The sequence below is a fragment of the Paenibacillus sonchi genome (genome assembly GCF_016772475.1).
Classification (GTDB): Bacteria; Bacillota; Bacilli; order Paenibacillales; family Paenibacillaceae; genus Paenibacillus_AQ; species Paenibacillus_AQ sonchi.
Genome location: NZ_CP068595.1, coordinates 921,753 through 978,815, shown reverse-complemented (window position 1 = coordinate 978,815; position 57,063 = coordinate 921,753). Strand labels below are relative to the sequence as shown.

54 protein-coding genes, 7 pseudogenes and 1 riboswitch (2 of these 62 running past the window's edge) are annotated in these 57,063 nt (G+C 51.7%); of the genes and pseudogenes, 44 read left to right on the top strand and 17 right to left on the bottom strand.

The genetic code is table 11. The features are described from left to right. The 3 genes and pseudogenes from JI735_RS04480 to JI735_RS04470 form a co-directional block, all read left to right on the top strand. Positions 1-478 (top strand): annotated as a pseudogene (locus JI735_RS04480) (carbohydrate ABC transporter permease); it begins 427 nt to the left of the window's first position. Positions 479-627: 149 nt separating this feature from the next. Then, entirely contained in the window at positions 628-2,364 is a 1,737-nt protein-coding gene (locus tag JI735_RS04475; protein ID WP_083886910.1) for an ABC transporter substrate-binding protein, read from the top strand. Between the two features lie 140 nt (positions 2,365-2,504). Then, positions 2,505-4,889: a glycoside hydrolase family 95 protein gene (locus JI735_RS04470; RefSeq protein ID WP_202677104.1), complete on the top strand. Its 2,385-nt coding sequence runs from the start codon at positions 2,505-2,507 to the stop codon at positions 4,887-4,889. Between the two features lie 73 nt (positions 4,890-4,962). Here the strand turns inward: JI735_RS04470 and JI735_RS35300 are convergent, their stop codons facing one another. Next, a complete protein-coding gene (locus tag JI735_RS35300) occupies positions 4,963-5,109 on the bottom strand; it encodes a hypothetical protein (RefSeq protein WP_233476246.1) in 147 nt (48 codons plus the stop codon). 54 nt (positions 5,110-5,163) lie between these two features. Between JI735_RS35300 and JI735_RS04465 the strand changes: the two genes are divergently transcribed. Continuing rightward, positions 5,164-6,270 carry a transglutaminase domain-containing protein gene (locus JI735_RS04465; protein WP_202677612.1) on the top strand — a complete coding sequence of 369 codons (1,107 nt, stop codon included), beginning with the start codon at positions 5,164-5,166 and terminating at the stop codon, positions 6,268-6,270. Positions 6,271-6,820: 550 nt separating this feature from the next. Here JI735_RS04465 and JI735_RS04460 read toward each other — a convergent pair. Both JI735_RS04460 and JI735_RS04455 read right to left on the bottom strand, forming a co-directional pair. Continuing rightward, positions 6,821-8,314: an amino acid permease gene (locus JI735_RS04460; protein ID WP_051052212.1), complete on the bottom strand. Its 1,494-nt coding sequence runs from the start codon at positions 8,312-8,314 to the stop codon at positions 6,821-6,823. A gap of 136 nt (positions 8,315-8,450) precedes the next feature. Continuing rightward, positions 8,451-8,665: riboswitch (Lysine riboswitch) on the bottom strand. A gap of 100 nt (positions 8,666-8,765) precedes the next feature. Further along, positions 8,766-9,899, bottom strand: coding sequence for a virulence factor (locus JI735_RS04455; protein ID WP_202677103.1), 1,134 nt, complete (start codon positions 9,897-9,899; stop codon positions 8,766-8,768). A 243-nt stretch (positions 9,900-10,142) separates the two neighbouring features. Here JI735_RS04455 and JI735_RS04450 point away from each other — a divergent pair, with 243 nt between their 5' ends. Both JI735_RS04450 and JI735_RS04445 read left to right on the top strand, forming a co-directional pair. Further along, positions 10,143-11,132: an MBL fold metallo-hydrolase gene (locus JI735_RS04450; protein WP_039838428.1), complete on the top strand. Its 990-nt coding sequence runs from the start codon at positions 10,143-10,145 to the stop codon at positions 11,130-11,132. Between the two features lie 119 nt (positions 11,133-11,251). Next, positions 11,252-12,876, top strand: a pseudogene (locus JI735_RS04445) (ABC-F family ATP-binding cassette domain-containing protein). Positions 12,877-12,969: 93 nt separating this feature from the next. Here the strand turns inward: JI735_RS04445 and JI735_RS04440 are convergent. Continuing rightward, the gene (locus JI735_RS04440) at positions 12,970-13,155 is read right to left on the bottom strand and encodes a hypothetical protein (protein WP_020426866.1); all 186 of its coding nucleotides are present in this window, start codon (positions 13,153-13,155) and stop codon (positions 12,970-12,972) included. Between the two features lie 136 nt (positions 13,156-13,291). Here JI735_RS04440 and JI735_RS04435 point away from each other — a divergent pair, with 136 nt between their 5' ends. Together JI735_RS04435 and JI735_RS04430 are read left to right on the top strand one after the other, a co-directional pair. Further along, positions 13,292-14,161, top strand: a complete 870-nt coding sequence (locus JI735_RS04435; protein WP_202677102.1) for a cation diffusion facilitator family transporter — start codon at positions 13,292-13,294, stop codon at positions 14,159-14,161. Positions 14,162-14,372: 211 nt separating this feature from the next. After that, entirely contained in the window at positions 14,373-15,455 is a 1,083-nt protein-coding gene (locus JI735_RS04430; protein WP_202677101.1) for a C40 family peptidase, read from the top strand. Between the two features lie 887 nt (positions 15,456-16,342). On the opposite strand, the gene JI735_RS04420 is transcribed toward JI735_RS04430, so the two are convergent. From JI735_RS04420 to JI735_RS04405, 4 genes and pseudogenes are all read right to left on the bottom strand, one after another. Then, on the bottom strand, positions 16,343-17,110 hold the full coding sequence (locus JI735_RS04420) for a carbohydrate-binding protein (RefSeq protein ID WP_039838414.1): 768 nt from the start codon (positions 17,108-17,110) through the stop codon (positions 16,343-16,345). A gap of 382 nt (positions 17,111-17,492) precedes the next feature. Next, positions 17,493-17,690: pseudogene (locus JI735_RS38100) on the bottom strand (transposase); the annotation flags it as partial. A gap of 273 nt (positions 17,691-17,963) precedes the next feature. Next, positions 17,964-18,347, bottom strand: a complete 384-nt coding sequence (locus JI735_RS04410) for a hypothetical protein (protein WP_051052210.1) — start codon at positions 18,345-18,347, stop codon at positions 17,964-17,966. Positions 18,348-18,644: 297 nt separating this feature from the next. Beyond that, positions 18,645-18,812: a DUF1328 domain-containing protein gene (locus JI735_RS04405; RefSeq protein ID WP_039838412.1), complete on the bottom strand. Its 168-nt coding sequence runs from the start codon at positions 18,810-18,812 to the stop codon at positions 18,645-18,647. 182 nt (positions 18,813-18,994) lie between these two features. On the opposite strand from JI735_RS04405, the gene JI735_RS04400 reads away from it, so the two are divergent. The 10 genes and pseudogenes from JI735_RS04400 to JI735_RS04355 all read left to right on the top strand — a co-directional run bounded on the left by JI735_RS04400 (position 18,995) and on the right by JI735_RS04355 (position 29,904). Further along, positions 18,995-19,501 (top strand): DUF948 domain-containing protein, encoded by a 507-nt coding sequence (locus JI735_RS04400; RefSeq protein ID WP_039838411.1) that lies wholly within the window; start codon positions 18,995-18,997, stop codon positions 19,499-19,501. Positions 19,502-19,573: 72 nt separating this feature from the next. Further along, positions 19,574-20,107: a hypothetical protein gene (locus tag JI735_RS04395; RefSeq protein ID WP_051052208.1), complete on the top strand. Its 534-nt coding sequence runs from the start codon at positions 19,574-19,576 to the stop codon at positions 20,105-20,107. An 88-nt stretch (positions 20,108-20,195) separates the two neighbouring features. Beyond that, positions 20,196-20,543: a YflT domain-containing protein gene (locus tag JI735_RS04390; RefSeq protein ID WP_039838410.1), complete on the top strand. Its 348-nt coding sequence runs from the start codon at positions 20,196-20,198 to the stop codon at positions 20,541-20,543. 214 nt (positions 20,544-20,757) lie between these two features. Further along, positions 20,758-21,929, top strand: a pseudogene (locus JI735_RS04385) (SpoIIE family protein phosphatase). Next, positions 21,926-25,592: pseudogene (locus JI735_RS04380) on the top strand (response regulator). Before JI735_RS04385 ends, JI735_RS04380 begins: the two co-directional pseudogenes overlap by 4 nt. A gap of 82 nt (positions 25,593-25,674) precedes the next feature. Further along, positions 25,675-26,544, top strand: coding sequence for a CheR family methyltransferase (locus JI735_RS04375; protein ID WP_039838408.1), 870 nt, complete (start codon positions 25,675-25,677; stop codon positions 26,542-26,544). Positions 26,545-26,561: 17 nt separating this feature from the next. After that, positions 26,562-28,232, top strand: coding sequence for a response regulator (locus JI735_RS04370; protein WP_051052206.1), 1,671 nt, complete (start codon positions 26,562-26,564; stop codon positions 28,230-28,232). Between the two features lie 97 nt (positions 28,233-28,329). Next, a complete protein-coding gene (locus JI735_RS04365; RefSeq protein WP_202677100.1) occupies positions 28,330-28,683 on the top strand; it encodes an STAS domain-containing protein in 354 nt (117 codons plus the stop codon). Positions 28,684-28,685: 2 nt separating this feature from the next. Then, a pseudogene (gene rsbW / locus JI735_RS04360) lies at positions 28,686-29,137 on the top strand (anti-sigma B factor RsbW). Continuing rightward, positions 29,134-29,904: a sigma-70 family RNA polymerase sigma factor gene (locus JI735_RS04355; protein ID WP_039838404.1), complete on the top strand. Its 771-nt coding sequence runs from the start codon at positions 29,134-29,136 to the stop codon at positions 29,902-29,904. The pseudogene rsbW and the gene JI735_RS04355 overlap by 4 nt, the downstream one beginning before the upstream one ends. A 134-nt stretch (positions 29,905-30,038) precedes the next feature. On the opposite strand, the gene JI735_RS04350 is transcribed toward JI735_RS04355, so the two are convergent. The 3 genes and pseudogenes from JI735_RS04350 to JI735_RS04340 form a co-directional block, all read right to left on the bottom strand. Beyond that, positions 30,039-30,371 carry a DUF5665 domain-containing protein gene (locus tag JI735_RS04350; protein ID WP_039838403.1) on the bottom strand — a complete coding sequence of 111 codons (333 nt, stop codon included), beginning with the start codon at positions 30,369-30,371 and terminating at the stop codon, positions 30,039-30,041. A 153-nt stretch (positions 30,372-30,524) separates the two neighbouring features. Beyond that, a complete protein-coding gene (locus tag JI735_RS04345; protein ID WP_039838402.1) occupies positions 30,525-31,028 on the bottom strand; it encodes a YtxH domain-containing protein in 504 nt (167 codons plus the stop codon). Positions 31,029-31,283: 255 nt separating this feature from the next. After that, positions 31,284-33,034, bottom strand: a pseudogene (locus JI735_RS04340) (alpha-glycosidase). Positions 33,035-33,486: 452 nt separating this feature from the next. Between JI735_RS04340 and JI735_RS35290 the strand changes: the two are divergent. The 5 genes from JI735_RS35290 (at position 33,487) to JI735_RS04320 (ending at position 37,923) form a co-directional block, all read left to right on the top strand. After that, positions 33,487-33,855, top strand: coding sequence for a hypothetical protein (locus JI735_RS35290; protein ID WP_233476244.1), 369 nt, complete (start codon positions 33,487-33,489; stop codon positions 33,853-33,855). Then, positions 33,849-34,808 carry a sugar ABC transporter substrate-binding protein gene (locus tag JI735_RS04335; RefSeq protein ID WP_233476243.1) on the top strand — a complete coding sequence of 320 codons (960 nt, stop codon included), beginning with the start codon at positions 33,849-33,851 and terminating at the stop codon, positions 34,806-34,808. Before JI735_RS35290 ends, JI735_RS04335 begins: the two co-directional genes overlap by 7 nt. 19 nt (positions 34,809-34,827) lie before the next feature. Further along, positions 34,828-36,135 carry a sugar ABC transporter permease gene (locus JI735_RS04330; protein WP_039838400.1) on the top strand — a complete coding sequence of 436 codons (1,308 nt, stop codon included), beginning with the start codon at positions 34,828-34,830 and terminating at the stop codon, positions 36,133-36,135. Beyond that, positions 36,132-36,968, top strand: a complete 837-nt coding sequence (locus JI735_RS04325; protein WP_039838399.1) for a sugar ABC transporter permease — start codon at positions 36,132-36,134, stop codon at positions 36,966-36,968. Before JI735_RS04330 ends, JI735_RS04325 begins: the two co-directional genes overlap by 4 nt. Before the next feature lie 229 nt (positions 36,969-37,197). Continuing rightward, on the top strand, positions 37,198-37,923 hold the full coding sequence (locus JI735_RS04320) for a pirin family protein (RefSeq protein WP_233184769.1): 726 nt from the start codon (positions 37,198-37,200) through the stop codon (positions 37,921-37,923). Between the two features lie 93 nt (positions 37,924-38,016). Here JI735_RS04320 and JI735_RS04315 read toward each other — a convergent pair whose 3' ends face one another. Beyond that, entirely contained in the window at positions 38,017-38,241 is a 225-nt protein-coding gene (locus JI735_RS04315; RefSeq protein WP_020426842.1) for a DUF1128 family protein, read from the bottom strand. A gap of 145 nt (positions 38,242-38,386) precedes the next feature. Between JI735_RS04315 and yyaC the strand changes: the two genes are divergently transcribed. Next, positions 38,387-38,932 carry a spore protease YyaC gene (gene yyaC / locus JI735_RS04310; RefSeq protein ID WP_020426841.1) on the top strand — a complete coding sequence of 182 codons (546 nt, stop codon included), beginning with the start codon at positions 38,387-38,389 and terminating at the stop codon, positions 38,930-38,932. Between the two features lie 105 nt (positions 38,933-39,037). After that, positions 39,038-39,823: an alpha/beta fold hydrolase gene (locus JI735_RS04305; RefSeq protein WP_039838398.1), complete on the top strand. Its 786-nt coding sequence runs from the start codon at positions 39,038-39,040 to the stop codon at positions 39,821-39,823. A gap of 298 nt (positions 39,824-40,121) precedes the next feature. On the opposite strand, the gene JI735_RS04300 is transcribed toward JI735_RS04305, so the two are convergent. Beyond that, positions 40,122-41,414, bottom strand: coding sequence for an MFS transporter (locus JI735_RS04300; protein WP_167330847.1), 1,293 nt, complete (start codon positions 41,412-41,414; stop codon positions 40,122-40,124). A gap of 5 nt (positions 41,415-41,419) precedes the next feature. Beyond that, positions 41,420-41,923 (bottom strand): ArsR/SmtB family transcription factor, encoded by a 504-nt coding sequence (locus JI735_RS04295; RefSeq protein ID WP_051052202.1) that lies wholly within the window; start codon positions 41,921-41,923, stop codon positions 41,420-41,422. A 261-nt stretch (positions 41,924-42,184) separates the two neighbouring features. On the opposite strand from JI735_RS04295, the gene JI735_RS04290 reads away from it, so the two are divergent. From JI735_RS04290 to JI735_RS04275, 5 genes are all read left to right on the top strand, one after another. Continuing rightward, positions 42,185-42,847, top strand: coding sequence for a DUF6483 family protein (locus JI735_RS04290; RefSeq protein ID WP_039838396.1), 663 nt, complete (start codon positions 42,185-42,187; stop codon positions 42,845-42,847). Between the two features lie 353 nt (positions 42,848-43,200). Next, complete coding sequence (locus JI735_RS04285; RefSeq protein WP_039838395.1) at positions 43,201-44,394, top strand: class I SAM-dependent methyltransferase; 1,194 nt, start codon at positions 43,201-43,203, stop codon at positions 44,392-44,394. A gap of 142 nt (positions 44,395-44,536) precedes the next feature. Continuing rightward, on the top strand, positions 44,537-45,988 hold the full coding sequence (locus JI735_RS35285) for a hypothetical protein (RefSeq protein ID WP_233476242.1): 1,452 nt from the start codon (positions 44,537-44,539) through the stop codon (positions 45,986-45,988). Further along, positions 45,883-46,983 carry an O-antigen ligase family protein gene (locus tag JI735_RS04280; RefSeq protein ID WP_233476449.1) on the top strand — a complete coding sequence of 367 codons (1,101 nt, stop codon included), beginning with the start codon at positions 45,883-45,885 and terminating at the stop codon, positions 46,981-46,983. The genes JI735_RS35285 and JI735_RS04280 overlap by 106 nt, the downstream gene beginning before the upstream one ends. After that, positions 46,976-47,152 (top strand): hypothetical protein, encoded by a 177-nt coding sequence (locus JI735_RS04275; protein ID WP_202677098.1) that lies wholly within the window; start codon positions 46,976-46,978, stop codon positions 47,150-47,152. The genes JI735_RS04280 and JI735_RS04275 overlap by 8 nt, the downstream gene beginning before the upstream one ends. Before the next feature lie 243 nt (positions 47,153-47,395). Here the strand turns inward: JI735_RS04275 and JI735_RS04270 are convergent, their stop codons facing one another. Beyond that, positions 47,396-48,049 (bottom strand): SdpI family protein, encoded by a 654-nt coding sequence (locus JI735_RS04270; RefSeq protein ID WP_051051655.1) that lies wholly within the window; start codon positions 48,047-48,049, stop codon positions 47,396-47,398. Position 48,050: 1 nt separating this feature from the next. Further along, positions 48,051-48,383, bottom strand: coding sequence for an autorepressor SdpR family transcription factor (locus tag JI735_RS04265; protein ID WP_051051656.1), 333 nt, complete (start codon positions 48,381-48,383; stop codon positions 48,051-48,053). A gap of 331 nt (positions 48,384-48,714) precedes the next feature. On the opposite strand from JI735_RS04265, the gene uptA reads away from it, so the two are divergent. From uptA to JI735_RS04210, 11 genes are all read left to right on the top strand, one after another. After that, positions 48,715-49,329: an undecaprenyl phosphate transporter UptA gene (gene uptA, locus JI735_RS04260; protein WP_039834324.1), complete on the top strand. Its 615-nt coding sequence runs from the start codon at positions 48,715-48,717 to the stop codon at positions 49,327-49,329. Beyond that, complete coding sequence (locus JI735_RS04255) at positions 49,326-49,892, top strand: thioredoxin family protein (RefSeq protein ID WP_039834326.1); 567 nt, start codon at positions 49,326-49,328, stop codon at positions 49,890-49,892. Before uptA ends, JI735_RS04255 begins: the two co-directional genes overlap by 4 nt. A gap of 6 nt (positions 49,893-49,898) precedes the next feature. Further along, complete coding sequence (locus JI735_RS04250; RefSeq protein WP_039834328.1) at positions 49,899-50,528, top strand: MBL fold metallo-hydrolase; 630 nt, start codon at positions 49,899-49,901, stop codon at positions 50,526-50,528. 188 nt (positions 50,529-50,716) lie between these two features. Then, positions 50,717-50,893, top strand: coding sequence for a hypothetical protein (locus JI735_RS04245; RefSeq protein ID WP_157771313.1), 177 nt, complete (start codon positions 50,717-50,719; stop codon positions 50,891-50,893). Between the two features lie 58 nt (positions 50,894-50,951). Then, positions 50,952-51,485 carry an RNA polymerase sigma factor SigY gene (gene sigY, locus JI735_RS04240; protein ID WP_083886547.1) on the top strand — a complete coding sequence of 178 codons (534 nt, stop codon included), beginning with the start codon at positions 50,952-50,954 and terminating at the stop codon, positions 51,483-51,485. Continuing rightward, complete coding sequence (locus JI735_RS04235; RefSeq protein WP_157771314.1) at positions 51,472-51,801, top strand: YxlC family protein; 330 nt, start codon at positions 51,472-51,474, stop codon at positions 51,799-51,801. Before sigY ends, JI735_RS04235 begins: the two co-directional genes overlap by 14 nt. Beyond that, positions 51,798-52,019 carry a hypothetical protein gene (locus JI735_RS04230; RefSeq protein WP_051051657.1) on the top strand — a complete coding sequence of 74 codons (222 nt, stop codon included), beginning with the start codon at positions 51,798-51,800 and terminating at the stop codon, positions 52,017-52,019. The genes JI735_RS04235 and JI735_RS04230 overlap by 4 nt, the downstream gene beginning before the upstream one ends. 49 nt (positions 52,020-52,068) lie before the next feature. Further along, positions 52,069-52,260, top strand: a complete 192-nt coding sequence (locus JI735_RS04225) for a PLD nuclease N-terminal domain-containing protein (RefSeq protein ID WP_039834334.1) — start codon at positions 52,069-52,071, stop codon at positions 52,258-52,260. Then, complete coding sequence (locus JI735_RS04220; protein WP_039834335.1) at positions 52,260-53,171, top strand: ABC transporter ATP-binding protein; 912 nt, start codon at positions 52,260-52,262, stop codon at positions 53,169-53,171. Before JI735_RS04225 ends, JI735_RS04220 begins: the two co-directional genes overlap by 1 nt. Then, positions 53,168-53,938, top strand: coding sequence for an ABC transporter permease subunit (locus JI735_RS04215; protein ID WP_039834336.1), 771 nt, complete (start codon positions 53,168-53,170; stop codon positions 53,936-53,938). Before JI735_RS04220 ends, JI735_RS04215 begins: the two co-directional genes overlap by 4 nt. A 157-nt stretch (positions 53,939-54,095) precedes the next feature. Continuing rightward, positions 54,096-54,479, top strand: a complete 384-nt coding sequence (locus tag JI735_RS04210; RefSeq protein WP_039834337.1) for a hypothetical protein — start codon at positions 54,096-54,098, stop codon at positions 54,477-54,479. A 56-nt stretch (positions 54,480-54,535) separates the two neighbouring features. Here the strand turns inward: JI735_RS04210 and JI735_RS04205 are convergent, their stop codons facing one another. After that, entirely contained in the window at positions 54,536-54,829 is a 294-nt protein-coding gene (locus tag JI735_RS04205) for a hypothetical protein (protein ID WP_039834338.1), read from the bottom strand. Between the two features lie 170 nt (positions 54,830-54,999). Between JI735_RS04205 and gatC the strand changes: the two genes are divergently transcribed. The 3 genes from gatC to gatB form a co-directional block, all read left to right on the top strand. After that, positions 55,000-55,287 (top strand): Asp-tRNA(Asn)/Glu-tRNA(Gln) amidotransferase subunit GatC, encoded by a 288-nt coding sequence (gene gatC / locus JI735_RS04200; RefSeq protein WP_020426267.1) that lies wholly within the window; start codon positions 55,000-55,002, stop codon positions 55,285-55,287. Between the two features lie 22 nt (positions 55,288-55,309). Then, complete coding sequence (gene gatA / locus JI735_RS04195) at positions 55,310-56,767, top strand: Asp-tRNA(Asn)/Glu-tRNA(Gln) amidotransferase subunit GatA (protein WP_039834339.1); 1,458 nt, start codon at positions 55,310-55,312, stop codon at positions 56,765-56,767. A gap of 100 nt (positions 56,768-56,867) precedes the next feature. Next, positions 56,868-57,063: the beginning of an Asp-tRNA(Asn)/Glu-tRNA(Gln) amidotransferase subunit GatB gene (gatB, locus tag JI735_RS04190; protein WP_202677097.1), read on the top strand. Its footprint extends 1,238 nt past the window's final position; only the first 196 of its 1,434 coding nucleotides appear in the window; it begins with the start codon at positions 56,868-56,870; the stop codon falls past the right edge of the window.

The window sequence follows — 57,063 nt, the reverse complement described above, 5'->3', positions numbered from 1 at the left end:
CTCTTTTGCAGTCTACATTGTTCCTGGTCTGGTTAGTGCCTTCAATGTGTTCGTCATCCGCTCCTTTATCGACGGCTTGCCTTATGCGCTGCAGGAATCCGCGAAGCTGGACGGGGCTAATGATTTCACGATCTACTTGCGTGTCATTTTGCCGCTTTTGAAGCCGGCGCTGGCGACCATCTCATTGTTCCTGGCCGTGGGCCAATGGAATGCCTGGTTTGATACGTATCTGTATAACGGGTCCAGCCCTCATCTGACCACGCTGCAGTATGAACTGATGAAGGTTCTGCAGACCACAACCAGTGGCAATAACGGTGATTACCGCTCCAATATTGCTTCAATGGCCTCCAACCAGGTCTCGCCGGAGTCGCTCAAAATGGCGATTACGATTGTTGTGACTGTGCCCATCCTGATGGTCTATCCGTTTATTCAGAAATATTTCGTCAAAGGCATGACGCTTGGAGCCGTGAAGAGCTAGTTACAGCTTCAGTTGCAGGGGAGCAGGTCTCCTCTGTCATTTACTCCGGGATGTATCCGTTTTCTTGCAGCAAGCCGCACTTGGACAAGGTATTAACAGGCATTTACCTGTGATACGATAGATTAACAATTTTAAGGAGGGTTTCATTCATGGCAAGGAATAGACAAATAAAAGCCAAAGCATCGGCGATTACGCTCACTTCTGTTATGCTGCTCGGTTTGCTCGCCGGCTGCGGCGGTAATAACGGGAATAACGCAGCCGGAAATGCCGCAGATACGGGAAACAACGCTAACAAGGCTGAGGATACTTCTCCGCTGACCATGACTTACTTCAGTGCAGACCCTAACCCGAACTGGACAGGAATGCAGGATGAAGTGGGTAAAGTTCTTACCGAAAAAACGGGTGTAACCCTAGAAGCGGAATTTGCAGTGGGTGACCCCCAACAAAAAGTAGCCCTGATTGCTGCCAGCGGTGAATATCCGGATCTGATCAGTGCCAAGACCGACATCAACAAGCTCGTAGATGCAGGCGCAATGCTGGATCTGACGGACCTGATTGATAAATATGCTCCCAACATCAAAAAAGTGCTTGGCGAAGAAGGCCTGAAACGTTCACGTTACAGTGATGACGACCATGCGATTTATGCTATTCCTACCTACGCAGGTGTGGATAACAAATATTTTGATGCGGGCGGCGGATTCGAGCTTCAGCACCGTGCCGTCAAAGAAGCCGGTTATCCGGAAATCAAGACCGTTCAGGATTATGAAAACGTCATCAAGGCTTATCTTGAAAAACATCCTACCGATGAGAACGGCAACAAAAACATCGGTATGACTCTAAATGCAGATGACTGGTACATGTACATTACAGTGACCAACCCGGCATTCATTACTACAGGTTCACCTGATGATGGAGAGTATGCGATTGATATTGACACGCAAGAAGTGACCTATCACTTCCGCCGTCCGGCCGAGAAAGAATATTTCCGCTGGCTCAACCATATGAACGATATCGGTTTGCTTGATCCGGAGAGCTTTGTTCAGAAGTATGATCAGTACAAAGCCAAGATTGCTACAGGCCGTGTCATTGGTCTGATAGACCAAGACTGGGGTTATGGAGACGGAGAAAAAGCACTGAAAGCCGAAGGCAAGCTGGATCAGGGATATGCACACTTCCCTGTGACTTTGTCTGAGGAGTATAAGGAGACTTCCTTCTGGCCTACAGGCTTCATGGCCGGCAACGGAATCGGGATCAGCGTAGATGCTAAAGATCCGGTGCGCGCTATTAAATTCCTGGACTACCTGGCTTCCGATGAAGGCCAAGTGCTGGTCAACTGGGGGATCGAAGGCAAGCACTACAACGTCGTTGACGGCAAACGCGTCATTCCTGAAGATGTAAATAACCGTAAATATAATGACACCACCAATTTCCAGAAAGAAACCGGACTGGGGAATGTCGGCTCCAACTACGCACTGCTTAGCGCTCACTATGGCGACGGCGTATTGGACCCGACCGGCAGCTACTATACAACCCGTTTCCCTGAGCAAGTCATAGCAGGCTACAATAAAGTAGAGAAAGAAACACTGGCGGCCTACAAAGCCAACACCTGGAAAGATTTGTTCCCAAGCGAAGATGAATTCAAGGTTAAGCCTTGGGGTGCTGCCTGGAATATCACTATCCCTGGCGACAGCGAAATTGTTGTGCTTGATAACAAGCTGAAGGATATTACCTGGAAACGGATTCCAGAAGCTATCCTGTCCAAACCGGCAGATTTTGATAAAGTTTGGGATGCCTACATGGGAGAGCTTGATAAAGCCGGTGTAACGAAGGCAGAAGATTTACGTGAAGAGCTGGTTAAAAAACGTGTGAAACTGTGGAATGAATAATTAGTCGTTACTCCTTCAGAAAAGCATGAAGACGGCGGGAAGCCCTAAAGTAAGTGCGGGCTTCCCGCCGATTGCTGTTTACCCTGTAACATCAGGAAAATGTCGTTTATCACTGAGTCCTAACGAGACAGACAGGAGGCATGTACGTGGGAGAGAGCAGAGATACCGGCCGGCATAAACTGTGGTACAACAGGCCGGCCGCCGTATGGGAAGAGGCGCTGCCGGTGGGCAACGGCCGGCTTGGGGGGATAATCTTCGGCGGAGTGGAGGAGGAGCTGATCCAGTTAAATGAGGATACTCTGTGGTCGGGCTTCCCGCGCGATACAACCAATTATGAAGCCTTGCGCCATTTGGCTCCGGCCAAGCAGCTGGTAGCGGAGGGGAAATACAAGGAAGCGGAAGCGCTGATTGATGCCAAAATGCTCGGCAGCCGTACGGAATCCTACCAACCGCTTGGGGACTTGAGGATCAGGTTCGACCTCGCAGGTCCAGTAGAGGATTACCGCAGAGAGCTTGATTTGGAGCAGGCATTGGCTGCCGTCTCCTATACCGCCGGAGGCGTTAAGATCGTTCGTGAAGTACTCGCCAGCAGACCCGATGAGCTTATAGCGATCCATATCCGTGCGGAGGGCATGGGAGAACTGAACGTATTGCCGGATTTCACCGCGGAGCTGAGTTCGCCTCATCCTTCCCGTTTCCGGATGACTCCGGACGGAACACTGATTATGAACGGACGCGCTCCGTCACATGTGGCCGATAATTATGCGGGTGACCATCCGCGCTCCGTCTTGTATGAAGAAGGCCTGGGCATAAGTTATGCGGCGGCCTTGGAGATCCGTACGGATGGCGGCGCTTGTACGGCTGAGAACGGAAGTCTGTCGGTTTCAGGTGCGAACGCGGTTACCATCCGGCTGGCGGCGGCAACCGATTATGCCGGGTATGACAGGATGCCGGGAAGGGGCGGCACAGTGCCTTCAGAGCTGTGCCTCAAGCAGCTGGCTTCGGCCTCCCAAGCATATGCAGAGCTAAGGCTGCTCCATATCCGGGATCACCAAACCTTGTTCCGGCGTGTGAGTCTTGAACTTGCTCCTGCTTCTTCCCTGGCGGAGCTGCCAACCGATGACCGGCTGGCACACTACCGCGAAGGGCAAGCAGATCCGGCCCTGGAAGTGCTGCTGTTCCAATATGGCCGCTACCTGATGATCGCAGGCTCCCGGCCCGGCACGCAGGCTCTGAATCTTCAAGGGATCTGGAACCCGCATGTTCAGCCGCCATGGAACAGCAACTATACCACGAACATTAATGCAGAAATGAATTATTGGCCAGCCGAGCCGTGCGGATTAGGTGAATGCCATGAACCATTAATGGATTTAATTACAGAGCTTAGCCTGGCCGGGAGACGCACCGCAAATATTCATTATGGAGCGCGCGGTTGGAGCGTTCATCACAATACCGACCTCTGGCGGATGACGACCCCCTCCGATGGACTGTCCATGTGGGCTTTCTGGCCGATGGGCGGCGTGTGGCTTTCCCGGCACCTGTGGGAACGCTATGCCTTCCGCCCCGACAGGGCGTTTCTGCAAGACACTGCATTTCCTGTGCTCAAAGGAGCAGCTTTGTTCTGTCAGGACTTTCTGGTAGAGCTGCCGGATGGCCGGCTGACTACGGGCTTGTCCACCTCACCGGAGAATGTCTTTCTTACTGGCGAAGGGGAGCCTTGCAGTGTGTCTGCCGGATCAGCTATGGATATGTCGCTGATTGCCGAATTGTTCTCCCACTGTATTCAGGCTGCGGAAATTCTGGATACGGAGCCTGAATTCCGCAGGGAATTAACCGCTAAGCGGGCGCGTCTTGCGCATCCCGGGATCGCTCCGGACGGGCGGATACGGGAATGGAACAGGGATTTTGCCGAGAAGGAGCCGGGACACCGTCATGTCTCCCATCTGTACGGCCTGTATCCGGGCAATGTGATCAGCCCTGACAAAACGCCGGAGCTGGCGGCTGCAGCGGCCTTGTCGCTGGAGACGCGTCTCGAATCCGGCGGCGGACATACCGGCTGGAGCGCCTCCTGGCTGCTTAATCTGTATGCCCGGCTGCAGGATGGCGAAAAGGCCTACCGCTGTGTGCGGCGGATTCTGGAGGCAGCCACGCTGCCGAATCTGTTTGGCAATCACCCGCCATTCCAGATCGACGGCAACTTCGGCGTTGCGGCAGGGATCGCCGAAATGCTGCTCCAGAGCCACCAGAACGGGCTGAAGCTGCTGCCGGCGCTTCCCGGGAGCTGGAGCGGGGGACGGGTCAGCGGACTTCGGGCGCGCGGCGGTTTTATCGTTGATATGGAGTGGAGCGGCGGCCAGCTGGTCCGGGCAGTGCTTGTGTCTACGCATGGCTATCCGTGCAGCGTGTCCGGCAGCCTGCCCCTAACGCTGCAGAAACCGGATGGGACGCTTTCGGATGCGGGTGCTGTTTTTGAGACCATTGCCGGAGAAACTTATATTCTGATCCCGCAGCATAAAAAAAATTAAACACAGCGCATCAAGGCGGTTTCCGCAGCAGAGAGTTACTCTATGCGGAAACCGCCTTTTTTGCCTGCCGGACTTATTCACCAGGCCTGCTGGACCGATAATAATAACCAGGAGAGCGCAGCCGGTCCTTCTGATCTTCCTGAAATATTATAGTCGTGTAATGCCGTATTTCCGCATTTAATAAAATAGAGTACACACGCGGAACTTCATCCATATCCATTGCAGCAGAGAAAGCAGGGGCATATATGAAAAAAGATATACATTGGTCAAGGCCATGCTTGGAGGAATGCTGGTGTGCGCCGCTCTGCCGCCTGCCCTGTACTGGGGCTGGGATCATGCCTACGCCGCCAGCACTTCAGCGGTGCTGCAATCGGGGGCGGAGATGGCCCAGAAGCTGACTGCAGCCATGAATAACCGCAGAGAGAACATTACGTTCGTATACGAAGGCAAGACAACCAACCTGAAATCCGAGGTGCAGAAGGCGATTGACCAGGCGATGGGCAGCGATCCTTACCTCTATTATATTATCGACAGCTACGCTTTTTCGTATCGCGGAAGCAGCCGGTCGGCCAAAGTAATAGTGCAGGTGGCGTACCGGGAGACGCTGCAGCAGACGGCTCTGGTGAACAAGCAGGTGAAAACCATTTTACAGCAGATCATTACCCCTGGAATGAACCAGCACCAGAAGGTGAAGGTGATCCATGACTGGGTGGTGCTGCATTTGCAATATGATAACACATACCGCAAATATACCGCCTATGAAGGATTGCAGACCGGCAGCGCTGTTTGCCAGGGGTATTCGCTTCTGACCTACAAATTGCTCCTGGGCGCAGGCATCCCGAATAAAATTGTGGAGGGTACGGCAAAACCGGAGGGAGGCGTCGCCCAGTCACATGCCTGGAATCTGGTGCAATTGGACGGACGCTGGTACCATTTGGACACAACCTGGGATGATCCAACCCCCAGCCCGGAGGGTGGAGTCAGTACGGTCTACTACATGAGGACGGACGCCCAGATGCGCCGTGACCACAGCTGGACCAAATCCTACCCGGCAGCGTCTGTCGGCTATGCCCAGACCCTGTCCGAACTGGTCAGCCGCGGCGGGCAGAGCGTGCCGGTATACCAGGAGCTTCAAAAGAAGCTCGATTACCGGCTGTACGAGGAGGATGAGGTGATTACTTCTGCGGCAGAGCTGAATACGCTCGTGCGTGAGGCGGTTGCCTCCGGCAAGCAATCCCTGTTATTCCGTTACCGGGGCAGTGAAAAACTGCTCAAAATAGATCTGCAGGGGCTCTACAGCTTAGGCCTGGAGAACTTGGCCTACACCAGCTCCCCCTTTGACAACACCGGGGATTTGAAGGTTTATGTGACCTGGAAGTAGGCACCGGGCTCGTTTTTTGGCTGTATGCCGCTTGGTGTGCGCCTTCCGGCCGGACGTTTCCCGCTATGTGCGTTTTGCTGATCGTCTCCCGGCCGGACGTTCCCGTTATGTGCCTAGCTGCTGATCGTCTCCCCGCTCCGGCTGTCTTCCGGACACAGAAGCCCTTATTTATAGGAAAACACGGATTTTTCGGCGCTCCCGGACTACAGAGCCCTTATTTCCTTGTTTTCGGGGAGATTGCAGCCTTTTTCACCTCAATAACGGATTGTGTGTCCGGATCACCTTGTATATTGCCCGTTTGCAGAGAATAGCGGAACGTGAGTCCGCATAGATACGCTTAGCCGATGGGGCTGAAAGGAGGGGCTGCTGCCAATGGGAGTACGATACTGATCATCAAAAAGGGATGCATCTGGAGCGGGTTGGCTCCAAATGCATCCCCTTTTTTACTGATTTAAGAAAATATGGCACGATCCCTCGTATGTTCTGTCTCAACCACTACTCATGCGGACGGAGAGAGCTTCTGGCCCCGGCTTCGGCTCTGAGAAGCGGATTACTCCGGATGGGTGCTTAGGTCACATTGATCCAGCGGGACAATGCGGCTCTTGCGGAACCAGCGGTAGCCGAACCAGATCAGCAGGAACAACGGCAGACTAATATAGGAGACAAGGATACCGTACCAGTCGATGCTTCCCCCGGTGAAAGCGCCGAGGTTCTGGCCAAAAACAGCAATGAGGCATAAGACCAGTGCGAAGAGCGGGCCGAAAGGGAACCATCTGGCCCGGTAAGGCAGTTCCTCCAGCGAATGTCCCTGCTTCACAAAAGCGCGGCGGAAACGGTAATGGCATACGGCGATGCCCAGCCAGTTAATGAAGCCGCACATTCCGGATGCATTAAGCAGCCAGTTATAGACCGCCCCGTCGCCAAAGAATGAGGCCAGAAAAGCCAGCATGCCGACTGCAGTGGTAACCAGCAGCGCACCTACAGGCACTCCGCGGCGGTTGAGCCTGCCGAGGGCACGCGGGGCCATGCCGTCCTTGGCCATCGCATACAGGACGCGGGTGGAAGCATACATGCCCGAGTTCCCGGCTGACAGCACTGAACTCAGGATGACTGCGTTCATGACAGATGCAGCAATCGCAAGTCCTGCTTTATTGAAGACAATCGTGAACGGACTGACGCCGATATCATCAATTCCGCTGCGGAGCAGATCGGGGTTGGTGTAAGGGATCAGCAGCCCGATGACAAGTATGGCGAAGATATAGAAGATTAGAATGCGCCAGAACACCCGGCGGATGGCCAGCGGCACATTCCGGCGCGGATTTTCACTCTCACCTGCGGCGACCCCGACAAGTTCAGTCCCCTGGAACGAGAAACCCGCAGCCATGAAGACGCCGACGAAGGCAAAAAATCCGCCGTGGAAAGAGCTGCCGCCAAGCTGGAAGTTGCCGAAACCAACCGCCTTGCCGCCCAAAATACCGAAGATCATCAACACCCCTACCGTCAGAAAGACGATAACGGTAATGATTTTGATAATGGCAAACCAGTATTCCGATTCCCCATAGCCGCGTGCAGACAGAAAGTTGAGTCCGAACATCAGCAGCAGAAACAGAAGGCTCCAGAGGATGGAAGGGCTATCCGGGAACCAGTACTTAATAATGACAGTGGCAGCGGATAGCTCTGCAGCGATAGTGACCGCCCAGTTGTACCAGAAGTTCCAGCCGATGGCGAAGCCGAAGGCGGGGCTGACAAACCGCGTGCCGTAAGTGCTGAAAGAGCCGGAGTCCGGCAAGTAAGTTGCCAGCTCACCCAGGCTGGTCATCAGAAAATACACCATAATGCCGACAGCAGTGTAAGCCAGCAGCGCGCCTCCCGGACCCGAAGAGGCGATCGCGCCGCCGCTGGCGAGGAACAGTCCGGTTCCGATGGAGCCGCCGAGCGCGATCATGGTTAAATGTCTGGCCTTGAAGGTTTTGCGCAGCCCCGGCGCGGATGCATTGCTGCTCTGCCCCGGTTGGTGCGCCTGATTGTTGTTCCTGACTTGCATAAATAGGACACTCCCTCTAAATTATAATGTTTCTGTTCAAGGGCTCTAACCAAGAAGCATATCCATTCGCAAGCGTAAAAAAAACCGCAGACAGATTCTGCGGTTTCCTGTATTTACAGCTCCGCACCATACTCCCTGTTCAGATAGCGCAACACAGTGCCTGGCCGCAGTTTCCTGACGGGCCATGCCCTGTGACAGTTCCGTACCTTTCGGCAACGGCCCCAGCCGGCGCAGCATAATAAGAGCAGCGGCGCAGACTTCGGCGGATATTCCTTTCGGCGGCGTTTCACAGACGGCTCTTATAGCGTCTCCACGCGCGTACTCTTTATATCCGCAACCTCTACCTCATCTTAGGTATGATGAGGCTATCTTTATAATGATATGAACACAACAGGGATTAGTATAATGCAACTTGCCTGGGCAAGCAATGACAAATTACGGCAGGTAAGCGTTAGGTTCTCCGGCGCTCCGACATCTGCTGCCATACGGTACCGGCAGCCTCTTCACCGGAGGCGATGCGCTCCAGCGCCATTCTGGCCTGCAGACCCACCTCGAATTCCGGATCGTCCACAGCCAGGCTTAAGGCCTCCTGAGCCTCGGCCGTGCCGACCTCATAGAGGAAGCGCGCTGCCCGCCAACGGACCAGCTTGCTCTTGTCCGTGAGCGACGCCGTCATCACCGGCGTCGCTGCGGGATCGCCGATGTCGGACAGCGTGTCTCCGGCCGTGCGCCGCACGGCCGGGGCGCTGTCTGCCATCGCCTCATAGAGCAGCTCCATCGCCTCGGGCGTGCGGATGTCGCCCAGGTACACGACCGCCAGCCTGCGGATATGCAGCTTGGGGTCGTGCAGCGCCGCGCGCAGCTCCGGCAGGAGCTCTGCTGTCGGCGCAAGGTCCTCCAGCGCGGCGTAGCGCACGCGCCAGTCCTCGTCCTTCAGGTCTCGCAGCAGCTCGGCCTGATCCTTCTTCTGCCGCTGCTCGACGAACTCGCCGCCGGCCCCGTGCGCGATGGCCTGCTGCACGAGGGAGTCGAGGCGTTCCTGCGGATACGCCGCTTCCAGCTCCTGCTCGACCTCGCGCGCGATGGCCTCGGGCTCGCCGTACCGCACGCCGTAATCGGTGAGCTTGCGCTCTTTGATCAGTACGGCGCTGGCGACATCCGTTACCGCCTTTGTGAACCGGGCGGAGAGGGCGATGCGCTCCTCACTCGCGCCGGTTTTGACGCGGATCTGGATCGGGATGCCGCGGAACATCTGCACGAATACCTGTGATTCTCCAAAGTGTGCACCGGCATTCTCATCCTCCAGGTTGAAGTCTGCACTTAGGCCCTCCGCGCCGAACCGGGTCTGGACCTCGCGGAGAATGGCGGCCCAGTCAGCGCTGCCTTTGCGCTCCAGTGCAGCGAAATCGGCAGCGTGATAAATGCTGGTGACGCCCGGAATCGTGAGCATTTCCCGCGCCCAGGAAGGGGCGGAACGCTGGCTTTCCGGTGTATAGGTACGGCGGACTCCGGGCTCCAGAGTCTCATCCAGATGAAGCTTCATCGTATTGGGACTTGGAGTCGGTTCTATAAATGTGATCTTCATACGTTAGGCTCCCCCTTTGATCGGCATAATTGACCGTAGATGCTTTACCCGCATTTTACCTCATTTCGGGCACCCAACACAAAAGGCAGACCGCATATGTCCGCTTAAGCCTGGTACGAAATGGTTAAACTTTTAATTAAATAAGGATATGCGCTCAGCGCACGCTTTTGCAAAACGAGCCGTGGAATCCTATAATTCACAAAAAGAGATATATTCCGGCAGCTTGTTAAGGAGAGATACGGAATGGCCAGAGTACGCTACAATAACATCGACAATGTCAGTACGGATAAAACGCTTAAGCAGCTCCGCCAATGGCGCGAGGAACGGCGGATGAAGAAAAAGGATTACTCCTATAAAGTACCCAATCTTCCTCCAAAGCTGGACTATCTGGCGGAGAACCGTCTGGATACGACCATTACCTGGATCGGGCATTCCACTTTTTTGCTTCAATATGAAGGGGTAAATATTATAACTGATCCTGTATGGGCCCGGCGGCTCGGGTTGGAGAAACGCATTACCCCGCCCGGCATTCCGCTCAGCGGGATTCCGCCCGTGGATCTGATTCTGATCTCCCATTCCCATTACGATCATCTGCATCTCGCTTCTATCCGTAAGCTGTACAAGGCGGGAACTACGCTTGTGGTGCCGGTGGGGCTGAAACGCAAGATGGTGCGCAAAGGGTTTGTGAACTGCCTGGAAATGCAGTGGTGGGAGGAAATAAAGGTAGGCGCGGTGAAGCTGACCTTTGTCCCGACGCAGCACTGGACACGGCGGACGCCGTTTGATACCAATACCTCCCACTGGGGCGGCTTTGTGCTGGAGCCTGCTGAACCCCGCAAGCATCCCCAGGGGGACGGGGGCGCGCACAGGTTGCCGCCCAATCTGTATTTTGCCGGGGACAGCGGCTTCTTCCCGGGGTTCAAGGAGATTGGCAGGCGCTTCAAGCTGCATGTGGCGCTGATGCCGATCGGGGCCTATGAGCCGGAATGGTTCATGAGCTCACAGCATGTGACCCCTGAGGAGGCCATCCAGGCCTTTTTGGATGTTGGCGCGGAGCTGATGATTCCGATGCATTTCGGAACCTTCCGTCTGGCCGATGACACCGCACGTGAGGCGCTGGACCGGATGGAGCAGGCGCGGCTGGCACAGGGGATTGCCGGGGAGAGGATACGCACCCTGGCCTACGGGGAAACGCTGATTGTGCATCCCGAGGAACGCATGCCTGGCCTATAGGATCACCTGCATCCACTTTTAGGGCAAAACTACACTTTATAGGGTGATCTGCGGGCCTTTTCTCTTATATTTATGCTATAATGAGCCGGAACCCTAAGTGAAAAGGATGGTAATGCTTAATGATCAGTACAAGCGGCGTAACACTCCGCTACGGAAAACGCGCACTATTTGAGGATGTAAACATAAAATTCACACCCGGCAACTGCTACGGCCTGATCGGGGCCAACGGTGCCGGCAAATCCACGTTCCTGAAAATTCTGTCCGGAGAGATTGAAGCCAATACCGGTGAAGTGCACATGACTCCTGGTGAGCGGCTGGCAGTTCTGAAGCAGAACCATTTCGAGTATGATGAATACCCGGTGCTGGAAACGGTAATCATGGGGCATACCCGCCTGTATGACATTATGAAAGAGAAGGATGCGCTCTATGCCAAAAGCGATTTCTCCGAAGCCGACGGCCTGCGCGCCGGTGAGCTTGAAGGGGAATTCGCCGAGCTGAACGGCTGGGACGCCGAGCCGGATGCGGCGGCAATGCTGATCGGCCTTGGCATTATGCGCGAGATGCATGACAAAAAGATGGCCGAACTCAGCGGCAATGAGAAGGTTCGCGTCCTGCTGGCCCAGGCTCTGTTCGGGCGTCCGAACAACCTGCTGCTCGATGAGCCTACCAACCATTTGGATCTGGAATCCATCGGCTGGCTGGAGAACTTCCTCATGGATTATGAGGGCACTGTTATTGTTGTATCCCATGACCGCCACTTCCTGAACAAGGTATGTACCCATATTGCGGACATTGACTTCGGCAAAATCCAGATGTATGTCGGCAACTACGACTTCTGGTACGAGTCCAGCCAGCTTGCACAGGCGCTGCAGCGTGACGCGAACAAGAAGAAGGAAGACAAGATCAAGGAGCTGCAGGCGTTTATCCAGCGCTTCTCGGCCAATGCTTCCAAGTCCAAGCAGGCAACCTCCCGCAAGAAGCAGCTGGAAAAGATTACGCTGGACGATATCCGTCCATCGAACCGGAAATATCCGTTCCTCAACTTCAAGCCTGAGCGTGAGGCCGGCAAGCAGCTGCTTACGATCAGCGGCCTGACCAAAACAGTTGAAGGCGAAAAAATGCTGGATGAATTCAGCATTGTGGTCAATAAAGGCGACAAAATCGCTTTTGTCGGTCCGAATTCCCAGCCGAAATCCCTGCTGTTCGACATCATCATGGGGGAGAAGGAAGCCGACGCCGGAGAGTATACCTGGGGGTTACAACCACCCAGGCTTATTTCCCTAAGGACAACTCCAGTTACTTTGACGGGGTGAATCTGAACCTGGTGGAATGGCTGCGCCAATATTCCAAGGATCAGGACGAAACCTTCCTGCGCGGATTCCTGGGCCGGATGCTCTTTGCCGGTGAGGAAGCGCTGAAGAAGGCCAGTGTGCTGTCCGGGGGCGAGAAGGTCCGCTGTATGCTGGCCAAGATGATGCTGAACGGGGCGAATGTACTCGTATTTGATGAACCTACCAACCACTTGGATCTGGAGTCGATCACTGCGCTGAACAACGGGCTGATTGATTTTGACGGTACAATCCTGTTCACTTCCCATGACCATCAGTTCATCCAGACGATTGCCAACCGTATCATTGAAATTACACCGGCAGGGGTTATCGACCGCACCATGACCTATGATGAATATCTGGAGAATCCGGAAATCAAGGAAATGCGTGCCCGTATGTATCCTGTAGAGGTGTAAGAACTATATATGAAGCCTTGAACACTAATCAGGTTCATAGGAAAAACGGCTGCGTCATCCCGGAAGGGATAACGCAGCCGTTTATGTTCAAATCTATGAGCCTCCGGTCCGGCGGCGCTGGTTGTTGGGCTTTTTGTTGTTCTGGCTTTTCAGCGGTTTGGCGGAACCGGCCTGAAACGTGGAGCCGGGTCTGGCGGAAGTTTGCTGCTTCTTCTGTTCCAGCTTTTGGCGGATGGCATCCGCCAGATTGATCTTTGGTTTGTCGTTGCTCTCGCTCATTATGTAACCCCCTTAGGTAGCAAGTTCTTTCCTTCATTTTAATTGTTTTTAAATGCTGCCACAAGGGCAAGAATAATTCAAAGAATGATCTGCCGGTGCTCGGGAACCGAATAGAGATCAATAGGGGGGATTGGCAGTGGCTGATATCTATGATGATATTCGTAAAGGTGAACGGGGCGCTCTGCTCAGCATTATCGCCTACCTCATTCTTTCGGCCTTCAAGCTGATCAGCGGCTATGTATTTGGCTCAAGCGCGCTGCTGGCGGACGGCTTCAACAACCTCACCGACATTGTGGCTTCGCTGGCGGTCTTGATCGGCCTGCGCATTTCGCGGAAGCCGCCTGATTCCGATCATACCTACGGACATTTCCGCGCGGAGACGGTGGCGGCGCTGCTGGCTTCCTTCATCATGGCCATGGTCGGCATTCAGGTTATTGTGGAAGCGGTCCGCTCCTTGTTTGAAGGGGCCAAAGAAGTACCGCAGCTATGGTCAGCCGGGGTGGCGGTGGTGTGTGCCGCAGCCATGATGGGGGTATATCTATATAACAAGCGGCTCGCCAGACAGATTAATAACGGCGCGCTGCTGGCAGCAGCCAAGGATAATTTCTCCGATGCCATGGTCAGCATAGGTGCTGCGGTGGGGATCGTCGGTGCGCAGTTCGGCTTACCCTGGATTGATTCGGCCGCAGCGGTGGCCGTCGGCTTGCTCATTTTGAAGACGGCTTGGGATATTTTCCGCGATTCCACGTACCGCCTGACGGACGGATTCGATCAGGATAGACTGCTGGACCTGCGCAGCACGATTGCCCGGACACCCGGAGTCGAAGGCATCAAGGATTTAAAAGCCCGTGTTCACGGCAATCATGTGCTGGTGGATGTGGTTGTAGAAGTCAATGCCGAGATTACAGTAATGCAGGGCCATGAGATTAGCGACTCCATCGAGGAGCGGATGAGCACGCTTCATAATATTATGAATGTGCAGGTTCATGTGGAACCCAAGCAATAATATCCTGAATTTCTCCTAGTTAGCTGTAATTTCCACCAAATTCAAGGAGGAATCAAGACTATAGACCCGGATGTTACCATAAGTTGGCAAGCTTTTTTGTGAAATTTGGAGCATGTTCCAATTCCCGGTCAAGCCTATAATGAGTGCAGAAAGCAACTAACGAAGCGCGCGACGTTGTTGAATTTCTCACTACGCTAACCGGGGGAACTCTATGATCGTACCACATAAAAGGATAGCAGCATCGCTGCTCGTCTCGGCATCACTTGCACTGTCATCCGGAGTATTCAATCCTCAGCAGGTGCAGGCGGCTTCTGTCACTGCTAATTCATCTATTACAGCATCTGCAGCGCAAACAGGTGTGATTATATCTTCTGTCCGTCTGCGCTCAGCGCCATCGACAAGCGGGAAAGTGCTGAAATATTTGAATAAAGGCGACCAGGTGGCCATTCTTGAAGAAACGAACAGTTATTGGTATAAAGTCAGAACTGCAGGCGGCGACGTTGGGTATACCAGCAGGGGAGAGCAGTATATCAGTGTGGCTGCTGCCCCGGCGTCACAAACGGCAGTGATTCAAGCGACTGTCCGACTTCGGGAGGCCCCCTCAACCAGCGGACAGGTGATAGGCTATTTATACACAGGTGACCGGGTAACTATTGTGGAAGAAACGAATAGTTACTGGTACAAGGTAAGAACGGCAAATGGCAATGTTGGTTATACCAGCTCGTCGGATCAGTACATTGCAGCGGATGGGGGAACAGCAACACCGGCTCCAGCTCCGGCGCCCGTACCAATTCCGGCTCCAGCTCCTACGCCTGTGCCGACGCCAGCCCCGGTGCCTACGGCTCCTCCGCAGGTGAATGTAATTGAGAGTGTAATCGCCGCGGGTATGGGTTATCTTGGGACTCCTTATGAGTTCGGCTCCAGCCGCAGCGATACCAGCACCTTCGATTGCTCCGATTTCATCCGGCAGATCTTCATGGACGCAGCCAATCTGAGGCTTCCTGCCGATTCGCGGCAGCAAGGAGATTGGATCAAGCAGAACAGTACGGTGGTGACGGATATCTCCGGACTCAAGCGCGGAGATCTGATGTTTTTTATGGATTATAAGGGCAGCTCGGATTCAGCTTATGCCGGAATTGACAAGTCTACGGCAAGAATTACGCATGTGGCTATGTATTTAGGTGACGGCCAGCTGCTCCAGACTTATTCCGTGGCCTCCGGCGGCGTACGGGTTGATAAATTAAGCGCTTCTTGGATGAAACGTTTCCTTTACGGAGGTTCGGTCATCCGCTAAAATATAGAGTGTAGGGCATGAAGCGAGAGCAGTACAGTTTGTGACGGGTGAACTAGGGCGGGTGTTTGGCGGGGCTATCCCTTCAGTGGAATGATTCTACTGTAGGGATAGCCCCTATTTCTATGCTGCGGCCGGATTTTCACTAGCAGCCGCAAAAAGGGGCTGTCCCAAAAGTAGATATTCTACTGACGAGTCAGATTCTCAAATTTCTCAAAAGCTTCAAATGTTATAAAAGCAGCGATCCTCCCGTTATTGGAGAATCGCTGCTTTCTGTTTTTGGTCCATTGCAGCTTGCTTCAATAGATTATGGGGGAGCGAAAGCCAACCGACTTCTAGCGTCACTTTCTCCATGCCGCGAAGCAGAAATCGCCGGAACCCCCGGTTGTTCTTCAATGTATGTACCTTTTCTTGCAGCTTGGACTTATGTTTACTAACGGCTTTCCCCGTGACTTTCTGGAATATCTTCTTCCAGATCCATTGGCAAGCAAAGTTGGTCCATGGTATATTGAATGTACAAAAGAAACCTCTCCTTTGAAATGGTTGTGTGGTAACTCCATTTTACCAAAGGACGGTTTCTTTTTGTGATTTTAGAAAGATTTGAAGAAACTTTTTCCGCTTAAACAGCGGAGAGGACGGAACGATTGTGGAAAAGCGGTAGCGGTCGCCTTTGTCACCGGATTTTCACCGCTAAGGAGAATAAATAAAATCTGGGGACAACAGCGATTGGAACAACGGTCCGTTCGCGGAGCGTCCACCCAAGGGCTCACGTTGAACCTACTCCAAAATAAGGGGCTGTCCCAAGCAGCCATTTCATGGCTTTTGGGACAGCCCCAAAAGTTCGTTTTAAACAAGGGGAAGAGCATTAAGTTCTCGGATATATTTCTGTATTAACGGCGGTTTACTGTGTAGTTGTTCCCGTAATTATTATCCCAATACGTTTGTCCATTTGCGGTGTAGGAGATAGCGTACTGAATTTGCGTAACACTTGGGTCAATATTATTAAAGCTGAAACCCCAGATTTCTACGCTGCCATCGGAGTTCGCCGGTATGGAGTAGCTGGCGAATCCTTCCCTGGTTGTATTCCAGTTATCGGTTGTATATTTGATTTTAACCTCTTTGCTGGAGGCTAAATTTTTGACATATACACTTCCCGAGAAGGTGTTCTCATATAAATCATCGTAAGCGCGAAAAACGTTCGGTTTACCAAGAATGGTTGAACTTTCATTAAAACGGCTGACGGAATAGTTTTGTCCGTTGTTATTGTCCCAATACGTTTGTCCATTGACTTCATACTTAATTGCAAATTGAATCGTTTGGGCATTTGCGAGCTGCGGATTATTATTGCTAATGTTATCGGTGGAAACTATAAAATTCCATTTTTCATGTGTGGAGTCCGTTAGGCCTTGATAGGAGGCGTTCGTATCATACCACTGACCGTCTCCAGGAGTATAGTGAATAGTTACAGTTTTTGGGTTGCCCAGGTTGCTTACTTCGATATTGCCGCTGAATCCAACGTATCCAAACTTGTAAATATATAGATTGGCTGAAGTCAGTTGAACAGGCTGGTCACTGGCAAAGACAGATTGCGCAAACGTTAGCACAAAAACAGCTGCGAAAACCAAAATCGATAAACTCTTCTTCATCTTCATGAACATTTTACAACATCTCCTTTTTTTGGTATGAAATTCAGGATAAATATACCATATAATATACCAATAGTAAACATATTTTATATTAATTTTTGATTAAATGGATATTATTAGTTTTCATAGAAAACCCGTAACAGCAAGCGTTTGTGCATTTTTGTGTAATCTTTTGAACATAAGAATATCTCTGGAGTACAGCGGACGGAGGCTATTCCTGGACAGAGCTTCATCCCTAATGACCAGCGGGCGAAGCGGAGGCAATGGGAGAAATATAGAAGGGGCTGTCCCAAAAGCAGATTTCTTTGACTGTGATAGCTTTCTTTATTCTTAAAACCACAAAAATTGAGCAAAGCAGCGATTCTCCCGTTACTGGAAGAATCGCTGCTTTGCGTTTTTGGTCATTGGCTGCTTGCTTTAATAGATTATGGGCAAGGGAAAGCCAACCGACCTCGAGTTTCACTTTCTCCGTCCCTCGAAGTAGGAAGCGCCGGAATCCCCGGTTGTTCTTCAGTTGGCCAAATACACTTTCCGGTTCCGTCATCCGGCGCACGGCCAAGGCGTAACCTTCTTCACTCCGTCGCCTTGGTCTCCGGGTTTTCACCGCTAAGGGGAATAGAAAAAAATCTGGAGACCACAGCGATTGGAACAACGGTCCGTTCGCGGAGCGACCACCCAAGTGCTCACGTTGATCCTATTTAAAAACAAGGGGCTATCCCAAGCAGCCATTACATGGCTTTTGGGACAGCCCCGCTTGTATGTACGCCCGCAGAGAGAGTAAAGGACGCGGTTTACGGGCCCCATCAAAGCTATAGATAAGCTTCACAGCATGTTTTTGAGTTCCAGGCTACAATGGAGGGAGTGATTACAGGGCCGGAGTGATTACATAGGCGGATGCGGGCACCTTGATCCATGCTTTGCCCAGCCATGTGTAAATTTCTCTCCATTCATTGCCTGCGCTGTCGGTCGTTACAGCTCCTGTAGTATCTATGGTCTGGGCGCTCAGCCAGCCTGCTGGAGTCATGCTGCCCACGGAAAGGTGGAAAGGAGTGGCTTTTGTCAGGATAATCATAGGTGTTGCCGGTTTGAGATCTGTTTGCGTGATTACCGTTTCGAATTTGTCACCATAAGTGCTGCCTGTTACGGTTGTGGCGTTAGCGGCGGTACCGGATGCTTCATCGGCTGAAGCCGTTGCTGCAAAAGAAGCTACAAGTCCCATTGCTACTGCGATGCTGGCGAATTTTTTCATCGGTGATTCCTCCTAGGATAAGTTTGGTTGTTGTAGTGGGATTTCCCATGTTTATCTGTGCTAATATGATGTAAACAGAAAAAGGACCCTATGAACCAATCGGATTATTTTTTTTATTTTACGCAGCACTGTTGAGGGTGCGAGGCCTACATTTTCTGCAGGGTGAATAAGATATAGGGAATTTAGAAGCGGGGGTGCACAGCGGAAAGCTTACCGCACAAAAAGCCCAAAACTCCAAAAGGAGTTCAGGCTCAGAGGTCTGCCTGTGCAGATTATCTTGAAGACAGCAGGCCGGGGTTACATCGATCTTCCCCTGCGTCCCATGAAGAGTGAAACGATGAACAGAATCAGGAAGATGTAGAACAGCACCTTTGCAATGCCTACAGCGGCTGCAACAACATTGAAGAATCCGAAAATACCGGCGATTAAAGCTATGACGAGCAGAATTACCGACCATTTTAGCATGATGTGTCATCCTTTCGGTGATGAAGAATATAGTCGAATGTAGTCATTGTTTAAACGGGGACTTTTGTTTTGAAACAAGGAGCAGAGGCCCTTGACATTTTGTTTCGGCCCATTCCGGTAAGGGTAACTATGCAGTACAAGGCAGAGCAAGCCGACATTCAAGATTGGAAGGGGTTTTGGAAATGATCATTGATCTTAGCGTCGCACTGGTTGCGATTGCATTCGCCGTACTTGTCTTCTTTTTAATTAAAACCTTGAAATCAGCGAAGGAATCCCTCGACAAGGTCAGCCAGACTCTGCAGGAAGTTCAGAAAACGATCGATGAGCTTACTTATGAAGTGAAAACAACGGTCAGACACGCTAACGATATTACCGCAGATGTTCAAAACAAAATTCAAAAGATTGATCCGATTGTCGATTCTGTGAAGAACCTTGGCGATGTCATGAACGAATTGACACTGACTGTGAAGCAGGTATCGGTAACTGTAATTGAGAAATTCCGCAAATCGCGTGAGCTGAAGGAAAAGGCCAAGGCTGTATCTATAGAAAATACTCCGCTTACTCCTGCGGAAGAACGGACCGTGAAATCCTATGAGACTGTAAATGCCAAGAAAGCACCCGGAAAGATCGCCATGGCACTAAAAGGCGTAGACACAGCTGCTGCCATCTGGCAGAAATTCCGTCATTAACCGGCAAAGCTGAGGAAAGTCCTTGGCGGCAATGCCAGGCAGCAGAAATCTGATGAAAGGCGGGATGGTTCAATGAATGTTATCCTTCTCTTGCTGGGTCTCCTTTCTTCCTATTTCTCTGCATCTCCGCAACAGGAGCCTGTTGCTGCCGCTTGGCTGTACCCGCAACCGCCCGTAGTCCAGTCCTTTGGGCACAGTGTGAATACCAGTTCCTATATAGGAAGCTTCAACTCCTTAGCAGGGGTTTCGCTCTACATGCCGCTAGAAGAACTGCTGCAGGTTAAGGGCTCACCGCTTGAGGTTACGCCAGATCCTTGGCAGGGCTGCCAGGAGTACCATTATGCCGATATGTCTGCAGGAATTTGTGAGGGGGCTGTACTGTATGTGCATGTCACTCCAACGGAAGCAAGACAATACGGCCTGTATCTGAATGATCAGCGGATTGAACCGCATAAGAATAATCTCGTAGAGATGCTGGGCACACCTGATTTTGTTGCCGAGGACGGAGATGTATATATGAGAGGAAGTACCGCACTCAAGATTTACCGTAATTCCCAGACAGGTGAATGGGACGGTATTGATTTGTTTGACGGAAATTCTTCCTGAGGCGTTTCAATAGGACGATAAAATGGTTAATGAAATTCAGCCATCTTAATAGCGTTGTCCTCTCATATCATACAAGGAGCGTGATTTCATGGATTCAATCCGTACGCAGGCTTATGCCAAGCTGCTGGATAATGGTATTCAGGCGATAGAAGAAGTGAACCGGCTGCTGGGCAGCGGCTACACAAGGGATGACCTCTATGTGATCAGCCATAATGAGGACCGCGAAGGCCGGATTGCGGATGCTGCGGATACGAATGAAGTGGGATTGCATGAAGAGGGGCTGTTTGGCGCGATTGCCAACATGTTCCGCTCGCGGGGTGACGCGCTCCGGAACAAGATCACTTCTCTGGGATTCAGTCCCGCAGAAGCGGCTTATTACGAGAAAGAGCTTGATTCGGGCAAGGTTCTCGTGATCGCCAAAAAAAATCTGCATTAATCTCATTGTTTTCTTATGAAGAGTCCTATGGTTCAATAGCGTAACCTCCAGTCCCACTACACGTGGTGGTGCTGGAGGTTACTTTGTTGAATACGATAACATGCCTTTCTTCCAATATATTGTTTAATGGAAACCAGCGGTTTAAATATCGTATGATAGAATGGACTATTGCTGAATTTTACGTTGACACACTATATGTGCGGGGTGAAGAAGATTGAGAATTTTGATCGTAGACGATAATCCGACCAACGTAATCATTATCCGTGAAATTCTAAAAAAGAGAATTACCGGAATTTTATAACGGCAGCTTCTGCCAAAGAAATGCTCAAACTGCTGGGTATCGGATCAGGAAATGACGAGAAGCGTTCCAGACAGTCCGATATAGATTTGATTCTGCTGGATATGATGATGCCGGAGATGGATGGGATTGAGGCCTGCCGGGTTGTCCAGCAGCATGAGCATCTGCGGGATATCCCGATTATCATGGTTACCGCCGTCGGCGATTCCAAAAAATTAGCGGAGGCGCTGGACGCCGGTGCTGTGGACTATGTGACCAAGCCGATTAACAAGGTTGAGCTGATGGCGCGTATCCGGCTGGCGCTGCGCCTGAAACGCGAGAAGGATTGGCATGTGGAGCGGGATCAGCGGATACAGGATGAGCTGAAGCTGGCCGCCCTGGTGCAGAATGCGGTTCTCAGTCTGCCGCTGAAGGATGAGGCGTTTGAAGTCCATGCCATTTATCAGCCGTCATTTGAACTCGCGGGGGACTTGTATGCCTGGTATCCCCTGGGGGATGGACGGTATGCCGTTATTCTGCTGGATATGATGGGACATGGGATTTCCTCGTCACTGTTCTGCATGTTTTTGGCCTCTGTTCTCAAGGATACCGTAACCACTTATGTGCAGCCGGAGAAAGTCATTCAGGAGCTGAACCGGCGTTTTAATCAGCTGTATATCGAGAAGCAGCTGGTGCAGTATTATTTTACCGCGATCTATCTTGTCATCGATACCCGGCTGAAACGCATTGACTACGTGAATGCCGGACACCCGCCCGGGCTCTTCTTTGAAGGGGGAGCCGCCAAACCGGTTTTACTGGAGAGCAACTGCCATCCGGTGGGCTTATTCGACAGTATTGAGATCCAGCCGCAGACCCTGACCTTTGAGGATGAAGGCCACTTGGTGCTGTATACGGACGGGTTGCTGGAAATGGCCGAGGGCGGCCAGGAAGAACAGCTGGAATTTATGACCTCTCATTTGAATGGGGGACATGAATGGCTGGAAGAGCCAATGCGTGCTGCTTTCTTCAATGAGGCTCCTAATCAGGAGCGGGACGATGATAAATGCTTAGTATGGATTTCGCTGAAGAAAGGAACAGATCCGGAATGAAAATAAAGGCAAAACTGCTGATCGGCTTCAGTGCAATACTCGCCATTATGCTGGCGCTGACCTTTATCGGATACGATCGGCTCAATTATATGAGCAGCCAGCTGGACAGCTTTCAGGACAGATACAGCAAGGGCCGCTCCTCCTCGGGACTCCGGGGGAAGTTAACGACATGGCGCGCATTCTCACGACATCTATGCTGAATGCCGACCAGCTCTCGGTCGAATCCCAAAAAAACGAGATTAATGCCAAAGAAAAAAAAGCCGAGGGATACTTGAAGGCGATAGAGGAGTCGACGGAAACAGCGGAAGAAATGCAATTGCTGACCCGGATTAAAGCGGCGTACACCGCTTATATGACTTATCAGAACAAAGCGCTTGATATGCTCTCCGCCGGCTATTTTCAGAATGCGAATGCCTACCGGAATTCGGAGGGGCAGAAGATTCAGAATGAGGTGCTGGACAGCCTGAATGCCCTCTCGGATTACAACGCCTTCAGAATGACCGAGGAAAACAGCAAAGCTCAGGCTGCTTATGAGCGGTCTATTCAAATGGTGACCTTAATTATGATTGTGGGGCTGCTGCTGGGGCTTGGAGTCGTTTTGTGGGTAATTCCGAGCATTACACGCGGTCTTAATGTTGTTTCCATGATGATAAGAAGCTTTGGCAATGGCAAAATGAGGGCTATCCGCCGGATCAAGGTTACCTCCAAGGATGAGATTGGGGAGGTCGCCCGGGTGTTTCAGAACATGGCGGGGGATCTCGAACAGAAGCAGGAGATGGAGAAGGCTTATGCGCAGGCGCAAAGCGATCAGGCCTGGCTGAATGCGAATATTGCCCGTGTGACGGAACTGCTGCGCGGAGTCAGCTCGCTGGAGCAGGTATCGCAGACCTTTATCAGTGAATTCACTCCTGTACTCGGGGCCGAATACGGGGCGATCTATCTGAAGGATCAGAACAATCCGAACCTGCTCTCCAGCAGTGCCTATTATGCAGGTGAAGCAGGCGGGAAGCCTAAGGACAGCTTTGAAATCGGCCAGGGTCTTGTGGGGCAAAGCGCGCTGGACAAAAAGCCGATCAAGCTGGCCAACGCTCCGGAGGACTACGTTTCGGTTACATCCGGATTTGGAGGTTCGCACCCGGATCATATTCTGATTTATCCGGTGCTCTTTGAAGATGAGTTGATGGGGGTTGTGGAATTTGCTTCCTTTACGCCACTCAGCAACTTGCAGAATGAATTGCTGCATCAGCTTGCGAACAACCTGGGTGTGATTCTGAATAATATCAGCCGGCGGCTTGTGGTGGAAGAGCTGCTGCGCGAATCCCAGGCGCTTACAGAAGAATTGCAGTGCCAGTCGGAGGAACTGCAGACACAGCAGGAAGAGCTCCGCCGCTCCAACGAAAATCTGGAGGAGCAGACGGATGCGCTCAGACGTTCCGAAGATTTGCTGCAGCGCCAGCAGGAAGAACTGGAGCACTACAATACCGAGCTGGTCGCCAAGACCCGGGCCCTGGAGGATCAGGTCCAAGAGGTTGAGGAGAAGAAGGATGAAATCGAGCATGCCCGCCGCCAGTTGGAGAAGCAGGCGATGCAGCTTGCAGTGACCAGTAAATATAAATCCGAGTTCCTGGCCAATATGTCCCATGAGCTTCGCACTCCGTTGAACAGTCTGCTGATTCTATCCCAACTGCTTACAGAGAACAAGGAAGGGAATCTGACAGAGAAGCAGGTGGAGTTTGCACATACCATCTATATGTCCGGTGCGGACCTGCTCAAAATGATCGATGAGATTCTCGATCTGTCCAAGGTGGACGCCGGCAAAATGGAATTGAACTACGAAGAAGTACCGCTGACCGATCTGAAAACCTTTGTGAAGCAGAATTTTGCACCGCAGGCTGCCAAAAAAGGGTTGTCTCTGCGCCTTTTATTCGACGAGCCGCTGCCGGATGTGATTTATACGGACAGCCACCGCCTGAAACAAATTCTGCGGAATCTGCTGTCCAACGCCTTCAAGTTTACTAGTGAGGGCTTTGTGGAATTTTCGGTGAGTGCCGCAGATAAGGAACAGCTGCCTGCCTTTCTTCCGCATGAGTACGATTATATTGCGCTTTCCGTGAAGGATAGCGGGATTGGCATCCCTGCGGATAAGACGGATATTGTCTTTGAAGCTTTCCAGCAGGTGGATGGAACGACCAGCCGCAAATATGGCGGTACAGGACTGGGCTTGTCCATCAGCCGTGAGCTTGCCCGGCTGATGGGGGGAGCCATTGGACTGGATTCGCGCGAAGGCCAAGGCAGCATTTTCACCTTGTACCTGCCGGTTAAAGGCCATTACAGCCTGCTTCCAGGTGCAGTTCAGGCTGCAGCCGCCCAAGAGGCTTATGCTGTGCCTGATTATGATAGCGGCCGGGGGAGGACTATACTCAGGAAGCTTCGCCAGCACCGCTGGAACCTGTAGTTGTAGAGGATGACCGTGAGGATTTGTCTTCCAAGGACAAGGTTCTCCTGATTATTGAAGATGATGAGAAGTTCGCCAAAATTCTGCTCGATATGGCCCGGAGCCGCGGGTTCAAAGGTCTGGTGGCTCTCCAGGGGGATACCGGTCTGAACATGGCTACAACGTATCTGCCGGACGCCATTATTCTTGATATTCAGCTGCCGGTTATGGATGGCTGGGCCATTCTCCGGGAGCTCAAGGGCTCTTCGCAGACCCGGCATATTCCTGTTCATGTCATTTCTGTGAATGATGAAGTGAAGCAGGGACTGATGATGGGGGCAATGGCTTACTTAAGAAAACCTTCTACCAGGGAAGCGCTGGAGCGGGCGTTCTCGCAGATTGAGAGCTATACAGCCAGCACTTTGAAGCATTTGCTGATTGTTGAGGATGACGATATTCAGCGCCGTTCCATTATGGAGCTTATCGGACATGATGATGTGGCCATCACCGCAGTCTCCACCGGCCATGAAGCGCTGGCAGAACTGCGCAAGCAAAAATACGACTGTATGGTTCTGGATCTGATGCTGGATGATATGACCGGTTTCGAGCTGCTGGACCAGATCCGTGATGATGAAGAGCTAAATGATCTGCCGATTATTATCTATACCGGCAAGGATCTGGACAGCAAGGAAGAGACCAGGCTGCGAAAATATGCAGAATCGATTATCATTAAAGATGTGCGTTCTCCGGAAAGGCTGCTGGATGAAACCACATTGTTCCTGCATCGTGTGGAAGCCAATCTGCCTGAAGACAAGCGTAAAATCCTGCAAAAGCTGCACAATAAAGAAGAGCTCTTCGACGGTAAGAAGATATTGCTGGTCGATGACGATATCCGCAACGTATTCGCTCTGTCCAGCGTACTGGAAGGTTACCATATGGAAGTGAAATTTGCGGAGAACGGCCGGGAGGCGCTGGACATGCTGGTCGAGCAGGAGGACTTCGATCTGGTGCTGATGGATATGATGATGCCGGAGATGGATGGATACGAGGCGATGCGCCGGATCAGGCAGATGCCGCAATACCAGAAGCTGCCGATTATTGCGCTTACAGCCAAGGCGATGAAAGAAGACCGCGCCAAGTGTATTGAAGCCGGTGCCTCCGATTATATGAAGAAACCTATCAGTACGGAACAGCTTCTTTCGCTAATGCGTGTGTGGTTGTATTCGTAAGCCTGCTTTTGGGGTAATAGGATTACAGTATAAAATATCACCGGGCCGGTAATACGTCAGGAGCAAGGGAGCCTTGATAATAATGACAGCGATGGAACGCGGGTACGAAGAGCAAATGATCCAGACCGCCACCAGACAGGAGCTGGAGCAGATCGAGATAGAACTGCTTCTCAGCGGTGTACACCGCTTCTATGGATATGACTTCAGGAACTATGCGCTGCCTTCCCTGAAACGCCGCATCTGGCATCACGTACATGCGGAGAATGTGCCGACGATATCCGCACTGCAGGAGAAGGTGCTGCATGACCGTGCCTGCTTTGAGCGGTTTGTATACAGCCTGTCCATACCGGTGACGGAGATGTTCCGGGACCCCGGACTTTTTCTGACCTTCCGCCAGAAGGTCATCCCGCTGCTTCGGACTTACCCTTATATCCGGATCTGGCATGCCGGATGCTCCACCGGAGAAGAAGTATACTCCATGGCCATCCTGCTGCATGAGGAAGGGCTGTATGACAAAGCGCGCATCTATGCCACAGACATGAACGCACGCTCACTGCAGCAGGCCAAGGAAGGCGTATACGAAATCAGCAAGATGAGGCAGTATACCAAGAACTACATGGAAGCGGGCGGTACCCGCGCGTTCTCTGAATACTATACAGCGAAATATAACTCAGTGATTCTCCAGCCTTATTTGCGCAAGAATATTATTTTTGCAGAGCATAATTTGGCGACAGATACATCGTTTAATGAATTCAATGTAATTTTCTGCCGTAATGTCATGATCTATTTCAACGACGGGCTTAGAGATCACGTTCACGGACTGTTCCATGAGAGCCTAAGCCGTTTCGGAGTCCTGGTACTCGGTTCCAAGGAGTCTATTCATTTCACCAGGTACAGCGACAGCTACGAGCCCTTGGATAGAGTAGAAAAAATATACCGCAAGAATAAATAGCGGGTTAGGAGGGGCCAATGGGGGTTCAAGAACCGATTCATATACTGCTTGTCGATGACCGTCCTGAGAATCTGCTGGCGCTGGAAGCAGTGCTTGAAAGCCAGCATTATACGCTTGTCAAAGCCAATTCCGGTGAAGAAGCACTGCGGTGTTTATTAAAGCATGAATTTGCAGTGATTGTACTGGACGTACAGATGCCGGGTATGGATGGAATTGAAACCGCCAAATTAATCAAAGCCAGAGAGAAAACGAAGGATATTCCGATTATCTTTATCTCAGCTAACAGCAAAGAGGCGGAGCATCTGTTCGCGGGATATTCTGCTGGCGCGATTGATTATATGGTCAAGCCCTTCATTCCCCAGATTCTGAAATCCAAAATTGAAGGCTTCGTTGATATGTACCTTACGACCAAGAAACATCAGATGCAGACTATGCTTCTGCAGCAAAAGACGCAGGAGCTGGAGAGGATAAACGGGGAGCTGACCAGGGCCAAGGAAGAGGCGGAAATTGCCGCTAAGGCCAAAACGGAGTTCCTTGCCATGATGAGCCATGAGATCCGGACGCCTATGAACGGTGTAGTGGGCATGATTGATCTGCTTATGGAAACAGAGCTTGCCCCTGAGCAGAAAGAGTACACGGAAATTATCCGTAAAAGTGCCGATACCCTGATCACCGTCATTAACGATATTCTTGATTTCACCAAAATGGAATCAGGTAAGATGGAAATGGAGGAGCAGTTATTTGAGCTGCAGACCACTATCCAGGAGGTGTTTAGCTTATTTTCTGCAGAAGCCGGCAAAAAAAATCTCGAATTGGCCTATTTCATCGACCAGAAGCTGCCCAGGCTGATTTACGGGGATATGGCCCGTTTGCGTCAGGTATTAATCAATCTGGTGGCTAATGCGGTTAAATTCACCAACCATGGCGGGGTTTACCTTGTTGCTTCCAGCGTTCCTTCGGAAGATAATAAATTAACGGTCGAGTTTACCATCAAGGATACCGGCATCGGAATCTCTCCGGAGAAATGTGACCGGCTGTTCCAGCCTTTCTCCCAGCTGGATTCCTCGATGACCCGCAAATATGGCGGAACAGGTCTGGGACTGGCCATTTGCAAATCTTTGGTAGGGATGATGGGCGGTGAAATCCGCGTGGAATCCATGGAGGAAAAAGGTGCAACCTTTGTTTTTACGATTAAGACTGCCGTTTCCGAAGACGAGCTTGGGAAAAACCTTCAGGAAGAAGAACATCCTGGCGGTATATCCGGTCAGCAATGGCGCAAAAAGGTGCTGGTAGTGGATGATCATCCCATCAATCAGCGTCTGATGGTCAGTATGCTGGACAAGCTGGGGTATGAATCCACAGTGGCAGAGGATGGACAGCAGGCAGTGGAGCGGTCGCTTCATGAGGATTACGATTTTATTTTTATGGACCTGCAGATGCCGGTGATGGATGGCCTAACGGCGACCTCCAAAATTCGGCAGGGTTCAGGCCATAACGCCACCAAAGCCGTCATTATCGCAATGACAGCAAATGTAATGGAAGGAGTCCAAAACCGCTGTTCGGCTGCGGGAATGGACGGGTACATTAGCAAGCCTTTGAAGATGAGCAGTGTTCAGCAGATTATTTCACGTTATACTAGTGAGGATCATCCGGCAACACAGCGGAATACCACTCTTTTTAAGGCATAATCCAATAAGTACCAGTGTGTCAATGGCGCGCTTTTTGTTTCAAGGGTACAGCTTTAGGGTTATTGGTAAAGAAAACATTTATCAGGAGAGATTGTCTATGAATACAAATAAAAGCGAAAAGTTCCACACAAGAACTGAAACTGAAGACAATGTAAGCACGGTTTATTTAATCGGAGAGCTCGATTTGTCGGTTGCTCCCGATTTTCGTCTGGTTATGGAACCGCTCGTAGGGGACACTGGGCTTGATCTTGTGATTAATCTGAAGGAATTGAGATATATCGACAGCACAGGGATTGGGATTCTGCTCTCGATTTTAAAAGCAAGACATGGAATGGACGTTAAGTTTTCGGTCGAAGAAGTTCCGCCGCAAATACAGAAATTATTTGATATGACAGGCATCTCCAAGTTTTTTGCCCCCAAGAGAATTCCCACTAGGAAAGGATCGAACTAAGGATGAGTGATGACGTGCAAAAAGTAGTTCTTCAGTTACCCGCAAGCGCAGAATATGTCGATATCGTCAGATTGAATTTATATGGCATTGCCTCCAAGATGGGTTTTACTTATGAGGACATTGAAGATATGAAAGTAGCTGTATCGGAAGCCTGTAACAATTCTGTACTCTATGCCTACGGTCAGGAAGACGGTTTGGTTGACGTAATCTTTGAAGTTGGATCAAGTGCCTTGTCCATCACGGTCAAAGATGAGGGGAGAGCTTTGACGGTATGGATGCGTCCGGTGAACGCATGACGCTGCATGACAAAGAGCTGAATGATGTTCAGGTAGGCGGGCTGGGATTTTACCTAATGCAAGCGCTCATGGATGACGTTAGCGTTGTGAGCGAAGCAGGAAGAGGGACAGTCGTAACCCTGACCAAACGGCTTAATTTCAGCGAGGAGAAGGTATGAACGAAAAAGTGACTCCCCCTGAGTCCATGAACGAAGCGGTAAGTCTGATCTGGGAATACCAGCAGACCAAAGATAATGAAATTGCAACAGCTTTGATCCGGAAATATGAACCGATGGTGAAGATGGCTGCCGGGAAGATTGCCCGCAACCGTCCTGACCTTTATGAAGATCTGTATCAGGTAGGCCAAATGGCGCTGATTAGACTGCTGCAGCAATATGACATCAGCCTGGGAATTCCGTTTGAGCCTTATGCTATGAAAAGCATGATCGGGCATATGAAAAATTTTCTGCGCGACAAATCCTGGTACATACAGGTTCCTAGAAGGATCAAAGAGAAGGGTGCCCTTGTTCAGCAGGCCATTGATGAGCTAACCATCAGATTGGAACGTTCTCCTGCAGTTGAGGAAATTGCCCATTATCTTGATCTTACCGTAGAAGAAACAGTCGAAGTCCTGGCCGGAAGAGAGTGTTACCATTACGTATCCCTGGATTCCCCACTTTCTCAAGAGGAGACAGGTGCTACGCTTGGGGAACTCATCAGCTCTGAAGCCGATGATTATGAGACCGTGGAGAAGCGAATGGACCTGCAGCAGGCTCTGGGACAACTGAAAGAACAGGAGCAGCAGGTGCTGCTGCTGGCTTTCCAGGATGGCCAGTCACAGCGTGCCATTGCCCAGAAGCTTGGAGTGTCGCAAATGAGCGTATCGCGGATTCAAAAACGGGCTACAGAAAAGCTGAAGCAGATCATGGCGAATTCATCCTATTGATATAGATATGCGCGTATAAGCCTGTATAAGTCTTGTAACCAAAAGGACATGCCCTTCCCGGCCGGGAATAGGGCATGTCCTTTTGGTTTGGGTGCAGCAAATGTATAAGCGGATGGTGCTGATCCCGGGAGGGATCAGCTATTGGCATCAATATATTTTTTGATTTCACCAAGATATTCTCCGATCACCGGCACATTCAGGAACAGGCTGAGAATATAGCCCAGTAAGCCGAGAATCACAAAGGTGCCAAGCGAGAGTCCCAGACCACGGGATATGCCTGCCATAAGATTGGTAATAATCCGTTTTTTGGGGTTGGTATAGTTTTCAAGGATATCCTTGAATTCCGATTTTTCCAGGGAATCAGCAATTTTATCAAGCCGGGCATTCAACCGTTTAACCTCATGCCTCAGCTCGAAGGGATGCTCTTCCACTTCGTACCTTTTCGTGTTGCCGCCCGCATCTCCCATAAGGCATACCTGCTTTCTATAGCCCGTAACCGGACTTTAATAAGGGAATTAAGCCTCATTTGCCAGTAAGAAGCCATCTTTCACATAACAACAGCCAGCTGCTAGTGAGCTGGCTGTTCCCTGCGTTTAGATCAAGCCCCGGGTCACCACAGATTAGTAAGAGGATTTATAAGAGGCTTTAACTTCCTCTTTGGCATCATTTGCCGTATCCGCTATATCCTTGGAAGAAGCGGAAGCTTCTTCGGCAACATCTTTGGAAGCGTCTTTTACGTCAGAGGCGACATCAGCCGACGCGTTCCCTACGGTATCACCGATTTTTTTACCCGTTTCCGATAAAGTGGCGGCTATTTGCTGTTTGCTGTCGTTGACTGTGGTGAAAATATCCGAAGCTTTGGCCGACACAGTGCTGGCAAGGTCCGTAGCCTTTTCCCCAACAGTAGCAGCAATCGATTTGGTTTTATCCGTTACGACACCGGCAACCTCTTTGGTTTTGTCCGTAGCGGTTGAGAATTTTTCCGACAAGTCACTGCGCATTTCACGGCCCGGCTTGGGAGCGAACAGCAATGCTGCAGCAGCACCAATCAAACCTCCGATAAAAACTCCTTTGAAAAATGTGCTTCCACTCTCTACCGGATATTCCGTTTCTGCTTTATTCATTCCAATCACTCCTCATTGGATTATTGTAGTCCAGCGTCTCGGCTGCAGGTAATGACCAGGGCCGTCATCTGGATATCAGGGTGGCCTGAAGGTTCTTACTTCGTATATAAACGTGGGTGAATGGGCTGAAACAGCAAAAAAGCATGGGAAAGATTGCCGCAGCATATGGAAGCATGAGTGAATTTTATTGGTTATATGCCGTAAAAATTAAGATATTTGAAACTTTACAAACCACTTGAAATGAATTGCCTATCCTTAAGTCTCGCGGAGAATCATATATCCGTAGGCGGGCAGCTGGAGCTGTCCCCGTTCCCAGATGTCTGCCGGCTGCTGGAGCTCCAGATTGATCCAGGTGCTTTCTAATTTAAGCGCTGAAATGTGGGCGTCTATGGGAAGTTCGGAGTTATTCATGATTACCAGGAAACGGTCGTGCTCATCCCACCGTTCATAAACAAGCAGCTCCGGGTGCTCCGGGTGTTCAAGAAACTTAATCGCACTGCCGCGGAATGCGGAGTTCGATTTACGCAGCCGGATGGCCCAGCGGTAATACTCCAGAAGGTCCTGATTCTGTTTCCGGGGGTCCCATTCCATGCATTTCCGGTTGTGTGGATCATACTCCCCATCCATGCCGATTTCATCTCCGTAATAAATACAAGGCGTGCCCTGATAGGTCATCAGGAACAGAAAGGCCAGTTTCAGACGCCGGATATCCCCGCCGCACAGGGTCAGGAAACGTACGGTATCGTGGCTGTCCAGCAAATTAAAGGAGACTTCCGTAATCTGCTGCGGATAATTGGCCAGTAAAGTTCCGACCGACCGCGAGAACTGCCCGGCACCGGTCTGCCCACGGGCAAAAAAGTTCAGCAGCATGTTCGTCAGCTGATAATTCATTACGGCGTCGAACTGGTCTCCGAGCAGCCATGGCAAGGAATCATGCATGATTTCTCCAACGAGATAAGCATCGGGATTGATCTGTTTAACCATAGTGCGGAAATCACGCCAGAATTGATGGGAAACCTCATTGGCGACATCCAGGCGCCATCCGTCTACACCGATTTCCTGAATCCAGTAGCGGCCGACCTTCAGCAGATATTCCCTGACTTCCGGATTCGCTGTGTTAAATTTAGGCATAATCGGCTCAAAGGCGAAGGTATCATAGGTGGGGATTCCTCCGTTTACGCCGGGAGGCCACTCTTTCACATGAAACCAGTCAGCATAACGCGAAGCACGCCCGTTCTCCAGCACATCCATAAACGGGGGGAAGGTATGGCCGCAATGGTTAAATACGCCGTCCAGCAGCACACGGATTCCCTTCGCATGGCAAGCATCCACAAGTTCTTTCAGCAGTTCATTTGTCCCGAAATGGGGGTCTATTCTTAAATAATCTGCGGTGTCGTATTTGTGGTTGGTGGTTGCCGCGAAGAGCGGGTTAAAATATATGGCGTTAATGCCAAGTTCGCACAAATAATCCAAATGCTCCAGCACGCCTTGCAGGTCTCCGCCAAAAAAATTCGTCGGGCTCGGTGTGCCCCCCATTCAAGTACGCCTTCGGGATCATTGGAAGGGTCCCCGTTCGCGAAACGTTCCGGGAATATCTGATAAAAAACAGCATCCTTCACCCAAGCGGGCGGCCGGTGCACATCTTCAGGACTCAGTATTGGAAAGTCAAATAAGCCTTCATAGATAATTTCAGGAGGATGTTCCAGAAACCCCTTTTCCAGAAAATATACTGTATTTCCGTCTTGGTGCAGCGCAAAATAATAGGCCAGCCGGCGGTGAGGCGGCCGAACGGCAGCCTGCCAGTAATCGAACAAATTATCGCTGGACAGATGTTCCATCGCATATTCGGAATGGGTTCTGTCCCAGCCGTATTTGTCCCCGCAAATCAAAACTACCCGTGATACATCGTCCCGTTTCGTCCGGAGGCGAATATGGATTACAGTTTCATCGTAGGCATAGGACCAGTTCTGGCCCATCCGGTGATAAACGCTTTCCAGGTGAATCATACCCACATCATCCCTTCGCGGCAGCAAACGTAAAAAAAGGTTCAACCTCACAATTGTGGAGGTTGAACCCTTTCGGTTTCATTGCCTTTAAATTTTCCTGCATCATAACACATGTTTTCCGGTTATGGCAAGCGTCTTATTTTTATTAAGCCGGGAGGGTAGAAAAATGGAGATATACTTAGATAATGGCCAAAATCAGAAGAAAACAATACGGAAAGCTTGGGAAAACGGAGGGTTTTTTAAAATAAAGCGCTTGCATTCGAATTTCCGGTTATTATAAAATGATGGCAAACAAACTTGGAAATTCATTAATACACTAAATTAAAGGCAATGTTACCTGTAAGGGTACAACCTCGGCACTTTGTGCAAAAGGGGTTGTGCCTTTTTTATTTGCCTGAATTTTGTATGAGAGACAGGTTTGTTCAATGAGTAATCACAGGGGAGATGAGTACATGAAGAGATTTAAGCGTTCCAAAATGAATGCGGTATCATTGATGGTAGTTCTATGTATGCTTCTGGTTATGACGGCCACAGCCTGCAGCTCAGACAGCCCGAAGACCGCCTCCAGCCCGAAGGGCGGGAACAACCAGACCGCCGAAACTTCTGCTCCAGAGAATACCGCCGATCCGGAAATGGAGCCGGAACAGGGAGCAAAGCTGATGGTTTGGGAAGCCAAGGAGCAGCTTGAGTATATGAAGGGGGTTGCCGCCGATTTTGAAAAAAAATACGGTGTCCCCGTCACCGTTGAGGAATTGGCGGGCGGCGATCAGGGGGACGGCTGGCTACCGATGGTCCATCCAAGCTTGCAGCCGATGTGCTGACCCTTCCGCATGACCAGATCAGCCAGGCCGTCAAAGCCGGTCTGCTGTTGCCCAATGATGTGTTTGAGGAGGAAACGAAAGCAAGCATGGTGGAGACAGCGGTGCAGGCATCATCCTATGATGGGGTTCTGTACGGTTATCCCAAGTCGGTAGAGACTTATGCGCTGTTTTATAATAAGGATCTGGTTCCTGAGGCCCCCAAGACCTGGGATGATATTATAGCTTTTGCCAATACGTACAACAAACCGAAAGAAAACAAATTTGCAGTCATGTGGGAATTTGTCGGGTATTATACGTATCCGTTTATCGGCAGCTTCGGCGGCTATATTTTCGGCGACGGCAATAGCAATCCGCAGGATATCGGTTTGAATAATGAAGGAACAATCAAAGGGTTCACCTTTCTCCAGAGCCTGAAAAAAATCCTGCCGCTGAATGCGGGAGATATCACCTTTGACGTAAAAACCCAGCTGTTCCAGGAAGGGAAACTTGCCATGAACATTGACGGTCCGTGGTCCACAGGGTCGTTCAAGGATCATGTCAACTTCGGTGTGGTACCGCTTCCAAAAGGACCGGACGGAGAGGAAATGATATCTTTTTCTGGCGTCAAATCCTATTATGTTAACTCTTATACCGCTTATCCCGTTGCTGCCCGGTTATTCGCACATTTTGCCAGCAGCAAGGACAATCAGCTTAAAAATTATAAAATGACCGGAGCGATCCCTGCAAGCATTGAAGCCGGAGAATCACAAGAAATCAAAAATGACCCCATTACCCTCGGGTTCTTTGAGCAGTTCCAACACTCTGTGCCAATGCCTGCCATATCAGAAATCAACGCCGTATGGGAACCCTTGAAGGCCGCATTTGTGTCCTTGTGGAATGATCCGGGTCTTGATGTCAAGCAGACTATGGATCAGACGGTTAAGACGATTCAGTCCGATCTGGAGTCGAAATAAAGGACAGGTGGTTTGACTTATGCCAAAAAAAACAGGCGCAGCGGTGCTTTCGGCTGTAATCCCGGGCCTGGGCCAGATGTACAATAGGCAGTGGTTGAAAGGGCTGGCGTTCCTGGTGACAGGTATGGCCTGGTTCTATTTCATGACCCATGGTTTGACCGGCCATCTGCGCGGACTGATTACACTAGGCGAGCTGCCAAGCCGCATGGTCAAGGTGGGTAAGATGACCCGGATGGTAGAGGGCGACCACTCCATTTTTATGATGATTAACGGCCTGATGGCCCTGCTTGCGCTGTTCTTGTACTGCGGATTTTATCTGCTGAATATCAGAGATGCCTTCATGGTTGGAGCTGCGCGGGCGAGACAGGAGCAGATCCGGTCCTTTGGCCAATCGCTTAAGTATATGGGCCGCAGACATTTTGCCTATCTGGTGCTGGCCATCCCCTTAACCGCTATAGTTTTTCTGACGATCCTGCCGCTTGTATTCTCGGTCCTCCTGGCGTTTACAAACTATGCGGACCCGATTCTGCCCCCGGCTAATCTGGTGGACTGGGTCGGCTTCGGCAACTTTAAGAAGATGCTGAGTCTGGATGTATGGAGCACCACTTTTGGCGGTATTCTGACATGGACCTTGTGCTGGGCGGTGATTGCCACGGTAACGACTTACATCGGAGGGGTCCTTGTCGCTGTGCTCATTCACCAGCCGCGTGTCCGCTTCAAAAAGCTGTGGCGGACTCTGCTGATCGTGCCTTTCGCCATTCCCAATATGATCTCGCTGCTCGTGATGCGCAACATGTTCAACAACCAGTTCGGACCGGTCAATAAATATCTGGGGATGATTGGGCTGAACGGCCTGCCTTGGCTGACAGACCCGTTCTGGGCTAAAGTCACCGTTATACTGGCCAACATGTGGATCGGCATTCCGGTTACGATGATCCTTGCCTTCGGGGTGCTGACGACCATACCGCGGGACTTGTATGAGGCAGCCGAAGTAGATGGTGCCGGATCGGCGCATAAGTTCCGGATGATTACATTGCCCATGGTGCTCTTTGCAACCGCCCCCATTCTCATTATGCAATTCGCAGGCAATATCAACAGCTTTAACGTGATCTATCTTATGACTAACGGAGAGCCGGTCAATCCCCATTATCAGTATGCGGGCGATACCGATCTGCTCGTGACCTGGCTGTATAAATTGGCGCTGAACCAATCGCAGTACAGCTTCGCTTCCGTCATCGGAATTATCATCTTCCTGCTGGTCGCCACATTCTCCATCTGGAGCTACCGCCGGACACGATCCTATAAAGAGGAGGACATGATTACATGAACCGGAAACCGGAGGAAGCCGCAAAAACGATTGGCAGCTATGCCTTGCTGATTCTGCTTAGCTGCATCAGCCTGTTCCCCGCTTTTTGGATTGTGATGTCCTCGTTCAAGACGGGAAACAGCCTGTTCAGCGACACCTTGATTCCGCGCAGGATGACCTTAGTTCATTACCAGGAATTGTTTGAGCAGACCAAGTATCTGCAGTGGTTCCTGAACACACTCAAAGTTGCAGCACTCTCGACACTGATTGGCACATCGCTTTTGCTGCTGGCCTCTTATGCTATATCCCGGTATCGTTTTGCGGGCAGAAAAAGCATGCTGACGGCGTTTTTGGTACTGCAAATGTTCCCGGGGTTCATGGCGATGATTGCCATTTACGTGCTGCTGAACACCCTGGGGCTGCTGAATTCCCACTGGGCCCTTGTGCTTGTATATAGCAGCGGCTCAATAATTACGAACGTTTTTGTAGCCAAAGGCTTCTTTGACACCATCCCGAAAAGCCTGGAGGATGCCGCGCGGATAGACGGGGCGAGCCACATGAAAGTGTTCCTCTCCATCATGATGCCGCTGTCGAAGCCAATGCTCACCTATGCCAGTCTGATGATCTTTAACGGCTGCTTTGTGGACTTTATATTCGCTGACCTTATTCTGCGCACAGAGGAGAAGAGGACGCTTGCTGTTGGCCTGTTCCGCATGGTGAATCAGAGCAATTCCACCGAGTTCACCCTGTTCGCAGCAGGCGCGGTTCTGGTTGCTCTCCCGGTAACACTGCTCTTCATATTTCTGCAGCGGTTCCTGATTGACGGCCTGACTGCAGGTGCGATGAAAGGCTGACCGGGGCCAGGCGGATAGACGGTACACATCAATAATTAGCCGCCTTGCGGGGAGCTGCAGTTCCCCGCAAGGCGGTTTTTTGACATGGAACTATTTAGTAAATAATGCTGATTGACCTGGAAGGGATGCGGGTAAAAAATACATAATTACAGCGCCTAAAACAACAATCAATTAAGAAGCGGCCATACCCTGAAGTAAGGATAAGGTTCCTACATCATTGGAGGTGCAAATGATTATGATCAAAGTCATTACATCAGCAGAGCGCCATACTTCGAATAGAGAATGGATACACAGTGAGTTCAGCTTTTCTTTTGCCGATTATGATGACCCGAGCAATGCGCACTTTGGAGCCTTGCTGGCCCATAACGACAATGAGCTTAGCCCCGGGCAAGGCATGCATGAGCATCCGCATCATGATCTGGAGATTATTACTTATGTAGTCTCAGGGGTGCTGAAGCATCAGGATGATCTCGGCAATCATGCAGAACTGCAAGGGGGGAGTGTCCAGGTTATGAGCGCGGGGACGGGGATCAATCATTCGGAAACGAACCCGTCAGACAGTGAGCATGCCCGGTTTCTGCAAATATGGCTGCTCCCGGATCAGCCGGGGCGGCAGCCCAAATGGGATGCAAAGTTCTATCCGGCAGAGCATAAGACCAATACTCTTTTGCCTGTAGCATCAGGAAAAGGGGAAGAGGGTGCGCTGGAGATCAATGAGAATGTAACCGTCTACCTGTCTTCTCTGGAGCGGAGCCGGGAACTGAAATACCAGCAGCGTGAAGACAGGCGGACGCATATCTATCTCATCTCCGGCCATCTGGAGATTGCTTGCTCGGACGGAGTATTCCAGCTAGAGCCGGGCGATGCGGCCCGCATCCGCAAGAGCTGTGATCTGCACCTTAAAGGAACGGGCAGTGACAGCAACGCGGAGTTCATATTGATTGATCTTCCATAGTTTCCAGAGCGGACGAGTCAAAAGAGAGCCCCATCCAAACATCCGTTAGCCGGTGGATGTCAGGATGGGGCTCCTGTCCGTGTGTATTCCTGTTTATTTGTCCCGCAGGCGTCCAAGCTCGGAGACCAGTGCTTCCACCTGGGAAATGCTCAGCCTGTCACTGCCCATCGCGACTTCATAAATATCAAGAATGTCCTCGTAATTCTTCACTGAAAAGGCAGAGGCCTGCATAGCTGCCGCACTCGCCATCTTCAGCTTGCTTTTAATGCCCTCGATCATATATTCAACATTTTCCTGGGTTGGCTGCGATAAATCCATTGGGTTTAACAGTCCTCTCTATATTATTAATTCAAACATTCTAACATGTTTGAGGGCGCAAACACCATTGTTTTGTCCATTTCGGTGATATCTGTTAAATTAAAAACAATACATGGGCTATAAAAAACAGAAGGAGGCAAGGACATTGGCAATCAGGGAGCAGGAAAGCAGAAAACGCAAGAAAAGGGATGCTTCCGGGCTGATATTCTTCTTCCGGGAGATCGCGTCCCAGCATCCGCCGGAGCAGATCACGTTTCTGTGCATCGGCACAGACCGGTCCACAGGTGATGCGCTTGGGCCGCTGACCGGCAGCCAGCTCTTGGAGCAAGGCTTTCCGCATGTAAGCGGGACAATGCCTTCTCCGTGCGACGCAGATAATTTGGAGGCACGGATCGCGGAGATTCCTGCCGGGCAGATTGTTATTGCCGTTGACGCCTGTCTGGGCCCTCCGGCTTCCCTTGGCTATTTCCTGACGGCTGATGAGCCGCTGCGGCCGGCACAATCGGTGGGGCTGAACCTTCCGGCAGTGGGGCATTACAGCCTGGCGGCTATTGTAGATGTCTATGGACCACGGCCATACCGGACGCTGCAAAGTACTCCCCTGCACAGAGTGATGGTAATGGCCAAACAGATAGCGCTGGCTGCGGCGGCCGGTTTCGGGATGGAGACCGGGAAAGCGTTTCAAGATTGAAGAAATAGCTTAAATAATTAAGACAAGCAAACCGTCTCAGACCACGGGGCGTCCAGTTGTCTGCGGGCCGGGTTTGACTACTACATAGAAAGAGGGGAAGCTGCCATGGAAATTGTTCGTTGTGAGGGAAGCAATATTTGTTACAGTGATCAAGGCACAGGTGACGTTATTGTACTGCTGCACGGCTTCTGTGGAAGCTCCAGCTACTGGGAGCAGGTAATTCCGCTCTTGAGCGGCAATTACCGGGTAATCGCTCCGGATTTACGGGGCCATGGCGTCTCGGATGCTCCACTCGGGGCGTACAGCATAGATCAGATGGCTGATGATGTGTTGTCCCTGCTTGAAGCGCTGGAGATTCCAGAGTGTTATCTGCTGGGTCATTCCCTTGGCGGCTATATCACGCTTTCCTTTGCCCAGCGCCACGCCTCCCGTCTGAAGGGATTCGGTCTGATTCACTCTACCGGTTATCCGGACAGCGGGGAAGCCAGGGAGAACCGTCTGAAAAGTGTCAGCAAGATTCAGAATGAAGGAATCTTCGCTTTTGTGGATGGGCTGGTACCGGGCCTGTTTGCACCGGGCGCTGCTCCGCAGCTTCTCGAACGCACGAAGGAAATTGGTTACAGAACGCCTCCGCAAGGGGCAGTCGGAGCCGCAATGGCGATGCGTGAGCGTCCTGACCGCCGCGACGTGATCTCAGCTACGGCGCTGCCGGTGCTGCTCGTAGCCGGTGCAGAGGACAGCAAGGTGACCCCGGAGCAGACATTTACCTCGAACAAGCCAAATGTCACCCAGGCAACTATATCCGGGGTAGGGCATATGAGCATGTACGAAGCACCTGAACGTTTGGCCGAAATCATCAAGGACTATGTGCATGCGGCTGTGCGCAAATAATCAGAGACCCTATGCGGGGCAAGATCCTGCAGGGGAAACCCTAAAGAGGCAGCACCCGACGGAACGGGGCTGCTTCTTTTTATTACGACCATACCCCACAATGATAAACTATAGTTCAACTTATATAGTTGGAAAAAGTAAACTTATTTCACCCCAAAATCAATAATTGTGAGATTTAAGTGGAAAAAGGAAACTTAATTGGGTCGTATGACTGCGTAAGGAGCGAAATGAGCTGAATTAGTTAACGGTTCTCCAGGCAACGCTAAACTGAAATACAAAACGGCTGCCTAATGCTATATTACTGGAAATTGCGGATAGCCGGAATGCTCAGCACGAGCGCAATGCAGGCCATGCCCAGCCCCGAAAAGATGGCAATGGTTGCTACACCGCCGATCAGATCGGCCAGCCAGCCGACCAGAATATAGCCGACCGGCAGCAGGGCGAAGGAGCCCAGGAGATCAAGGCTTGCTACACGCCCGAATGCTTCCTGCGGCACCAGCTCCTGCATGCTGATCTCCCAGATCAGCATGAATACCATGAGCCCGAAGCCCTCCAGGGAGAAAAGAATCACAGCACCCGCCGCGCTGGGAACGAAGGGAAGGAGAAGGAGGGACACCCCGCTGATAAAAGCTCCGCCATAAGCCATCAGGCCGCGGCGGCTCCATCTCTGCCGGGCCCCGAAGATCAGTCCGGCAAGGATGGCTCCGGCACCGGAACAAGTGACAGCAAGCCCGTAGAGGTAGGGGGCCCAGCCATGATGGACTTTAAACAGCCACGGCACCAGAATGCTCGTAATTCCGCCATAACAGATATTAATAAATGAAAACGCAAGAATGGTGATCCAGAGCCAGGGATGACTGCGCAGCACAGCAAGCCCCTCCATGAAATCCTGCTTCCAGCCGGTTGAGGGGGACGGAGCGGCCATGGACCCAGCCGTGCCGGATGCATCAGCCCGCACTCTGGCAATAAGCGCTCTGCGCAAATAGATCAAGCATATGAATGAGAACACATACGTAAAGGCATCAAGTCCAAAGCCGATTCCTGCCGACAGATGAGTGATAAGCAGCCCGCCGAGAGCAGGACCGATCAAACGGACGGTCTGTGTGGTTATTTGGGTTACCGAGTTTGCCGTGACCCGGATGTCCGGTGTAAATACTGTAGCCCGGACCGCCGCATATGCCGGTTGGAAGAGGCCGTCAAGCAGGCCGTAGCAGCCGATTAATACCAGCAATAACGGAATGCTGAGCAGTCCGGTCAAGGCCAGCACGGCCGTAGCAAGCATGATTAAGGCGCGGAAAATATCGGCCAGCATCATGATTCCCACCCGGTCATAGCGGTCTACAATGTGTCCGGAGACCGGCAGCATAAGGATGTTGGGAAGCATGTAGACAGCCATTACGACACCCATGGTTGTCGTAGATCCGGTCAGGGAATAGACCAGGACGGGGAGAATAACCATGGTCACTGAGCTTCCGAGGAAAGAAATCAGATGTCCCAGCCACAAAAAGGGGAACGCCCGCGATTTGGCAAAAGGTGCGGCAAACCCGCGGAACGGATTGGTTTTGCCTGATTCAGAAGTGCTTGCAGGCATCATCTCTAAGGGTTCACCTCCGGCTCGGGAGTCCTTAAGTGTCCGATGACGATGTTAACGCCATATTCAGTCCCCAAGGTAACCCTGGATTCCCAGGAGGAAATGAAATCCATCATCTCCCGCCGGAAGCTCTCCAGCTCTTCCGGGGATAAGGTCAGTCTTGTAGTGAAATGGTCCACCTGATCCTCCGCCCGGAATTGAAAACCGCTGAAATTTTCCGTACGGAACCAGGTGGCCTTTGAACGGTAAAATTTCTGGATAATGCCTCCGGCAGCCTCTGTCCGGACAAGCTCCAGCAGGCCGCCTTCAAACAGCTTGCTGATATGATAATGGACATTCCCCGGTGTCTTCTCCAGCTTTTCGGCAACTTGCTTGGAGGTCAGGGGCTCTGCAGCCAGCAGATGCATGATCTTGATCCGCAGTGCACTTTCCAGCAGCTTTTCCTGTTCGGGGGACACCTTCAGAGGCTGGCGCTGGACGGAAGCTTGATATTCCTTATCTTCATTCATCTGTAAATCCTCCTATCTGGAAGCAGGTCGTACTGTAATTTAGTTCAATCTGGATTACAGATCGTATTACTGCAGTGTAGTCCATCCTGTGCAGAACTGTCAACAGACAATCGCTGCGACGAGCTGCTGCATGGCTCCGGCTTGCCAAGTAGCGCTAAGCGGTGTAATGGTTTAAGATGAATCCCAAGGGCAGTCTTAAAAACTGGCCGCTGGAGGAAGATTTGCAGTCCAGGCGCTGCAGCTATGGAAGGAGTGTGCAATATGTTCCGGAGAGATTACATCGTGCGGATGATTGAGGACATGACCGCAATGGTCGCCAAGGTAATGACGCTTAAGCAGGAGAAAAAGACAACCGAAGCCCTGTGGGAGGTTGATGAGCTGCTGATCCGGCATTTCCGCCTGAATTCCCGGCTGCTGAATTCATTATCCGTAGAGGATATTATTGATATGTATCTGCTGGGGGGCGTTGTGGAATCTGATAAGCTCCAGGGTGTGGCCCGGCTGCTTAAGGAGGAAGGAGCCATCTATACAGCGGCGGGAGACAAGGACGCGGGGCTGTTCAGAGCTATGAGGTCACTTCATCTGTTTTTGTATGCTGATCTGCATGGTGCTGACCGTGCATTGCTGCAAATGCCCGCTGATATCGACGAGCTTTTAAGAGAAACCCAGGCATACAGTCTGCCGGCAAAAACAGAGCGGCTGCTGCTGTCCTACATGGAATCGCTCGGGCGCTATGCCAAGGCGGAAGACAGCCTCTACAGGCTGTGGGAACAAGGACAGGATGTTGTCCAGGAAGGCAAAGAACTGTACAGCCGGCTGCTGCTGAAAAGCCCGGAAGAACTGGAGCTCGGCGGTCTTCCCGAACAAGAGGTCAGAGATGGCCTGAAAGAATGGGAAAGACTTACAGCTGCTGTCAGACAGTAATGATGCCTTGCGCGGACTGCTATTTTGTAACCGAAAAAATGCTATACTATATAGATTGAACTTATAATCCGTAGCATTCACGTCAGATCACAACAGAGAAATTGTTGCAAGACTGTACATTCTGCAATAGAATTGCCCAAGGTTCAGAGATGAATCATATTCTACTGCATTTCGTGCAATCTATTACCGGATTTTAGGCCAAAAACAACTTTTCCAGGGGATTCTACTGCAGAGATTGCAACAGATCCCGTTTTACAGCCGATTTATCGGACATCTGCTGCATAAAGTGCAATAGAATGCGTGCAGACCTTAAGTATCATACTATAAATTATCTTCTATTTGGCGAAAGTGAGATGTACCCTGTGGAATCTTTAGATGCTTTGATTGAACAAGTCATGAGCGGCCGTACACTGATTACGGCAACTCTTAGCCAGCTGCGAAGCAAGGGTGAAACCACCTACACCAAGGTGCAGGTGAAGCCCGTTGAATTAAAGGGCAAGCTGCATTACCAGTTTGCCTACTATACCGGTCCCAAGGTCGAGCACCGCAATATTCCGGCGGAGTCTGCGGCGGCGGAATTAATGTCGCTGTTTAGAGAGAAGTTCCGTCAGGGGCTGCTCTGTACCATCGAGGCTGATTATCAAGTGCTGATCAGTAAAAAGTATAAGGTATCCATCCTGACCAAATCACCGAGCAAGCAGGAGGCGCCCAATCTGGCCCATAACCGCCGCAAGCGGTATGTGCTGGATGAAGGCGAGCCGGTGCCGTTTCTGGTTGAACTGGGCATTATGAACAGCGAGGGAAAGGTGCTGGCCAAGAAGTACGATAAGTTCCGTCAGATCAACCGTTTCCTGGAGATGGTAGAGGATGTGCTGGCCGATCTGCCAACCGGCCGTCCGCTGACCATTGTGGATTTTGGCTGTGGCAAATCTTATTTGACCTTTGCGCTGTATCACTACCTGGCCATTCGCGAGCAGCGGGAGCTGAATATTGTCGGGCTTGATCTCAAAGCCGATGTGATTGAGCACTGCAGCGCGCTTGCGGCCAAGCTCGGCTATGGCAAACTCCGTTTCCTGGTGGGGGATATCGCGGATTACAACGAGCTGGAGCAGGTGGATATGGTCGTAACGCTTCATGCCTGCGACACTGCAACCGATGCAGCATTGGAAAAAGCGGTCCGCTGGGGTGCCTCAGTGATTCTGTCTGTTCCCTGCTGCCAGCATGAGCTGTTTGCCCAGATCGAAAGCGGGGTGCTGAATCCGCTGCTGTCGCATGGCATCCTGAAGGAGCGCTTCTCAGCCCTCGCGACCGATGCGATCCGGGCGAAGCTGCTCGACCTCATGGGATACCGCACACAGCTGCTGGAGTTCATTGATATGGAGCATACCCCGAAGAACATTTTGATCCGCGCCGTCAAAGGCGCAAGCGGAGACAATACCGCCAAATGGCGCGAATACAGCGCATTCCGTGATTTTCTCGGTGCGAAGCCGTATCTGGAGCGCGTCTGCACTGATCTGCTGCCGGGTGAAGGCACAGTGCAGGGCTAATCTCTCATACAATGAATCATTAATGCCATGACAGGACGGCCGTTTCCCCGCGGGAGCAGGTTCGTCCTGTTTGTGCTGCCTTTTGGTTTATGCATATTCTGGAAATACTAGAGGTAACTTGACTCATATAGGGGAAATCCGAATGAGATTGAATAACCAGGACAGCCAGAAAAAAGCGCTGGTCTTCGCTTGTACAGGCGCAGTATTCGCTGCGGTCATGGCAGCTTCCCTGCTGAGGGGGATGTTTTTTGCCGGAGAGATCTATCCGGTTCTCACAGTGTGGCTGGTACTGTGCGGGATTTTTTGCGCCTGGGGCCAGGCAGTATCTGCATTGCTCAATGATGAAAGAAGGGATCATGTCCTTATGATCCATGTGGTGAATAAGCCGGCTCTGATCCTGCTGGGCTGCCCGTTGGCGATCTTTGTCTTATACGCATTGGCGGGTCTGCGTGGTCCTGTGTCTGCTCAAGAGACAACAGATGAGCTGCTGCGCTGGGCATTTTATGCCACTTTTGCCCTACTGGCCTATGTCTGTGCGGCTGACCGCCAGGGTGCTCGGCTTCTTGCGGCAATTTGGCATGTGACGGGAATGACCCTCAGCTTAAGCGCATTGCTTGCAGTATGCGCTCAGCTGAAGCTCCCCTATGCGGTAGCATACACCGCAGCGCCTGAAGTCAGCGCCACAGGCGCCAGACTGGCTGGCCTGCTGCAGTATCCGAATACTTTTGGGGCGGTCATGGCTGTATTCCTGCTGGAGCGGCTGTTTGCCGCTGCGTTCCATGTGCAGCGGGTACAGTCCCGGGCGGCAGAACGTGGCGCTGGAAGTAAGGAGAAGAGCGGGAAGAACGGTACTAGCGGGCGGAGATGCATGCAGAGAGAGCGGATTGCGCACAGGATTATCGAGTGGGGGTGGAGCGGCAAGACGGGGAAGAGTCAGCGGAGAAACATGCAGAGGGAGCGGGGCATTGCGCACAGGATTATTGAGTGGGAGTGGAGTAGCAAGACGGGGACTAGCGAGCAGAGAAACATGCAGAGGGAGCGGGGCATTGCGCACAGGATTATTGAGCGGGAGTGGAGTAGCAAGACGGGGACTAGCGGGCAGAGAAACATGCAGAGGGAGCGGGGCATTGCGCACAGGATTATTGAGCGGGAGCAGAGCGGCAAGAAGAGGATTAGAAAGTTGCGCGGGCTGTACAGCAGCGCAGGAGGGCTGCAGCTGCTGCGCATGCTGCCGCTTTTCCCCTGCGCTGCCGCGCTGCTGCTCAGCGAGTCGCGCGGCGCGTGGCTGGCCGCGGCCTTGGCCTCTGCCGCGGCCCTGCTCTGGAAGCGGCAGCTTTGCATGCCGCTTCTGCTTGCCGGTGCCGCGCCTGTGGCCGCCGCGGCATGGCTTTACCGCCAGCTGGCCCGGACCGGGCTGGCGGTAGAGCCGGTGTCCGGCCTGCTTCTGCTGGCCGGACTGTGGGCGCCGCGCTGCTTGGCGGCGCCTGGCTGTGCCGCCGCCGGACTGGCACGGCAGGCGGATGGCTTGCCGCCAGGGCAGCTCTGGCGGCGGCACTCTGGACGGCTGCGGGCAGCGCCGTCCTCTTGCAGGTGAGCGAGCGGATCACCGGACCGTCATCGACGGTCGCCGCTCGCGGCCTGTTCTACCGCGATGCCTGGAAGCTCGCGGCAGAAGCGCCCTGGCTGGGGCGCGGGGGCGGGACTTGGCGGAGCACGTATCTCGCCGCCCAGTCCCGCCCCTACGTGGGCAGCCAGGTGCACAGCGGCTACCTGGACCTCCTGCTGAACCTGGGAGGCGCCGGCCTTGCGGTAATCCTGCTGTTCCTGTTGGCCGCAGGATGGCTGGTGGCGGCAGGGGCGCCAAGGCTGCTGCCGCCCCTGCTGGCGCTTGCCCTGCATAGCGCCGTCGATTTTGACTGGAGCTACGGCCTTGTCTGGCTGCTGCTGTTCCTGCTGCCGGCGCTTGCCCGTGCCGAGAAACTTCACCACGCTGCCCCAGACAACTCACCGGTACGCCCCATATCTGCCAAGTCGCCGCCCATCACTGGCGGCCCCGGGCGGCTGGTACCTTTTGCAGTGCAGCATCGGCTGCTGAGAGTTTCAGTAGTTACGCTGCTCTGCGGCGTCACTCTGGCGCTGTCCGTGTTGTCTTTTCAAATGATGAAAGGGGAGTCGTTATATAAGCAGGCGGCAGGTGCTTCCCACAGCGAAGAGAGGATACCCCTGCTGCGGCAATCCCTGCAGTGGAACCCCCGTCAGCCGAAGGCCGCTGCGGCCTTATCCCGGATGCTTCCGGAGCCGGAGGGAAGCGCCCTGCTCCGGAAGGCTCTGGGCTATACTCCGGAAGATGCCGCTTTGAACTGGGAACTCGCTAAACGGGCCATGCGCGGAAATCATCCGGGAACGGCTCTGTACCGGGTGCGCAAAGGCGAAGCGCTCGATGTTTTTAATGTAGTCAAACGGGTAGAAGCAGCCGAAGGAATGCTGGATATGAGTGTACGGAAACTGAAGGCCGGGGATGAGCTCAGGGGCGCTCCAGAGCGCCGATGCCGGATTGGAGCTGCTGCGGGAGTACCGTCTGTTGGCTGAGCAAGAAGGCAGCAAGGGGCTGCAGCATAATGACCGCCTGTTTGGCGCCCAAAAAGAAGCAGAAGGCATAGACCTTCGGCTGAGGGAAGCACGTGCTGCTGCACGTTATTTACGGACAGTAATGCTCCCTGTAAAGGGGGAGGGCACCGAGCCGGAAGTTGTGCCTTGATTTTGTGGATTTTTTCGTCCCCATATCTATCATTGAACCTTGAAGCTGTATAGGAGAACGTAAGCTAAGTGGAAAAAGTAAAACTAATTCGCTGAGGCTGATTTCAGCCGGATTAGTGATACTTTTTCCCACATAGGGTACCTTCATGGGCCCAATCGGTTCGATTAGTGATACTTTTTCCACTAAGGAGGGGGCTGCCGTCATTTTGGAGCCATTTTCAGATATATTTTAAATAATGTGGCTTTAAGCCCTGCTGCGGATTGAGATCAGCCACGAATAGGCAAAGGGCAGGATGATGGCAATCACCAGCGCGGCAATAATCATGCTGATAGACAGGCTTTTTGGTAAAAATGCTCCCAGCGCGATCAGCAGACCGCCGATCATCCACATCACACCGGAGAAGCGGTGCGTCTTCCGCCATACCTCCGGGCTGGCGAGTGTCCATGCAGTGCGGATACCTGTGAAATAGTTGTCTCTGATCTGCGGCATAAAGTTGCCGACCACGATAAACAGCAGGCCAATAGCGACCATAGCTATTTTGCCGGCAGGAATATTTTGATTCAGACCGTAAGAGACGGTCAGCACGAGCATAGCATCGAACAAAGCCGCGATTGCCAGACGAATCATTTTGTAGGCGTTTTGAAATTTGCTGTAGTTCTCTTTCTTTGGATCAACGCTTTTGATGAACTGCATCGCCAGCGGGAAAATGAGGCCCAAAAAGCCTGTCAAAGCGATAACCGATCCTTTGCTCCAATAACGGTCGGCCTCTCCCCTGATGTCAAAATGGGCAGGCAGCTGGTCGGGCAGCTTGCCGTAATTGGCCAGCGCATAACCCAGCGAGAGAACGCCCAGAATGACAATCACTGTGTCCTGCCATTTCCATTTGAAGTCTTTCATATCAATCAACCTCCTTGTGTGTATCCTTAACCGGTTTGGGTTTGGACTCTGTGCGGCTATGTGTTTCGCGCTCTTTTCCAGTACCTGTGAACTCAAGGAACCAGCCTAGCACCTCTTCAAGCACGGTCGTATCGAGCGAATACAGAATGAATTGCCCCTGACGTTCGTCCTGCACCAGTCCCGCATGCTTCAGAGCATTCAGATGATGCGAGATGCTGGGTTTGGACATATTAAAATAATCGGCGATCTCCCCGGCAGTACGATCCTTTTCCCTTAACAGACGCAGGATCTGCCTACGGGTCGGGTCAGCCAGCGCCTTGAAGGATTCGTTCATGTTCATCCGGCCTTTCGATATTTAAATAATTATCTAAATATATAATAAGTATTCCGGATCAGTTATGTCAATCGTCTATTTTTAAATACAAGAATATTTATCTTGTCATAAATTCCCTTCGGTTTTTTGCTGGAACGGCACCGTTCTTATTTAAGGAGAGGCGCCGGCCTTTCTGCTTGCCAGAGAGATTTTCAGTTTCCCTTAAGTAGAAGTCGTAAGCCCGCATATGCTAGAATAGGCTAGGAGAAGCTGGGTACATAGAGCGGAATCGCCAAGGGCCTTAATTAGGCGTAAGCGAATTCGGCGAAAAAAACGGGAGGAGGAGCTGCATTTGCACGTTATTTCTGATCTGATCTCGCATTTGTTTGAATGGATTCAGAGTCTTGGTTATTTCGGGATTATGATCGGGCTTATGATTGAGGTTATCCCAAGTGAAATTGTGCTGGCCTTTGGCGGATATCTGGTCTCGCAGGGGGAAATTAATTATTTTGGTGCGGTGCTTTTTGGTACGGTTGGAGGAGTTATCGCCCAGATATTTGTGTATTGGATCGGCCGTTATGGCGGCAGGCCCGTCCTGGAGAAATACGGAAAGTACATTTTCATCAAGAAAAAGCATATCGACCATTCTGAAGAATGGTTCAATAAGTATGGCACAGGCGTCATCTTCACCGCCCGGTTCATCCCGGTTGTGCGTCATGCCATATCGGTTCCTGCCGGAATCTCGCGCATGCCGCTGGGCAAGTTTACTTTGCTGACTACACTTGCGGTAATTCCGTGGAGTGCGCTGTTTGTCTATTTGGGCTATACACTTGGCGACAAGTGGGAAACCATTGATGAAGTAGCCGCCAAGTACACCCATGAGCTGGTTCTTGCAGCCATTGCTATTATTGTTATATACTTCCTGTTCAAATGGTACAAATCCAAGAAGAAAGGTAGTGCAGTATGAAGCAGAATGTAGCTCATAAGTTTGGTCAGGGCCTTACTCCGCGCCAGTTCGTGGAAGGTATGACGAAGAACCAGCAGGCTTTTGAATCGTGGTATGAAAAATTCGCCTGGGAAGATCAGGATGACCGTGCGTATTTTGAAAGTCTGAACCACCGGGACGATCTGCGCGTGCTGATACTGGCTGCCGACTGGTGCGGTGATGTTGTGCGCAATGTGCCGGTGGTGTTCCGCATTCTGGAAACCGCAGGGATCAAAACCGAGGTGCTGATTCTGGAAGAAAATCAGGACGTAATGGATGATTTCCTGACTATGGGCGGAAGAGCTGTGCCCATTGTTATTTTTGCCGATACAGGCGGTTATGTGCTGGGCCACTGGGGTCCCCGTCCGGAGCATGTGCAATCGCTGATGAGGGAGTTCAAGCGGGAGAATCCGGACCGTGAGGCACCTGACTATGAGAGCAAAATCGCCGAAGTCCGCAAGGCGATGGGCCAAGCTTACGGGGAAGGAACGGAGTCGCACGCAGTGATTGCCAAAGAGCTGCGCAGCCTGATCTCCGGATTCTAAAAAGCGATGCTTAATATTCGTTCCTATAACCTGGGCCCCCTCCAGACGAATGCGTATCTGCTTACCGGGGCGGATCCCGGACGCGGTGTCATCATCGATCCCGGTGCGAATCCCGCGGCTCTTCTGCGCGCTGCCCAGGAAATGGAGATTGAGGCTGTTCTGCTGACCCATGCCCACTTCGATCATATTGCCGGGCTTGACGAGATCCGCCGGGCCAAGAAATGTCCGGTGTACTTACACACGCTAGAGAGCGAATGGCTCGGCAGCCCCAAGCTGAATGGCTCGCTGATGTGGCCCGATGTTACGCCGCCCATCAGCACAGAACCTGCAGAGTATGATTTGGCAGATGGCCAGGTGCTTAATCTGGTGGGGCTCACCTTCCGTGTGATGCATACGCCGGGGCATTCTCCTGGCAGCGTCAGCTTCCTTTGCGGCAGTGATCTCTTTTCTGGTGATGTGCTCTTTAAACTGGGGGTCGGACGTACCGATTTGACTGGAGGCCGGGAACGGGACCTTATCGATTCCATCCGGAACAAATTGTACCGCCTGGATGAGGAAGTCAGAGTATTTCCCGGCCATGGGCCGCGGACAACGATCGGTTTTGAGCGGCAATGTAATCCTTACGTTCCCATGTAATGATCCGCTTCTGCCGGAATCGACATTTTAGAACAAAAAACTGATGGACAAGTGAATACAAAGTTGATAGAATAATGTTAATTAAATGTAACATTTAACCTCGCGAAGCACGCAGACTGTGGAATAATCCCGGTTTGCGTTCTTTTTTTGTCTGTTTTTCGGGGTAAGGGGTTTAGGGGGCGGAATGGATGAAAGATACTGAAGAGGAAGTGCATGAAGAAGAGGCGCATAAAGCGCCGGCTTCTGTTACGGGCGGGCAGGATAAGAAGGAATGTCTCTTCTGGAGCTTCCCGCACGGCAAAGGGGCGATTCAGCCCTGGCGGCGCAGATTATGGGAGCTGCAAAATAATTCAGACCGCGAATGAACGATTAACCATACATAGCCGTATTACAAATGAATGAAAGCTACAGATGGAGGAGCAGATGAGCGACGGGACGCACGAACGGATCATCAGAGCGCAGCAAGGCGATGCTTCCGCGCTGGCTGTACTGCTGCAGGAACATTATGCCTTTCTCTACAAATACCTGGTCAAGGCTACCATGAATCCTTTGCTCGCAGAGGAACTTGCCCAGGATACCATGGTCAGGTGCATGGAGAAGATCGGAACCTATAACGGAGCTTCGTCTTTTTCCTCGTGGCTGATTACCATTGCTACCCGGCTGTATATTGACAGGAAGCGCCGATGGAAGCTTGAAATGAAGTGGAAACGTCAGGAAGAGGGGGTACGGTCCATCCGCTGGCGTTTTGAGAGCCGGAATCTGGAGTGGAGCGAAGTGCTTGATGCGCTCTCACGGCTGAGTTCTGTCCAGCGAATGGCGGTGCTGCTTAAGCACTATTACGGTTACGGGTATGAAGAGATTGCGGATATTCTGCAGATTCCTTCGGGCACTGCCAAATCGCGGGTGGCGGCAGGACTGAATCAACTGCGAAAGGAGCTGAGTGATGATGAACACTGAGAAGGATGATGAGTTGCTGCGGATGCTGTCAGGAGATCTTGAGCGTCTGGATGCGCAGTATGATGACATTTCGCCGCCATCTTTGCCGGGACTTGAGCGGCTTATTGCCGAGGAAGCCCTCCGCAGGCAGCTTCAGAGCCGCAGAGAGCTCCAGAGGTTTTTGCTTGTCGCGCTATTCATGGTGAGCATTGTCATGTTTGGCTTGGGATTTGCGCCAGTGACCTACTGGATACTGCAGGCGGCTGTTCCAATCGCTGCGCTCGGTTGCCTGGCAGTGGTCCGGCTTAGACTGCGGCGGGAGGATGCGGAAGAGTGAAAGAGCTTCAGGACGTGCCTTATTGGTTGTGGGGTTGTCTGGCTGCAGCGCTGCTGCTGCAAGGAACATTGATATTTCGTAATGCCCAGAAGCGCGGCCGGGGCAGAATGGCTTGGTTTTGGGGGATATGGGGGTTGACCGGAATTCCTACACCCCTCATTTGTTATCTGTTATTCGTGGTCCTTCCTGACCGGAAGAGAGCGGACAGAAAGCTTTGATCAACCGGAGCATAACTCCGGTGAAGAATTTAAAAGGCGGGTGGCAGTCATGGATGAAATCAAATGGGGACTGATTTGGCCGCTGCTGGCATTACAGGTCCTGCTGGCCGTTATCGGCCTAGTTTCTCTGGGTAAGGCTGAGCAGACCCGGGGGCCTAAGTGGTTATGGGTTATTATCTTGATTTTTGGCAATCTTCTGGGCAGCGTCGCTTATTTTACAGTAGGAAGGAAAGATAACTGATGCCGCTGCTGACAGTTGCAAACTTACGCAAGGTTTATGGCGGGCATACACCGGTGGATGGGATCTCCTTTGATATTGAAGCAGGAAAGTGTGTGGCCTTGCTGGGGCCCAATGGTGCGGGAAAGACGACTACCCTGCGCATGCTTGCGGGGTTGCTTAAGCCTACCTCGGGACAGATTTCCTTTGAAGGAGGTCCCGTTGGGGATTACCGCAAGCGGATTGGCTATTTGCCGCAATCTCCGGCATTTTATAACTGGATGAGCGGACAGGAATACGTTGTTTTTGCTGCGAAGCTGTGCGGCGTATCCTCGAAAGAAGCAGCAGGACTTGCAGCGGATGTTCTGGAGCATGTGGGCCTGAGAGATGCGGCGAGGCGTAAGATCGGCGGATATTCCGGCGGGATGAAGCAGCGGCTTGGACTGGCCCAGGCTCTGATTCACCGTCCCCGGCTGCTGCTCCTGGATGAGCCGGTGTCCGCACTTGATCCCATCGGACGCCGGGAAGTCATGGAACTGCTGCGGGGAATCCGGGAGGATACCACCGTTATTTTCTCTACGCATGTTCTGCATGACGCCGAAGAAATATGTGATGATATTATTCTGATGAATCATGGTTTAATAGCAGAGCATGGGGCGTTGTCACGCCTTCGCTCACAGTATAGCATTCCGGTCATACGGTTAACTACAGAGAGAGAAGAGAAGGCGCAGCGCTGGCTTGAGGATCTTGCACACAGATCATTTGTTGAGCAGTCAGCCGTCTCTTCCGGGTCCGCTACCCTAAATGTGAAGAATGTGGAGCTTGCCCGGCAGATCATCCTTCAGGAAGCCGGAAACCTTGATATCCCATTGCTGCAATTCGAAGCCGGCTCTTCCACTTTGGAGGATTTGTTTATGAAGGTGGTGGGGGCATGAGGAATATTTGGACGCTCTATCACAAAGAAATGCTGGAATCCCTGCGCAGCTATAAGCTGATCTGGGTTCCAGTGGTATTTATCATTCTCGGTATTATGCAGCCGCTCACGACTTATTACATGCCCGAAATTCTCAAAGCTTCGGGAAATGTCCCTCCAGGCATGCTGGAGGGGTATGAGATGCCCGGTTCTGCTGTGGTAATGGCCCAGGCACTTGGACAATATGGCACCATCGGCATGCTGATACTTGTGCTGGGTGTAATGAACAGCCTGGCTGGTGAGCGGAGCAGCGGAACTATAGAGATGCTGTTGGCCAAACCGGTGGCCCCGGCGGCTATTGTTTCAGCCAAATGGGCTGCGCAGCTGACCGTTCTTGTTATGGCCCTCGGGCTTGGCGCGGCAGGGGCGGCCTACTATACAGAGCAGCTAATGGGCCCGGTTTCCTGGAGCAATCTGGCTGCTGCGGCCGGACTGTATGGGCTGTGGCTGCTATGCGCAGTCTCGCTGACGCTCCTGTTCAGCGCATGGCTGCGCGGACCTGCCGCTGCTTTTCTGGGACTGCTGGCTGCAGCAGCAATGTCGCTGGCCCATAGCCTCTTGCCTTCGCTGCTAGACTGGATGCCCGCGGCGCTTACCGCTATTTCTGCCGAAATGATGACAGAAGGGGACGGAATGGCATGGGGCCCGATCTTTTCTGCCGTAGTACTGATTGTTATATGTGTTGCCTCCGCTTCACTCTTCATTCACAGGAAGCAATTACCGGAATAATGAGATATGCGAATTTTGAAGATTTTCAACGTTTTTCAGAATATTTTCTGTTAAATGTCAGGTAAACCAACTGCTGGTGCTGGACAGCTCTATCTTTTTTTAGTAGACTGTGGGAACAAGCAAGACTATGATAGATTCCAGGTCAGGAGGTAGGGCGATGCTGCGTTTAGGTGAGAGGATTGTTATTGTCGCGGACGCATTTGAGCAGGGTCTTCCTATCGGAGACTATGGCTACCTAATTGCTTATGACCGTAATCCTGACAATGCGTTTGATTACGTCATCCGTGTTCCGCAGGCGAACAGAAATTTCTATGTTACAGCCGAGGATGTTGAAACGGAAGAGCAGTTGCTGGCAGCTCAGGCTGAGAGTGCAACGCACGAAGCGTTGATTGATTATGCTTTGTCCACGCACAACGAGAAGCTGTTTCATCACTTGATGAATGGCGGCGATGTGGAAGCAGTGGAGATGGAGACAACCACTAAGGAAAGCCTGTCCCAGGCGGATTTCATCAAACAGGTGAATCTTCGCGCTTGGATTTAAGGAAAGCCGGCGCAAGCCGGCTTTTTTTGTATTGCGTAAATTATGATTCTCTTCTGCTACAGACAAGGTGTGGTGGGGCTAAGAATCACTTGCTTTGATTCGCTTAAAAGACCAGCTTTGCACCAAAACAACAGCAAAAATGCTGTTGTTGAAGCGCCGAAGGGCAGTTTGCCCGGAAACAACAGCAGAAATGCCGTTGTTGAAGCGCCGGAGGCAGGTTTGCCCGGAAACAACAGCAAAAATGCTGTTGTTGAAGCGCCGAAGGGCAGTTTGCCCGGAAACAACAGCAGAAATACCGTTGTTGAAGCGCCGCAGGGCAATTTGCCTTGTCCATCCTTATAAGTTTCCATAATTCCCCTGTTTAACCCGAATACTGGACAGTGTCCGGCCCCACTTTGTGGGGCTTTTCAGATTGAAGTGGCCGTGAAACCACATGCGCATTGAATTGTAGAGGCTTCTACAATATAATTAAACACGTTATCCGGGCGCTTTAGCCCTTTAAACAGGAGGGATATTCCGAATGAGCATTACAGTCCATGATGTGCAGCATGTGGCCAAGCTGGCCCGCCTGCATTTAAGCCCGGAAGAAGAGGCGAAACTAACTGAACAGATGAATGCTATTTTACAATATGCAGAGAAACTGAATGAACTCGACACCGAGAACGTCAAGCCGACAACCCATGTGCTGCAGGTCAGCAATGTCATGCGCGATGATGTGGTCAAGGAGAGCTTGTCTCAAGAAGAAGCTCTGCTTAACGCACCAGAAGATGAGGACGGGCATTTCAAGGTTCCCGCGGTTCTGGAATAACTATAGCGAAGGAGGAAGAATGTTGAGCCTGTTTCAATATCGATTGCCTGAATTACATAACATGCTGCGGAGTAAAGAGATTTCAGTCGGCGAACTGACGGAGGAATCTCTGGCTGCCATTGCAGAGCGCGATGGTAAGGTGCATGCATTTTTGACTTTAAATGAAGAGGGGGCCCGTGCTTCTGCGCGCGCGCTGGACGATAAACTGGCCTCCGGAGCAGCCCGCGGACTGCTCTTTGGTCTTCCGGCCGGAATTAAGGATAATATTGTTACCAAAGGATTGCGCACTACCTGCGCCAGTCAATTCCTCTCCAATTTCCAGCCTATATACGATGCGACTGTCGTCACCAAGCTGCGTCAGGCGGATGCCGTTACGGTCGGCAAGCTGAATATGGACGAGTTCGCCATGGGCGGCTCCAATGAGAATTCATCGTTCGGCCCCGTCCGCAACCCTTGGGATGTGGAGCGTGTTCCCGGCGGTTCCAGCGGCGGATCTGCAGCGGCAGTGGCTGCCGGAGAAGTATTGTTTACGCTCGGTTCTGACACCGGCGGTTCTATCCGCCAGCCTGCGTCCTATTGCGGAGTAGTAGGCCTTAAGCCGACCTATGGACTGGTTTCCCGTTATGGACTTGTCGCGTTTGCTTCATCCCTGGATCAGATCGGCCCGATTACACGGAATGTCGAGGATTCTGCCTATGTGCTGCAGGCCATTGCAGGCTACGATGCCCAGGATTCGACTTCAGCAAACGTGGATATTCCGGATTATCTCAGTGCCCTCACAGGTGATATCTCCGGCCTGCGGATTGCAGTGCCGAAGGAATACATCGGCGAAGGTGTGGATGCTTCTGTCCGCGACACCGTGCTGTCCGCACTGAAAGTTCTCGAAAGCCTTGGTGCGGTCTGGGAAGAGGTTTCTTTGCCGCATACCGAATATGCAGTAGCAACCTATTATTTGCTTTCTTCTTCGGAAGCTTCCTCCAACCTGGCCCGCTTTGACGGTGTCCGCTACGGGGTAAGAGCCGATGATGGCGGAGGTTTGCTTGATCTGTACCATAACTCCCGCAGCCAGGGCTTTGGAGCCGAGGTTAAGCGGCGGATTATGCTGGGTACTTACGCACTGAGCTCCGGCTATTATGACGCTTATTATTTGAAAGCGCAGAAGGTGCGGACTTTGATTAAGCAGGACTTTGACGAAGTATTCCAGAAGTATGATGTGGTCATCGGACCTACTGCACCTACTACAGCCTTCAAGCTCGGATCACAGATCGAAGATCCTTTGACTATGTATTTGAATGATATTTTGACGATTCCTGTCAGCCTCGCCGGCATTCCTGCGGTCAGCATTCCCTGCGGCTTTGCCGAAGGGCTGCCTGTAGGTCTGCAAATTATCGGCAAAGAATTTGATGAGAGCACTGTTCTGCGCGTTGCGCATGCCTTTGAACAGCATACGGATCATCACAAGCAGCTCCCGCAGCTGTAATTGCAGCTGTCCGGGACGTTCGGGCTTCGGAACAGGTTTTCACGAAGATACTCAAGCAGGAGTATAGGCTCACAAAACTTTTAAGGGAATGAGAATAGATATGGCTAAATACGAAACGGTCATCGGACTGGAAGTTCATGTGGAGCTTCATACCAAGTCCAAAATCTTCTGCGGCTGCTCCACGGAATTCGGTGCTCCGCCCAATACACATACCTGTCCTGTCTGTCTGGGGCATCCAGGCGTCTTGCCGGTATTGAACCGGCAGGCCGTTGAATATGCCATGAAAGCGGCGATGG

What these genes read in the sequence shown, in the direction of transcription:
- JI735_RS04235 (WP_157771314.1), top strand. Translation starts at nt 51,472, where the DNA reads ATGATGAACACTGAGAAGGATGATGAGTTGCTGCGGATGCTGTCAGGA.
- JI735_RS04220 (WP_039834335.1), top strand. Translation starts at nt 52,260, where the DNA reads ATGCCGCTGCTGACAGTTGCAAACTTACGCAAGGTTTATGGCGGGCAT.
- JI735_RS04440 (WP_020426866.1), bottom strand. Translation starts at nt 13,155, where the DNA reads ATGAGCGAGAGCAACGACAAACCAAAGATCAATCTGGCGGATGCCATC.
- JI735_RS04410 (WP_051052210.1), bottom strand. Translation starts at nt 18,347, where the DNA reads ATGAAAAAATTCGCCAGCATCGCAGTAGCAATGGGACTTGTAGCTTCT.
- JI735_RS04210 (WP_039834337.1), top strand. Translation starts at nt 54,096, where the DNA reads ATGCTGCGTTTAGGTGAGAGGATTGTTATTGTCGCGGACGCATTTGAG.
- JI735_RS04345 (WP_039838402.1), bottom strand. Translation starts at nt 31,028, where the DNA reads ATGAATAAAGCAGAAACGGAATATCCGGTAGAGAGTGGAAGCACATTT.
- JI735_RS04285 (WP_039838395.1), top strand. Translation starts at nt 43,201, where the DNA reads ATGTACCCTGTGGAATCTTTAGATGCTTTGATTGAACAAGTCATGAGC.
- JI735_RS04405 (WP_039838412.1), bottom strand. Translation starts at nt 18,812, where the DNA reads ATGCTAAAATGGTCGGTAATTCTGCTCGTCATAGCTTTAATCGCCGGT.
- JI735_RS04450 (WP_039838428.1), top strand. Translation starts at nt 10,143, where the DNA reads ATGGCCAGAGTACGCTACAATAACATCGACAATGTCAGTACGGATAAA.
- JI735_RS04315 (WP_020426842.1), bottom strand. Translation starts at nt 38,241, where the DNA reads ATGGATTTATCGCAGCCAACCCAGGAAAATGTTGAATATATGATCGAG.
- JI735_RS35285 (WP_233476242.1), top strand. Translation starts at nt 44,537, where the DNA reads ATGAGATTGAATAACCAGGACAGCCAGAAAAAAGCGCTGGTCTTCGCT.
- JI735_RS04375 (WP_039838408.1), top strand. Translation starts at nt 25,675, where the DNA reads ATGACAGCGATGGAACGCGGGTACGAAGAGCAAATGATCCAGACCGCC.
- JI735_RS04400 (WP_039838411.1), top strand. Translation starts at nt 18,995, where the DNA reads ATGATCATTGATCTTAGCGTCGCACTGGTTGCGATTGCATTCGCCGTA.
- JI735_RS04330 (WP_039838400.1), top strand. Translation starts at nt 34,828, where the DNA reads ATGCCAAAAAAAACAGGCGCAGCGGTGCTTTCGGCTGTAATCCCGGGC.
- JI735_RS04460 (WP_051052212.1), bottom strand. Translation starts at nt 8,314, where the DNA reads ATGCAAGTCAGGAACAACAATCAGGCGCACCAACCGGGGCAGAGCAGC.
- JI735_RS04455 (WP_202677103.1), bottom strand. Translation starts at nt 9,899, where the DNA reads ATGAAGATCACATTTATAGAACCGACTCCAAGTCCCAATACGATGAAG.
- gatC (WP_020426267.1), top strand. Translation starts at nt 55,000, where the DNA reads ATGAGCATTACAGTCCATGATGTGCAGCATGTGGCCAAGCTGGCCCGC.
- JI735_RS04265 (WP_051051656.1), bottom strand. Translation starts at nt 48,383, where the DNA reads ATGAACGAATCCTTCAAGGCGCTGGCTGACCCGACCCGTAGGCAGATC.
- JI735_RS04305 (WP_039838398.1), top strand. Translation starts at nt 39,038, where the DNA reads ATGGAAATTGTTCGTTGTGAGGGAAGCAATATTTGTTACAGTGATCAA.
- JI735_RS04205 (WP_039834338.1), bottom strand. Translation starts at nt 54,829, where the DNA reads ATGGAAACTTATAAGGATGGACAAGGCAAATTGCCCTGCGGCGCTTCA.
- JI735_RS04395 (WP_051052208.1), top strand. Translation starts at nt 19,574, where the DNA reads ATGAATGTTATCCTTCTCTTGCTGGGTCTCCTTTCTTCCTATTTCTCT.
- JI735_RS04430 (WP_202677101.1), top strand. Translation starts at nt 14,373, where the DNA reads ATGATCGTACCACATAAAAGGATAGCAGCATCGCTGCTCGTCTCGGCA.
- JI735_RS04255 (WP_039834326.1), top strand. Translation starts at nt 49,326, where the DNA reads ATGAAGCAGAATGTAGCTCATAAGTTTGGTCAGGGCCTTACTCCGCGC.
- JI735_RS04270 (WP_051051655.1), bottom strand. Translation starts at nt 48,049, where the DNA reads ATGAAAGACTTCAAATGGAAATGGCAGGACACAGTGATTGTCATTCTG.
- JI735_RS04470 (WP_202677104.1), top strand. Translation starts at nt 2,505, where the DNA reads ATGTACGTGGGAGAGAGCAGAGATACCGGCCGGCATAAACTGTGGTAC.
- JI735_RS04290 (WP_039838396.1), top strand. Translation starts at nt 42,185, where the DNA reads ATGTTCCGGAGAGATTACATCGTGCGGATGATTGAGGACATGACCGCA.
- JI735_RS04295 (WP_051052202.1), bottom strand. Translation starts at nt 41,923, where the DNA reads ATGAATGAAGATAAGGAATATCAAGCTTCCGTCCAGCGCCAGCCTCTG.
- sigY (WP_083886547.1), top strand. Translation starts at nt 50,952, where the DNA reads ATGAGCGACGGGACGCACGAACGGATCATCAGAGCGCAGCAAGGCGAT.
- JI735_RS04250 (WP_039834328.1), top strand. Translation starts at nt 49,899, where the DNA reads ATGCTTAATATTCGTTCCTATAACCTGGGCCCCCTCCAGACGAATGCG.
- JI735_RS04475 (WP_083886910.1), top strand. Translation starts at nt 628, where the DNA reads ATGGCAAGGAATAGACAAATAAAAGCCAAAGCATCGGCGATTACGCTC.
- JI735_RS04355 (WP_039838404.1), top strand. Translation starts at nt 29,134, where the DNA reads ATGAACGAAAAAGTGACTCCCCCTGAGTCCATGAACGAAGCGGTAAGT.
- JI735_RS04465 (WP_202677612.1), top strand. Translation starts at nt 5,164, where the DNA reads ATGCTTGGAGGAATGCTGGTGTGCGCCGCTCTGCCGCCTGCCCTGTAC.
- JI735_RS04215 (WP_039834336.1), top strand. Translation starts at nt 53,168, where the DNA reads ATGAGGAATATTTGGACGCTCTATCACAAAGAAATGCTGGAATCCCTG.
- JI735_RS04245 (WP_157771313.1), top strand. Translation starts at nt 50,717, where the DNA reads ATGAAAGATACTGAAGAGGAAGTGCATGAAGAAGAGGCGCATAAAGCG.
- JI735_RS04365 (WP_202677100.1), top strand. Translation starts at nt 28,330, where the DNA reads ATGAATACAAATAAAAGCGAAAAGTTCCACACAAGAACTGAAACTGAA.
- JI735_RS04320 (WP_233184769.1), top strand. Translation starts at nt 37,198, where the DNA reads ATGATTATGATCAAAGTCATTACATCAGCAGAGCGCCATACTTCGAAT.
- JI735_RS04420 (WP_039838414.1), bottom strand. Translation starts at nt 17,110, where the DNA reads ATGTTCATGAAGATGAAGAAGAGTTTATCGATTTTGGTTTTCGCAGCT.
- JI735_RS35290 (WP_233476244.1), top strand. Translation starts at nt 33,487, where the DNA reads ATGAAGAGATTTAAGCGTTCCAAAATGAATGCGGTATCATTGATGGTA.
- JI735_RS04350 (WP_039838403.1), bottom strand. Translation starts at nt 30,371, where the DNA reads ATGGGAGATGCGGGCGGCAACACGAAAAGGTACGAAGTGGAAGAGCAT.
- JI735_RS04390 (WP_039838410.1), top strand. Translation starts at nt 20,196, where the DNA reads ATGGATTCAATCCGTACGCAGGCTTATGCCAAGCTGCTGGATAATGGT.
- JI735_RS04300 (WP_167330847.1), bottom strand. Translation starts at nt 41,414, where the DNA reads ATGCCTGCAAGCACTTCTGAATCAGGCAAAACCAATCCGTTCCGCGGG.
- JI735_RS04370 (WP_051052206.1), top strand. Translation starts at nt 26,562, where the DNA reads ATGGGGGTTCAAGAACCGATTCATATACTGCTTGTCGATGACCGTCCT.
- JI735_RS04325 (WP_039838399.1), top strand. Translation starts at nt 36,132, where the DNA reads ATGAACCGGAAACCGGAGGAAGCCGCAAAAACGATTGGCAGCTATGCC.
- JI735_RS04225 (WP_039834334.1), top strand. Translation starts at nt 52,069, where the DNA reads ATGGATGAAATCAAATGGGGACTGATTTGGCCGCTGCTGGCATTACAG.
- JI735_RS35300 (WP_233476246.1), bottom strand. Translation starts at nt 5,109, where the DNA reads ATGGATATGGATGAAGTTCCGCGTGTGTACTCTATTTTATTAAATGCG.